Annotated in this window: 54 protein-coding genes (2 of these 54 running past the window's edge); 26 read left to right on the forward strand and 28 right to left on the reverse strand. The window is 64.6% G+C overall.

Annotated elements, in window-relative coordinates:
• Positions 1-25, reverse strand: the 5' end (the start) of a protein-coding gene (locus VSR34_RS11010) for a response regulator (protein WP_342962490.1). It extends 950 nt beyond the left edge of the window; only the first 25 of its 975 coding nucleotides appear in the window; its start codon is at positions 23-25; the stop codon falls past the left edge of the window.
• 286 nt (positions 26-311) lie between these two features.
• Here VSR34_RS11010 and VSR34_RS11015 point away from each other — a divergent pair, with 286 nt between their 5' ends.
• The gene (locus VSR34_RS11015; protein ID WP_028211283.1) at positions 312-809 is read left to right on the forward strand and encodes a thioesterase family protein; all 498 of its coding nucleotides are present in this window, start codon (positions 312-314) and stop codon (positions 807-809) included.
• 50 nt (positions 810-859) lie between these two features.
• Here VSR34_RS11015 and VSR34_RS11020 read toward each other — a convergent pair whose 3' ends face one another.
• Positions 860-2,347: a sensor histidine kinase gene (locus VSR34_RS11020; RefSeq protein ID WP_028230209.1), complete on the reverse strand. Its 1,488-nt coding sequence runs from the start codon at positions 2,345-2,347 to the stop codon at positions 860-862.
• Positions 2,348-2,882: 535 nt separating this feature from the next.
• On the opposite strand from VSR34_RS11020, the gene VSR34_RS11025 reads away from it, so the two are divergent.
• Positions 2,883-4,457 (forward strand): EAL domain-containing protein, encoded by a 1,575-nt coding sequence (locus tag VSR34_RS11025; RefSeq protein WP_028230208.1) that lies wholly within the window; start codon positions 2,883-2,885, stop codon positions 4,455-4,457.
• Between the two features lie 13 nt (positions 4,458-4,470).
• Here the strand turns inward: VSR34_RS11025 and VSR34_RS11030 are convergent, their stop codons facing one another.
• A complete protein-coding gene (locus VSR34_RS11030) occupies positions 4,471-4,914 on the reverse strand; it encodes a GNAT family N-acetyltransferase (RefSeq protein WP_306303682.1) in 444 nt (147 codons plus the stop codon).
• A complete protein-coding gene (locus VSR34_RS11035) occupies positions 4,911-5,111 on the reverse strand; it encodes a hypothetical protein (RefSeq protein WP_306303683.1) in 201 nt (66 codons plus the stop codon). Before VSR34_RS11035 ends, VSR34_RS11030 begins: the two co-directional genes overlap by 4 nt.
• A gap of 147 nt (positions 5,112-5,258) precedes the next feature.
• Between VSR34_RS11035 and VSR34_RS11040 the strand changes: the two genes are divergently transcribed.
• The 3 genes from VSR34_RS11040 to cls all read left to right on the forward strand — a co-directional run bounded on the left by VSR34_RS11040 (position 5,259) and on the right by cls (position 8,951).
• Positions 5,259-5,741, forward strand: coding sequence for an OsmC family protein (locus VSR34_RS11040; RefSeq protein ID WP_028211280.1), 483 nt, complete (start codon positions 5,259-5,261; stop codon positions 5,739-5,741).
• Between the two features lie 213 nt (positions 5,742-5,954).
• A complete protein-coding gene (locus tag VSR34_RS11045; protein ID WP_342962491.1) occupies positions 5,955-7,538 on the forward strand; it encodes an alpha/beta hydrolase in 1,584 nt (527 codons plus the stop codon).
• A 141-nt stretch (positions 7,539-7,679) separates the two neighbouring features.
• Entirely contained in the window at positions 7,680-8,951 is a 1,272-nt protein-coding gene (cls, locus tag VSR34_RS11050; protein WP_028230206.1) for a cardiolipin synthase, read from the forward strand.
• 74 nt (positions 8,952-9,025) lie between these two features.
• On the opposite strand, the gene VSR34_RS11055 is transcribed toward cls, so the two are convergent.
• Positions 9,026-10,144: a radical SAM protein gene (locus VSR34_RS11055; protein ID WP_051381304.1), complete on the reverse strand. Its 1,119-nt coding sequence runs from the start codon at positions 10,142-10,144 to the stop codon at positions 9,026-9,028.
• A gap of 397 nt (positions 10,145-10,541) precedes the next feature.
• Between VSR34_RS11055 and VSR34_RS11060 the strand changes: the two genes are divergently transcribed.
• From VSR34_RS11060 to VSR34_RS11075, 4 genes are all read left to right on the forward strand, one after another.
• Positions 10,542-10,808, forward strand: coding sequence for a hypothetical protein (locus VSR34_RS11060; protein WP_028230205.1), 267 nt, complete (start codon positions 10,542-10,544; stop codon positions 10,806-10,808).
• A gap of 442 nt (positions 10,809-11,250) precedes the next feature.
• The gene (locus VSR34_RS11065; RefSeq protein ID WP_342962492.1) at positions 11,251-11,670 is read left to right on the forward strand and encodes a MarR family transcriptional regulator; all 420 of its coding nucleotides are present in this window, start codon (positions 11,251-11,253) and stop codon (positions 11,668-11,670) included.
• 89 nt (positions 11,671-11,759) lie between these two features.
• Positions 11,760-13,067, forward strand: a complete 1,308-nt coding sequence (locus VSR34_RS11070) for a chloride channel protein (protein WP_342962493.1) — start codon at positions 11,760-11,762, stop codon at positions 13,065-13,067.
• 146 nt (positions 13,068-13,213) lie between these two features.
• Positions 13,214-13,615 carry a hypothetical protein gene (locus tag VSR34_RS11075; RefSeq protein WP_028211274.1) on the forward strand — a complete coding sequence of 134 codons (402 nt, stop codon included), beginning with the start codon at positions 13,214-13,216 and terminating at the stop codon, positions 13,613-13,615.
• Positions 13,616-13,625: 10 nt separating this feature from the next.
• On the opposite strand, the gene VSR34_RS11080 is transcribed toward VSR34_RS11075, so the two are convergent.
• A complete protein-coding gene (locus VSR34_RS11080) occupies positions 13,626-14,528 on the reverse strand; it encodes a LysR family transcriptional regulator (RefSeq protein ID WP_342962513.1) in 903 nt (300 codons plus the stop codon).
• Positions 14,529-14,720: 192 nt separating this feature from the next.
• Here VSR34_RS11080 and VSR34_RS11085 point away from each other — a divergent pair, with 192 nt between their 5' ends.
• Positions 14,721-15,743: an NAD-dependent epimerase/dehydratase family protein gene (locus VSR34_RS11085; protein WP_342962494.1), complete on the forward strand. Its 1,023-nt coding sequence runs from the start codon at positions 14,721-14,723 to the stop codon at positions 15,741-15,743.
• An 85-nt stretch (positions 15,744-15,828) separates the two neighbouring features.
• Here VSR34_RS11085 and VSR34_RS11090 read toward each other — a convergent pair whose 3' ends face one another.
• Entirely contained in the window at positions 15,829-17,571 is a 1,743-nt protein-coding gene (locus VSR34_RS11090; protein WP_028211271.1) for an IlvD/Edd family dehydratase, read from the reverse strand.
• 265 nt (positions 17,572-17,836) lie between these two features.
• On the opposite strand from VSR34_RS11090, the gene VSR34_RS11095 reads away from it, so the two are divergent.
• From VSR34_RS11095 to yjfF, 4 genes are all read left to right on the forward strand, one after another.
• Positions 17,837-18,805: an ABC transporter substrate-binding protein gene (locus VSR34_RS11095; RefSeq protein WP_028211270.1), complete on the forward strand. Its 969-nt coding sequence runs from the start codon at positions 17,837-17,839 to the stop codon at positions 18,803-18,805.
• Positions 18,806-18,901: 96 nt separating this feature from the next.
• Entirely contained in the window at positions 18,902-20,425 is a 1,524-nt protein-coding gene (locus VSR34_RS11100; protein ID WP_342962495.1) for a sugar ABC transporter ATP-binding protein, read from the forward strand.
• On the forward strand, positions 20,422-21,459 hold the full coding sequence (locus VSR34_RS11105; protein WP_342962496.1) for an ABC transporter permease: 1,038 nt from the start codon (positions 20,422-20,424) through the stop codon (positions 21,457-21,459). Before VSR34_RS11100 ends, VSR34_RS11105 begins: the two co-directional genes overlap by 4 nt.
• Positions 21,460-21,493: 34 nt before the next feature.
• Positions 21,494-22,636, forward strand: coding sequence for a galactofuranose ABC transporter, permease protein YjfF (gene yjfF, locus VSR34_RS11110; RefSeq protein WP_081715944.1), 1,143 nt, complete (start codon positions 21,494-21,496; stop codon positions 22,634-22,636).
• 53 nt (positions 22,637-22,689) lie between these two features.
• On the opposite strand, the gene VSR34_RS11115 is transcribed toward yjfF, so the two are convergent.
• Positions 22,690-22,893: a hypothetical protein gene (locus VSR34_RS11115; RefSeq protein WP_028211266.1), complete on the reverse strand. Its 204-nt coding sequence runs from the start codon at positions 22,891-22,893 to the stop codon at positions 22,690-22,692.
• Here VSR34_RS11115 and VSR34_RS11120 point away from each other — a divergent pair.
• Genes VSR34_RS11120 through VSR34_RS11135 form a run of 4 tightly spaced genes read left to right on the forward strand, consistent with a single transcriptional unit; the run spans position 22,892 to position 26,638 of the window.
• Positions 22,892-23,995: a sugar ABC transporter substrate-binding protein gene (locus VSR34_RS11120; protein ID WP_028211265.1), complete on the forward strand. Its 1,104-nt coding sequence runs from the start codon at positions 22,892-22,894 to the stop codon at positions 23,993-23,995. The two genes, VSR34_RS11115 and VSR34_RS11120, sit on opposite strands and share 2 nt — an antisense overlap.
• A 25-nt stretch (positions 23,996-24,020) precedes the next feature.
• Positions 24,021-25,031, forward strand: a complete 1,011-nt coding sequence (locus tag VSR34_RS11125; protein ID WP_028230199.1) for an ABC transporter permease — start codon at positions 24,021-24,023, stop codon at positions 25,029-25,031.
• Entirely contained in the window at positions 25,031-25,852 is an 822-nt protein-coding gene (locus VSR34_RS11130; RefSeq protein WP_028211263.1) for an ATP-binding cassette domain-containing protein, read from the forward strand. The genes VSR34_RS11125 and VSR34_RS11130 overlap by 1 nt, the downstream gene beginning before the upstream one ends.
• A gap of 60 nt (positions 25,853-25,912) precedes the next feature.
• On the forward strand, positions 25,913-26,638 hold the full coding sequence (locus tag VSR34_RS11135; RefSeq protein ID WP_028211262.1) for a FadR/GntR family transcriptional regulator: 726 nt from the start codon (positions 25,913-25,915) through the stop codon (positions 26,636-26,638).
• A gap of 62 nt (positions 26,639-26,700) precedes the next feature.
• On the opposite strand, the gene araH is transcribed toward VSR34_RS11135, so the two are convergent.
• From araH to VSR34_RS11170, 7 genes are all read right to left on the reverse strand, one after another.
• Positions 26,701-27,711 carry an L-arabinose ABC transporter permease AraH gene (gene araH, locus VSR34_RS11140; protein WP_028211261.1) on the reverse strand — a complete coding sequence of 337 codons (1,011 nt, stop codon included), beginning with the start codon at positions 27,709-27,711 and terminating at the stop codon, positions 26,701-26,703.
• Between the two features lie 88 nt (positions 27,712-27,799).
• Entirely contained in the window at positions 27,800-29,368 is a 1,569-nt protein-coding gene (gene araG / locus VSR34_RS11145; protein ID WP_028230198.1) for an L-arabinose ABC transporter ATP-binding protein AraG, read from the reverse strand.
• Positions 29,369-29,406: 38 nt separating this feature from the next.
• Positions 29,407-30,411, reverse strand: a complete 1,005-nt coding sequence (locus tag VSR34_RS11150; protein ID WP_028211259.1) for an arabinose ABC transporter substrate-binding protein — start codon at positions 30,409-30,411, stop codon at positions 29,407-29,409.
• 58 nt (positions 30,412-30,469) lie between these two features.
• Positions 30,470-31,399: a Gfo/Idh/MocA family oxidoreductase gene (locus VSR34_RS11155; RefSeq protein WP_028230197.1), complete on the reverse strand. Its 930-nt coding sequence runs from the start codon at positions 31,397-31,399 to the stop codon at positions 30,470-30,472.
• Between the two features lie 67 nt (positions 31,400-31,466).
• Positions 31,467-32,396, reverse strand: a complete 930-nt coding sequence (locus VSR34_RS11160) for a dihydrodipicolinate synthase family protein (RefSeq protein WP_342962497.1) — start codon at positions 32,394-32,396, stop codon at positions 31,467-31,469.
• Positions 32,397-32,498: 102 nt separating this feature from the next.
• Positions 32,499-34,076: an aldehyde dehydrogenase (NADP(+)) gene (locus tag VSR34_RS11165; RefSeq protein ID WP_342962514.1), complete on the reverse strand. Its 1,578-nt coding sequence runs from the start codon at positions 34,074-34,076 to the stop codon at positions 32,499-32,501.
• A gap of 28 nt (positions 34,077-34,104) precedes the next feature.
• Complete coding sequence (locus VSR34_RS11170) at positions 34,105-35,856, reverse strand: IlvD/Edd family dehydratase (RefSeq protein ID WP_028230194.1); 1,752 nt, start codon at positions 35,854-35,856, stop codon at positions 34,105-34,107.
• A gap of 154 nt (positions 35,857-36,010) precedes the next feature.
• On the opposite strand from VSR34_RS11170, the gene VSR34_RS11175 reads away from it, so the two are divergent.
• Together VSR34_RS11175 and VSR34_RS11180 are read left to right on the forward strand one after the other, a co-directional pair.
• Positions 36,011-36,976 carry a LysR substrate-binding domain-containing protein gene (locus VSR34_RS11175; RefSeq protein WP_028211254.1) on the forward strand — a complete coding sequence of 322 codons (966 nt, stop codon included), beginning with the start codon at positions 36,011-36,013 and terminating at the stop codon, positions 36,974-36,976.
• 34 nt (positions 36,977-37,010) lie between these two features.
• Complete coding sequence (locus tag VSR34_RS11180; protein WP_342962498.1) at positions 37,011-37,871, forward strand: class I SAM-dependent methyltransferase; 861 nt, start codon at positions 37,011-37,013, stop codon at positions 37,869-37,871.
• A 58-nt stretch (positions 37,872-37,929) separates the two neighbouring features.
• Here VSR34_RS11180 and VSR34_RS11185 read toward each other — a convergent pair whose 3' ends face one another.
• The 4 genes from VSR34_RS11185 to VSR34_RS11200 all read right to left on the reverse strand — a co-directional run bounded on the left by VSR34_RS11185 (position 37,930) and on the right by VSR34_RS11200 (position 43,251).
• Positions 37,930-38,769, reverse strand: a complete 840-nt coding sequence (locus tag VSR34_RS11185; RefSeq protein WP_342962499.1) for a tetratricopeptide repeat protein — start codon at positions 38,767-38,769, stop codon at positions 37,930-37,932.
• Entirely contained in the window at positions 38,766-39,692 is a 927-nt protein-coding gene (locus VSR34_RS11190) for a Ku protein (RefSeq protein WP_028230191.1), read from the reverse strand. Before VSR34_RS11190 ends, VSR34_RS11185 begins: the two co-directional genes overlap by 4 nt.
• A gap of 75 nt (positions 39,693-39,767) precedes the next feature.
• A complete protein-coding gene (gene ligD / locus VSR34_RS11195; protein ID WP_342962500.1) occupies positions 39,768-42,284 on the reverse strand; it encodes a DNA ligase D in 2,517 nt (838 codons plus the stop codon).
• Positions 42,285-42,486: 202 nt separating this feature from the next.
• Entirely contained in the window at positions 42,487-43,251 is a 765-nt protein-coding gene (locus tag VSR34_RS11200) for an H-NS family nucleoid-associated regulatory protein (RefSeq protein WP_028230189.1), read from the reverse strand.
• A gap of 193 nt (positions 43,252-43,444) precedes the next feature.
• On the opposite strand from VSR34_RS11200, the gene VSR34_RS11205 reads away from it, so the two are divergent.
• On the forward strand, positions 43,445-43,663 hold the full coding sequence (locus VSR34_RS11205) for a hypothetical protein (RefSeq protein WP_028211248.1): 219 nt from the start codon (positions 43,445-43,447) through the stop codon (positions 43,661-43,663).
• 120 nt (positions 43,664-43,783) lie between these two features.
• Here VSR34_RS11205 and VSR34_RS11210 read toward each other — a convergent pair whose 3' ends face one another.
• The 3 genes from VSR34_RS11210 to VSR34_RS11220 form a co-directional block, all read right to left on the reverse strand.
• Entirely contained in the window at positions 43,784-43,990 is a 207-nt protein-coding gene (locus VSR34_RS11210; protein ID WP_028211247.1) for a hypothetical protein, read from the reverse strand.
• A gap of 62 nt (positions 43,991-44,052) precedes the next feature.
• Positions 44,053-44,544 (reverse strand): YbaK/EbsC family protein, encoded by a 492-nt coding sequence (locus VSR34_RS11215; protein WP_028211246.1) that lies wholly within the window; start codon positions 44,542-44,544, stop codon positions 44,053-44,055.
• Positions 44,545-44,712: 168 nt separating this feature from the next.
• Entirely contained in the window at positions 44,713-45,024 is a 312-nt protein-coding gene (locus VSR34_RS11220) for a DUF4148 domain-containing protein (RefSeq protein ID WP_028230187.1), read from the reverse strand.
• A 232-nt stretch (positions 45,025-45,256) separates the two neighbouring features.
• Here VSR34_RS11220 and VSR34_RS11225 point away from each other — a divergent pair, with 232 nt between their 5' ends.
• Positions 45,257-45,613, forward strand: a complete 357-nt coding sequence (locus VSR34_RS11225; RefSeq protein ID WP_342962501.1) for an STAS/SEC14 domain-containing protein — start codon at positions 45,257-45,259, stop codon at positions 45,611-45,613.
• A 151-nt stretch (positions 45,614-45,764) separates the two neighbouring features.
• Here VSR34_RS11225 and VSR34_RS11230 read toward each other — a convergent pair whose 3' ends face one another.
• The gene (locus VSR34_RS11230) at positions 45,765-46,469 is read right to left on the reverse strand and encodes an SDR family oxidoreductase (protein ID WP_028230185.1); all 705 of its coding nucleotides are present in this window, start codon (positions 46,467-46,469) and stop codon (positions 45,765-45,767) included.
• Positions 46,470-46,762: 293 nt separating this feature from the next.
• Between VSR34_RS11230 and VSR34_RS11235 the strand changes: the two genes are divergently transcribed.
• From VSR34_RS11235 to dctA, 3 genes are all read left to right on the forward strand, one after another.
• A complete protein-coding gene (locus VSR34_RS11235; protein WP_028211242.1) occupies positions 46,763-47,350 on the forward strand; it encodes a TetR/AcrR family transcriptional regulator in 588 nt (195 codons plus the stop codon).
• A 524-nt stretch (positions 47,351-47,874) separates the two neighbouring features.
• Positions 47,875-48,840: a LysR family transcriptional regulator gene (locus VSR34_RS11240; protein WP_028211241.1), complete on the forward strand. Its 966-nt coding sequence runs from the start codon at positions 47,875-47,877 to the stop codon at positions 48,838-48,840.
• Positions 48,837-50,156 (forward strand): C4-dicarboxylate transporter DctA, encoded by a 1,320-nt coding sequence (gene dctA / locus VSR34_RS11245; RefSeq protein ID WP_342962502.1) that lies wholly within the window; start codon positions 48,837-48,839, stop codon positions 50,154-50,156. The genes VSR34_RS11240 and dctA overlap by 4 nt, the downstream gene beginning before the upstream one ends.
• A 30-nt stretch (positions 50,157-50,186) precedes the next feature.
• Here dctA and VSR34_RS11250 read toward each other — a convergent pair whose 3' ends face one another.
• Both VSR34_RS11250 and VSR34_RS11255 read right to left on the reverse strand, forming a co-directional pair.
• Positions 50,187-50,969 carry a substrate-binding domain-containing protein gene (locus tag VSR34_RS11250; RefSeq protein WP_028230182.1) on the reverse strand — a complete coding sequence of 261 codons (783 nt, stop codon included), beginning with the start codon at positions 50,967-50,969 and terminating at the stop codon, positions 50,187-50,189.
• Positions 50,970-51,027: 58 nt separating this feature from the next.
• Positions 51,028-52,323: an MFS transporter gene (locus VSR34_RS11255; RefSeq protein WP_028211238.1), complete on the reverse strand. Its 1,296-nt coding sequence runs from the start codon at positions 52,321-52,323 to the stop codon at positions 51,028-51,030.
• 342 nt (positions 52,324-52,665) lie between these two features.
• Here VSR34_RS11255 and VSR34_RS11260 point away from each other — a divergent pair, with 342 nt between their 5' ends.
• Positions 52,666-53,169, forward strand: a complete 504-nt coding sequence (locus VSR34_RS11260; RefSeq protein WP_051390859.1) for a phasin family protein — start codon at positions 52,666-52,668, stop codon at positions 53,167-53,169.
• A gap of 235 nt (positions 53,170-53,404) precedes the next feature.
• Here the strand turns inward: VSR34_RS11260 and VSR34_RS11265 are convergent, their stop codons facing one another.
• The 3 genes from VSR34_RS11265 to VSR34_RS11275 all read right to left on the reverse strand — a co-directional run.
• Positions 53,405-54,145 (reverse strand): 3-ketoacyl-ACP reductase, encoded by a 741-nt coding sequence (locus tag VSR34_RS11265; protein ID WP_028211237.1) that lies wholly within the window; start codon positions 54,143-54,145, stop codon positions 53,405-53,407.
• A gap of 321 nt (positions 54,146-54,466) precedes the next feature.
• The gene (locus VSR34_RS11270) at positions 54,467-54,727 is read right to left on the reverse strand and encodes a hypothetical protein (RefSeq protein ID WP_028230180.1); all 261 of its coding nucleotides are present in this window, start codon (positions 54,725-54,727) and stop codon (positions 54,467-54,469) included.
• Between the two features lie 84 nt (positions 54,728-54,811).
• A protein-coding gene (locus VSR34_RS11275; RefSeq protein ID WP_342962503.1) for an AI-2E family transporter crosses the window boundary here: on the reverse strand, positions 54,812-55,956 show its 3' portion. It continues 790 nt past the right edge of the window; the window shows 1,145 of its 1,935 coding nt (coding positions 791-1,935); its start codon lies beyond the right edge, outside the window; its stop codon occupies positions 54,812-54,814.

The raw sequence follows: 55,956 nt of genomic DNA on the forward strand, positions 1-55,956 counted from the left end.
CCGGCTGTCTGACGATGGAACTCATGCTCGATCTCGGTTAAGCGCGCTGCACTTCATGCGGCAAGTGCCGTGCCGCAAGTCAACCCTGGCGATTATGCGGTGTGACGCCTTTGCACAGCAACCCGATGCAACCGTTCGCCGTGCGAAACCCGTTTGCGCAAACGTTATCGCACCCAGCGAGCATGAACGCACTTACGTATGTGAGGGGCACGATATTGATCAAAGAAGAACACGAAGAGAATGGCGCATGCCTCCCTTTTCGGGGAGCCATGCGCGGCTGCCGCTTGCAGCCCCTATCTGGAGTCATACTGATGTACGCACGCGAATCCATTCCCGCCGTCCTTTCCCGTGGCACCGCCGGATTCTCCGACGAAATCATGGAAGCCACGCCGACCAAAACGTTCCACCACGTCATCGATATCTACCTGAAGGACTCGAACGCCTTCATGAACACGTATTTCGCCCGCTATTTCGAGTGGCAGGGCATCTGCCGCGAGCGCTGGTTTCATGAGTGCATCCACAACAACCTGCTCGCGGCCGGCGGCGTGTTCGTCACCAAACGCGCGCACCAGGAATACGTGCAGGAGACGTTTCCGTTTCAGCGCGTGGATTGCTACATGAACACCTTCCAGGTGCGTCAGTGCTCGGCGTATCTCGTGTTCCGCTTTTGCGTGGACGGGCGGCCCGTTTCGCTCGGTTATCAGCAGATTCTCTTTGCCGGCACCGACAAGCGCATTCGCCGCTTTCCGCCCGGCATCGTCGAGCGCGTGAAAGAGTACGAGCTGATCCTGCCATCGGGTTCGAACTAAGCAATTGCAACCGGGCGGTTCGAAAGGCGGACTGAATCCGGCTGGATGAACTAGCCTGCAAAGTCCTGCCCCGCCGGCCAGCGGCGGGGCTTCGCCGGCGCATCGTGCAGCGCGCGGTCGGCGCTCGTGCCGGGCTCGGGCAGCCGGATCGTGAAGGTCGTGTGAACGTGCGGCTCCGACTCGCAGGCGATCGTGCCGCCCAGCGCCTCGGCCACGCGGCGGCAAAACGTGAGACCCATGCCGGTGCCGCGCCCGTGCGACTTGGTCGAATAGAACGGATCGAAAACGCGCGGCAGAATATCGGCGGGAATGCCACAGCCGTTATCGGAAAAGCGCAGCACGCACCAACCCGATTCGCTCGTCGCGGCAATCTCAACGCGGCCTTCGTAGGCGCTCGCCTTGTCGCCTCGTTCGGCGATCTCCGCCTGGATCGCGAAGAGCGCGTTCTTGAGCAGGTTGAAGAGCACGAACACCACGAGCGAATCCGAGCCCGAAAAGCTCAGTTGCGCGTCGATAGGCGCAACCCGCACCATATCGCGTTCGCCGGCACGAAACGGAAAGCGCTCGAGCGCGGCGTTCACGCAGGAGCGCACCGGGTAGGTCTCGAAGCTGCGGCGGTCGAGCCGGTCGAGCGTGAACGAGGCCAGCGACATCTCGACCACGGTGCTCGTGCTGTCCACCTGGCGGCGGATCGAGGTGGCAAGCGAGGAAAGCCGCTCCGACTGCCCCGGGTACAGCCCATCCACGCACAACTGATGCTGCACGGCCAACTGGTAGCCGCGCATGAGTTCGGGGAGCACGTTGCCGATTTCTTCCGCGTGCATGCCGATGGCCGCGAGCGGTGTGGCGACCTCGTGCGCCACGGTGGCCGCGATCAGGTACGGCCGCATGAGGCCGTAACGCACGATCGTGACCGCGAGTATGCCGAGGCTGATGGCGATGAACACGGCGCCCACGGGATAGAACGCGAGCCCGTAGTTCACGGCGTAATCGGTGGCCGCCAGCGCGTACAAGCCGAGGCTGAAAACGCACAGATCGAGCAGCTTGCGACGATCGTGCGCCTGCGACTGCCGGCGTGCGAAGAAAAGCAGCCATGCGCTGCGGCACGCGAGCAGCACCGTTTGCACGACGTGCACGGGATGCAGCGCACCCGCCTTCGGATACTTGCCGAAGAAGAACGTGCCATAGCCGTCCACCACGGCGTCGCTCAGGAGCAATAGCGCCGCAAGCAGTGCGCTCAGCACCCAGGAGCCGATGAGCCACGCGCGTTCGCCGCGCCGGGCGCTCACTTCGGTCACGAAGTGATAGAACGTCGTGGGCAGAAAGAGGATGAAGAAGTAACCGACCTTCACCAGCACACTGGAGAGTTCCGGGTCGGAAGTCTGGAACAGAAAGGCCCACGTGCCCTGCCAGAAGAACGTGGTTGCGCACATCAAGGCGAACGGCACCGAGAGGCGCGTGAAGCCCTCGGTCAGAAGCACGTAGACGCCGAATCCGAGAAATAATGCGGAAACGAACGCAGGCAGGATCGAATACATAGTCTGTCGCGTGGGTTCTTGTTCTTACCGACCTGTTGGTGCGGCGCGTTTCGTGCAGCTTCCCCGTGCGCCCGATGTCCGATACGGGGTGATATTTCGCCACCCAATGCGCGATGCATCAAAATTACGCGCCAATCGAACCGAATTTGCCGATTATCGCCGCTAATTGCTGTTGCGGCAAAAAATTCCTCCCAAAGGCCCCCTCGCGATGCGCGCTGAACCACCGCGATCGGGTTCTTGCAGAGGATTCCCAATCGATGCGGCGCGCGCTTGATACTGATTGATGCCGCTTGATCCTGATTGAGAGCGCTCGACGGCACCCGGATCTGCGCCCGTGCAATAGCCGGGCACCCTCATGCGCCGGGCATGCGCGCAAACCCGGCGAGCGTTTCGCTTGCGCGCTCACGCCCGGACAGCAGCGCGTCGCCGGGCCGCGAAAGACGCTACCATCGGCAACGACGATCGGCGAAGGGCACCTGACGCACGCCGTCGACCTGCCGCCTTCGTTCGCGCCGCCGGAGCCCGACCGTACGCCATGAGCCCCCGACTCACCGCCCTGACGACATTCTGCGCCGTGTCCTTCGCCGTCCTGGCCACGCTCACGGGGGCCCTGTACGTGTCCAACGCTGCTTCCGAACGCCAGCTCCGCCAGCAGATCGACGCCTTTTCGAGCCGCGCGCTGCTGCGCGCCGACCAGGTGACCGCCGAAGTCGTGGAGGCCCTGCGCCATCTGGAGCCGTACGACGGCACGCCGTGCTCGAACGAGCATCTGCAGGCTCTGCGCGAAGCCGAGGAACAGTTTCGGTACATACGCGAGGTCGGCTGGACGGACGGTGTCCGCCTGCGCTGCACCGCGCAGCGCGGCAACGTCGACGTCGTATTGCCGCCGCCAGAATGGACCTATGGACAGGACGTCACCGCGTGGCAAACCGAGGGCGGTCAGCGTGGCAACGAGCAACGCATGCTCAACGTGCGCCTCGGCAATCACGTCGTCGTAATCGACCCGCGCTTCTACCTCGACATCGTGCCGCTCGACGACACCATCGCGCTCGCCGTGCTCGAAACGCAGGACGGCGTCGTCATCTCGCGCTCACCGCACGCCGACGCAGGACTCGCGCGCGCGGCGCTGCAGCGCCAAGCCGCCAGCCTGTATTTCGACGGACGCTATTACATCGCCGTGCGCTCGCAGCGCTTTCCCATCGCCGTGGTGGCCTATGAGCCCGAGGACCGCTTGCGCGCCAACCTGTTCGCACAACTCCGGACTGCTCTTCCGTGGGCGCTCGTCCTGAGTGCGCTCGGCACGTGGCTCGTGCTGCGCTGGGGCCACAAGCTGCGCACGCCGCGCCACGCAATCCTGGAGGGCGTCCGGCGGCGCCAGTTCGTGGCCTGGCTGCAGCCGATCGTCTCGCTCGAAAGCGGCCGCTGCGTCGGCGCCGAGGCGTTGGCACGCTGGAAGCTCGAAGACGGCACCTTCGTCACGCCAGACACGTTCGTTCCGATGGCTGAATCGCTCGGGCTCATCCAACCCGTTACCGATGAGATCGTGCGCTCCGTGTTCGAAGGCGTGGGCGCGCTGCTCGCCCGGCGCCCCGATCTGCACGTCTCGATCAATCTTGCGGGCGACGACCTGGGCGGCATGCGCGTGCTCGACACGCTGAACGCCGCACTTGCGAAATATGCGGTGCGTCCCGAGCAGATCTGGTTCGAAGCGATCGAGCGCGCGCTCATGGACACGGCCATTTCGGCACCGGTTCTCGAGGCGTTTCGCACGGCCGGGCACCGCGTGTTCATCGACGATTTCGGCACCGGCTATTCGAGTCTTTCGTATCTGCACGAACTGCCGGTGGACGGCATCAAGATCGAGCGGTCGTTCATCGGCCCGCTCCCGGATGGTGAGGAACTGAACAAGATCGTCCCGCACATCATCGAAATGGCGCGCAGCCTCGGCCTCGCGATCGTTGCCGAGGGCGTGGAGACCGAGGCGCAAGCGCACTATCTACGCGAGCGCGGCGTGCAGTACGCGCAGGGCTGGCGCTATGCGAAGGCCATGCCCCCCGACGAATTTCTGCACTATCTGGAGCGCGAAGCCGCACCGATGCAAAAGGCGTGAGTCTCGTGCTCGTTCATGCGTGCGGACTGTACGACACCGCGCGCGATGTCTCGCCGGGCAGATGCGCAGGCGCCAGCCCGCCGCGCACCGCCGCTGCCTTGCCGAACACGGCGCTATCGTAGCCCCGACCCGCAAAGCGCACGACATCGACGAGACTGAAGCCTTGCGCGCGATAGAACGCAACGAGGTGATCGGCGGCAAACGGCGTGTCGAGTGCGATTTGCGTGTAGCCGCGCGCAGCCGCCCAATGCCCCGCGAACGCGAGCAACGCGCGGCCGATGCCGCGGCTCTGCCATTTTGGCTCAATATCGAATTGATGGACCGAAGCAACGCTGCGCTGGCGATAATATTCGCAATGCGAACTGCTGTCGTGCCCTTCAACCGTCAACGTACCGACGATCCTGCCGTTGCACACGGCGACGAAACAGTCGCCCGCCAGCGCGCGCTCGCGTGTCATGCTCGCGGCCTGATCGGCGCGCAGAAACAGTGCAACCCGAGCGACGCGAGGCGTGCAAACGCGCGATGCAGCAAACGCGTGAGCGCCTCCCAGGAATCGTGGCGCGGATCGAAGCGCCGCAGCGCGAGCCGGCCGATTCCGGGCTGAACGAAGGTAGTCCGCTCATCCATGCGCTGGGTTGCACGCGAGGTCGACATGGCGCCTCCAGTCGTTTCGATGCACGCAGTCTAGAGTTGGGCCGCAAGCGCCACAAGAAAAAATGTCGTAAAAAACAGGGCGATACGCGTTGCCGAATCACGCTGTCATAATGAGCGCCCCGAAGTTCGATCTAGTGGAGAGACAACATGGCGCACGGCGAGCACACCTACCGCGTTTCGGTTCAATGGACGGGCAATCGCGGCAGCGGCACCTCGGGCTATCGCGAGTATGGCCGCGATCACGTCATCCGCGCGAGCGGCAAACCCGATATTCCCGGCTCGGCGGACCCGGCCTTTCGCGGCGACGCCGCGCGCTGGAATCCCGAGGACCTGCTCGTGGCTTCGGCCGCGGCATGCCACAAGCTCTGGTATCTGCACCTGTGCGCCGATGCCGGCATCGCGGTGCTCGCCTACGAGGACAACGCAGAAGGCACGATGGCCGATACAGCGCAACACGGCGCCTTCACGAAGATCGTATTGCGCCCTCGCGTGACGATCCGCGCGAGCGACGACCGCAGCCTCGCCGAGCGGTTGCATCACGCGGCGCACGATCAGTGCTACGTCGCGAACTCGGTGAAGTTTCCGATTACTTGCGAGCCAACCATCGAAGTGGCCGCGCCGGCTTCCTGATAGCCAGAGCGCGCCTCGGGCTCGGCTCTTCCCACTTGGTGGCGCGCTCCATCATTGTTCACACCGATCAACGCTACGCCACGTTCTCATCGGACGTTTCATCGGAAGATTGCCACCACAACGATTTGACAGCCGGCATTTTCGTTTACCTATACTCCATGGACTCTGGAAGGCAGCCCCATTTTCCGAAGACCAACAAGAACGGAGTGTGAGATGCAACGAGCGATGCGAAATGCGGGTTTGGCACTGCTGACTTTCTCTTTGTCGAGCGCAAGCGTGATCGTGCAGGCGGATTCGACCTGCGGCGGTGCGAGCTGCCTTTACCGCGGTCAGCTGGTCGAGCAGAGCACGACCCTGCGGCTGGGCGCGAGCGATTTCACGAAACTGCTGGGCAGCAGCGCGAGCGGCCAACAGTTGCTCCAGGTTGCCGGCACGCCGCGCTGCGACGTCGAAATCCGCTACTTTCGTTACCGCACGACAGGTGGCGCGGGCGAACCCACGATATCGAGCGCAGCGCTCATGATCCCGGGGGGCCGGGCAGCGTGCACGGGTGGGCGCCCCCTCATGCTGTACGCGCACGGAACGACGACCTATCGCAACTACAACATCGCCGACATCACCCAGACGGATCCGAACAACGGCGACGGCGCGGGCGAAGGCATCGCCGTGGCCGCGATCTACGCGGCGCAAGGCTATATCGTGGTGGCGAGCAACTATGCCGGCTATTCGGGTTCACCGTTGCCGTATCACCCCTATCTGAACGGCGACCAGCAATCGGCCGACGTGATCGATTCACTGCGCGCGGCGCGGCTCGCGATGGCCCTTCCGGGCCCGGGCAACAAGACCCGGGAAAACGGCAAGCTGTTCGTGACCGGTTATTCGCAAGGCGGCTACGTGGCGCTCGCCACGCACCGAGCATTGCAGGCGGCCGGCATCAACGTCACGGCGTCCGCACCCGGCTCGGGGCCCTATGCGCTCGGCGCAATGGCCGACGCCCTCGTTCAGGGAGAAGTCGACCTCGGCTCCACGATCTTTACGGTGCTGGCGACCATGAGTTACCAGCATGCGTATGGGAACATCTATCGTCAGCCGGGCGACTTTTTCGAGGCGGCCTATGCGCCGGGCATCGAGAACCTGTTGCCGAGCGTCACGTCGATGGATGCGCTGTTCGCCGAAGGCAAACTGCCCTCCACGCAGCTTTTCAGCAGCGTGCCGCCCGCGCCCCAGTTCGCTTCGCTCACGCCGCCCGCTGCGCCGCCGCTTGCGCCCCCTGAGCTGACGCCGCTATTCGCGTCGGGATTCGGCACGTCCAATCTCGTGCGTAACCCGTATCGACTGAGCATCCTCGACGACCAGATCGTCAATCCGGATGGCGCATATCCCTCGCCGACCGCCGCGATGGCGCCGGCTGCGAGTCCGGCCCAGCCGCTGCGCCAGGCGTTCAGGCGCAACGATCTGCGCAACTGGGTGCCGCGCGCGCCGGTGCTTCTCTGCGGCGGCCATCTCGATCCGACGGTGTTCTTCTTCAATGCGCAGATCGAGCAGGCGTACTGGAAAAACGCCCACGTCGCGCCGGGCCTGACCAACGTCCTCGACGTCGATTCGGCTCCGGGCGTGAACGACCCGTTTGCCGCGGTCAAGGCCGGCTTCGCAGAGGCCAGGGCCGCGGTCGCCGCGCAGGCTGTTCAGGCCGGCGCAACGGATAACGGCTTTTCCGCCGTGCTCGAGGCCTATCACGGCGACATCGTCGCGCCTTTCTGCATGGTCGCGGCGCGCGGCTTCTTCAGCAACTTCTGATCCAACGATCGCATCGACGAGGAATGGTCAACCCTCGTCGATCGGGCGTGCGGCAATCGTCTCACGCAGGGCGAACGGCTTGCCCGGAACGCACGTACACTTGCGGTTCCGGACTCATGTTCGCCAACGCGAGGCCCATGCATGCCGACGATTGCCCTGATTGTCGCGACTATCGCGGTGACGCTCGTCGTCGTATTCGTGATCGCCAACCTGACGAGCGGCGAGAAGAAGATCGAGCACAAGATCGAACGGCTGTATGCAAGCGACGATCCCCAGTTCACCCGCTCGATGGGGCTGCTGCTCGGGCCGCCCGTCATCGGGGGCAACCGCTTCGAAGTGCTGGTGAATGGCGACGAGATCTTCCCGTCGATGCTGCAGGGCATTCGCTCGGCGCAGCGCACGATCACCTTCGAAACCTTCATTTACTGGTCCGGCGCGATCGGCGAGGAAATCGCGCATGCGCTCTCCGACAAGGCGCGCGCGGGTATCGCGGTGCATGTGCTGCTCGACTGGGTCGGCTCGTCGAAAATGGACAAGCGCTATCTGCAGATGCTGCGCGAGGCGGGCGCGGAAATCGTCCTGTATCACAAGCCGCACTGGACGGGTCTCGGCCGCCTGAACGACCGCACGCACCGCAAGCTGCTGGTGATCGACGGGCACATCGGCTTCACGGGCGGTGTGGGCATCGCCGAAGAATGGACCGGCCATGCGCAGGACGAGAAACACTGGCGTGACACGCACTTTCGCGTGGAAGGACCGGTGGTCGGCCAGATGCAGGCGGTGTTCATGGACAACTGGGTCAAATCGACGGGGAACGTACTGCACGGCCCGCAGTATTTTCCGGCGATCGACCCGGTCGGCAACGGGCTCGCGCACATGTTCAGCAGTTCGCCCTCGGGCGGCAGCGACGACATGGAGCTGATGTACCTCATGGCGATCACCGCTGCGACCTGCTCCATCGACTTGTCGAGCGCGTACTTCGTGCCGGACAAGCTGACGATCAACGCGATCGTCGAGGCCGCGAAGCGCGGCGTGAAGGTGCGCATCATCACGCCCGGCAAGCGGATCGACACCCACACCGTGCGCGAGGCATCGCGCGCATGCTGGGGCGACCTGCTCGCGGCCGGTGTCGAGATATACGAATATCAGCCGACGATGTTCCACTGCAAAGTGATTATCGTGGACGAGTATCTGGTGTCGGTCGGCTCGACCAACTTCGATAGCCGCTCGTTCAAGCTCAACGACGAAGCCAATCTCAACATCTACGACCGCGATTTCGCGCGCCGGCAGACGGCGATTTTCGACAGCGACCTGAAACACGCGAAACGCATCACGTTCGACGCCTGGCGCAGCCGCCCGCTCGTCGAAAAGCTGCTGGAACGCGCTATTGCGTTGCTCGATCCGCAACTTTGACGCCTGGTTGCGCCGCGAGCGGCCGCCAGGGACCGCGATTCGCCGATCAGGCTTGGTGAGCCAAAGTTCCCTGCCTATTTGGAGGCGGGGGCAATGGTTCTCGGCTTGCGTCTGAAAACCTGTCTAGGCAGCGCCTCGGTCGAGAGAGACCATAAGGAGTACATCACACCGCGCTGACGCAGCGCGCTCACCGCCGCCCCCACATGGCCGTGCTTGACAGCCTCGTATGCGTCGGCTGCGGCGATCGCTCCATGCATCAGCACACTCCCATGCCGATAGCAGGCCATCATGCAGGCGTAGCAGGGTTGCGTCTCGTCAGGCATGCGATCGAGGTCGAATACCGAACCCATGGGCGCCGACCACGCCTCGCAGCGCCAGATGTCGAGATTCCAGTCGATATAGAAGTACTTTCGCCCGCCGATGCACGGTACGCGCTGTTCTTCGCCGCGCACGAATCGCTCGACCTCGGCCAGCGCGCCGGCGGGATCGACCACGCGAAAATGACGCTTCATACCGGCAATCGCGTGCAATGCATCGACTATTTCATCCTTGTCGAGATCGACCAGCGTCGACGCTTCGTCGTAGACGAGCGATGTCGATCCGAACGGCTCGCGCCGCGGATAGGAAAACGCGACGGCGTCGAATCCGAGTCTCGCGAGCGTTTCCGGTAGCGCGTCATACCGGACCAGGCGGCTGACCGTGACCGTGGCACAGGTGGGAATACCGTGCGCGCGTGCGGCCGTAACGCCTTCGGTGATACGCCGCTCGAGCCCGTTCAGTCCGCGATTGAGTTCATGCTCGAGCATGCTGTGGCTGTCGATCGACACGAGCAGACGCTTGAGCCCCGCGCGCGCGAGCGCCTCGATATGCCGGGTGAGAAACCAGCCGTTGGAGATGAGGCTGCATACCATGCCGGCCTGCGTGGCCGATTCGACGAGTTCGACGATATGCGGATGCAAGAGCGGCTCGCCGCCCTGAAACGTGACGTACTTGATATGCCTTCGCCGCAATATCGGCAACGCGCGTGCAAACGCTTCGCGGTCCAGGTAGCGTCTTGGCCCCACGAGTTTCTTGTCGCGGGCAAAGCCGCAGAAGTCGCAAGCCGCGTTGCAGACGTTGGTGACCGAAATGTCGCAAATGGCCGGAAGCGCATTGCCTGGCACTGCAACACCGGGGGATGCCGATACGTTCATGTCAGCCTCGTCTTGTCCATCTCGTCTCGTCCGCCGTGTCTCTTCCCGATACGCCGGTCCGCCATCGGAAAGCATGGCGCCTTCCCTGTGCACGCCGGGCGAATTCGTTGCCGGACATGTCGCAAGCCTTGGCTCGCGCGATGTTTCGCATCGTAGCGCGATCTGTCGTTAGGTGTTCTGACCGGCGCACGCGCAAGGCGACGGCTTGTGGCGAGGACCGTTTACGGCAACTTGACGGTGGACTTACAGCCGGTGGCGCACGCCCGCGCCTCATGCGGCGTGCATGCCATTGCGTGCCGCTCGCATCGGCCCGAGGTGCGCCAGGGATTTCACCAAGTATTCGCGCGATGCCCGGCGTGCGACTCTATGTCCCATGCCATTCCCTATGGAGCCCGGCATGCAAACTGAGACGCTCAAGAAAGCAAGGGCCGCCGCTTTTCTGAATTGGTCGGCGCTGTGCCTGCTGATGTTGCCAGTTGCCTGCCTCTTGTGGGCGCTAGGGACGTATCCCCCGCAGGATGCGTGCTGGCTGTCCTTCTCCCTCGCCATCTATATCTGGCCTTTCGCCGGCGTCCTGTTTGTCGTTTCGGCAGGGCTCCATGTCGGCACCCGCGCTCGGCGACTTCAAAAAGACGCCGGGTTGCGCGAGGCGCATGGACACTAGTCGGCGCGCCGTCCAGCCGGGAAGTCCGCGGTAGCTGCTGGATAACTGCTGGATAGCTGCTGGAATCAACGCCCCCCTCGAAGAAGGGGGCGTTTGAGTTCAGCTTACGCTGCGCGACCGGCTATTACCCTTCTTCCGACCGCAAGACGATGCACAGGGTCGCGACCCGCCCTTCATCGTCCATTGCGGGAACGCCATGCGCCGACATTCCCGCATGCTGCGTGTCCTGCCCCGTTATGGCTAGTCACGATAGCCAGCCTGCCCCTGTGCGCCGTCTCGTCGTGGCGATGTGAAAGCCCGTCAAGCGCGCGACGGATGCCGCCAGCCATCTGCGTGATAACCTCTTCGGCCACGGGCCTGCCGCTAAAGTCCCGCTGCCGCGCAAGCGCCTCGCCCGGCAACGAACGTTGCGGCATGGCGGGCAATGCATCGGGAACGGCACATGAATTCGGGCAAATCAACCAGACTTACACTTGCGGAAAAGCGCGACCTCGAAGCCATGTCGACATTCCGGTACGACCTGCGCAAGTTCCTGCGGGCTTCCGAGGAAATCGCCAACGCGGCCGGCATCACGACGCTTCAATATCAGTTGCTGCTGCACGTATGCGGCTTTCCCGACCGGCAATGGGCGACCGTCGGCGAACTCGCCGAGCGGTTGCAGGCGGCACCGAACGGCACGGCGGCGCTCGTTTCGCGCTGCGAATCGGCGGGGCTCGTGACGCGCAAGCCCGATCCCGCCGACCGGCGCCAGGTGCAAGTGCATCTCACGCCGCGGGGCGAAAAGTTTCTGCTCGCACTCGCGGCCGAACACAAAGCGATTTATGGCGCATTTGGCTGGGTGTTCGAGGAAACTAACAGCTAACGCCCGCCCAACCAGGCAGGCGGCCTGCGCCGGCGGTCGATGCGGTTTATGTCACAATGTGCCTTAAATGGCATTTTCCCGGCGCCTCCATGCGATTTCTCAGATTCATCGACCGCCGCACGCTTCAACGCAGCCAACGGCGCTGGATGTACTTCGGCGTGTTCTGGCTCGGCGCAATCGCCACCGGGCTCGTGGCGGTCCTCTACGCCCGGCTCATCGACTACGGCTTCGACGTCTTTTTGCAGGCGACCGCCCACAACTGGTGGTTGCCGCTCCTCATCACGCCGGCGATCGCCGCGTTCAGCGTCTGGGCCACGCTCCATTGGTTTCCCGGGTCGGAAGGCAGTGGCATCCCGCAGGTCATTGCAACGCTGGACGACGTGCGCGAACTCGGACCACGCCTGCTCACGCTGCGCATCCTGATCGGCAAGATCGCCTTGTCGTTCCTCGCCATCCTCGGCGGATTCACGATCGGCCGCGAAGGACCGACGATCCATGTGGGCGCCGCGTTGATGTTCAGCCTGCGGCGCTTTTACCCATCGCGGCTGCGCAGCATTTACAGCGTCGGCCTCGAATACAAGCTCGCGCTCGCGGGCGCGGCCGCTGGCCTGTCCGCGGCGTTCAATGCGCCGCTCGCCGGCGTCGTCTTCGCGATCGAGGAGCTCACGCGCAGCTTCGAGGCAAGAACCAGTGGCGTCGTCATCACGGCGATCATCTTTGCAGGCGTCGTCTCGCTGGGGCTGCAAGGCAACTATGTCTACTTCGGCAGGATAGCCATCGCTGGCAAACTGCCTGATCTCCTCGCCGTCGCGGTCGTACTGGTCGGCCTGATCACGGGCCTTGCGGGCGGCGTGTTCTGCTGGCTTCTGCTCAACACCGGGCGATGGATGCCCCCACAGTTATTCGCACTCCGAAGGGAGCGTCCCGTGGCGTTCGGTGCGGTGTGCGGCTTGTTCATCGCCGTAATCGGCGTGGCGAGCGGCGGCCACCTGTTCGGCAGCGGCTATGCCGAAGCGCGCAACATGCTCGAAGGCCATTCGCACCTCGGCGCCGTCTATCCGGTGCTGAAAATGGCGTCGATGGTGGGCTCGTATCTGCCGGGCACGCCCGGCGGCATCTTTGCGCCGTCCCTCGCGATCGGGGCGGGCATTGGAAACGCTTTACACATGGTGTTCGGGCAGATGCAATTGCCGATGCTCATTGCGCTCGGCATGGTCGGCTATCTCGCCGCCGTCACGCAAAGCCCGATCACGGCCTTTGTCATCGTCATTGAAATGATCGACGGGCACGCGCTGGTGATTTCGCTGATGGCGACGGCGCTCGTGTCGAGCCAGATATCGAAGCTGTTCGCGCCGCCGCTTTACGAAGCCCTGGCGCACCGTTATTTGAAGCATTGACGCGCGCCAGCAGGCATTCATCAGTCAAATATCGCCTTTCCCAAAAAGCACCGCATGCTCGGGAGCGCGCGTCAGGCTCCGCGCCACCTTGCGCTCGCGATGTATGATTTCGGCGGGATCGCCCACCGGACATTGTGGAGTACGCCATGGGAAGCGAATGGAAACGCCGCTTCAGACTGTTCATCCAGCGTTTCTGGCAACCCACCAGCGCGTGCATGACCTGTATGCCGGGGAGCTGGGGCAACGTCATGAGCGTTGCCCACTGGGCGATCGCGTTCAAGACCGGGCTGCTCACCGGCGTGCTGGCCTTGCTGCTGACCTTCACGCCGGCGGCGAGGTGGTACGCGAATCGCTATGGCAACGCCCTGCTCGTCGGTTCCCTGACCGCGATAGGCGATGCCTACTCGCACACGAGCCACTATCGCTTTCATGCGCTCGAACACATCGCGACCGGTGTCATCTCGGGCCTGTTCGCGCTCGCTGCGTCCTACCTGTTCGAGGACCGCGCGCGCCGTATACGCACGGCATGGGTGCGCTTGTTCGGATAACCCGGCTCGCTCATCCGTTCATATACGTTCTCAGGCCTTTGGCCAGCGCAGCGAATGTCACCGCGCAGCGAGCGCTCCCGCGCAAATCTTCGTGCATGGCGACCCACGTGTCCAACGTCAGGGAAAAGGCTTTCGGCAGCACCTTAACCAGCTTCGAATCTCGCGCCGCCAGGGCCGCCTGGCACGCGCCAATACCGAATCCCGCGCGTATGGCACTCAATTGAGCGAGGTCGCTATCCGCCCGGAATGCGAAGTTCTCTCGCGTCAGCGCCTTGTTCTTTTTCTGGACGGAGCGAATGAATTCGGTTTCCACATCGAAGCCGATGAGCGCGTGGCGAGACAACTCGCTCATCGATTTCGGCACACCATGGCGGGCCAGATAGTTTTCGTGAGCGTGCAGACCGACTTCGATCCCACCGATGCGCTTCGCCACCAGCGCCTCCTGGACGGGACGAAACATGCGCACCGCAATGTCCGCTTCGCGCCGCAACAGATCGTCCGCCTTGTTCGACAGCACAAGTTCGATGGTCAGTTCCGGATGGTCGTTGCGCAGTGCGGCCAGTATCGGCGGCAGAACCTCGACGCCGACGATCTCGCTCGCCGTGAGCCGTACCGTGCCCCGGACGCCCGATCCATGACCGCTCGCCACCCGGCGCAACGCGGCAGTGGTCGCAGCAAGGCTCTCGGCATATGGCCTCAATTCATGGGCAGCGTCGGTCGGCGAAAACCCATCGAACGAGCGCGTAAAGAGCTTGAGCCCCAGCGCGGTTTCGAGGCTTTCGATGTGGCGTCCGATAGTCGGCTGCGTGAGACCGAGCGAGCGTCCTGCTGCCGACAGCGAGCCGGTCTCGACGACCCGCAGAAAACTTCGGTACCACTCCCAATTCGGTTCGTTTCCGGCCGTGACAGGCATCTTTCGAGCGTCATCCATCGTTTCTGGTCTCGTGGTTATCACCGGGTCTGCACTACCCGTGTATGGCTGGCAGGCGTCCAGTCCGACGCCATACATAAATGTATAGCCGCTCGCCTTCCTTAGGGGATTTTTTATTGGCCGTAAGCGGCGCAGAATGGCCTGCATGACACCTCACTCGCAAGGAGAACCCGCATGATCGCCGTCCCCCTGAATCCCCGGAACCGTGTCCTCGTGCTTGGCGCAAGCGGCGGGATTGGCGGCGAAGTGGCGCGCCAGTTGCGCGATGCCGGCTGGCAAGTCCGCGCGCTGCGGCGCGGCGGTGCGCCCGAGCCCGGCGCGAGTGCGGCTCTGGCGGCGAGCGGCATCGAATGGCTCGACGGCGATGTGCTCTCACGCGAAGCGGTGGTCCGCGCGGCACAGGGCTGCACGGTGATCGTGCATGCCGTCAACCCGCCCGGCTACCGGCGCTGGGCGCAAGTCGTGCTGCCCATGATCGACAACACCCTCGCCGCCGCAGCCGCCGTGGGCGCGACCGTCGTGCTGCCCGGCACGGTCTATAACTACGGGCCCGATGCGTTCCCGCTGCTGCGCGAGGATTCGCCGCAGCATCCGCTCACCCGCAAGGGTGCGATTCGGGTGGAACTCGAGCGGCGCATGCAGGCCGCGAGCGAACGTGGCGTGCACTCGATCGTCGTGCGCGCGGGCGACTTTTTCGGACCGCACGTGGGCAATAGCTGGTTGGCGCAAGGCCTCGTCAAGGCGGGCGCGCCGGTGCGGGTCGTGCGCCAGCCCAGCGCACGCGGCGTAGGCCATGCATGGTCGTACGTGCCCGACGTCGCGCGCACGATGCTCGAACTGATCGCGCGGCGCGACTCGCTGCCCGCGTTCGCGACGTTCCACATGGCCGGGCACTGGGACGCCGATGGCACGCAGATCGTCGATGCGATTTGCCGCGTGGCGAGGCGTCACGGATTAGAGCCGCAACGCAAGCCGTTTCCCTGGGCGATCGTGCGCGCCGTCTCGCCGTTTGTCACGACGCTGCGCGAAATGATGGAAATGCGCTACTTGTGGCGCGAGCCGTTGCAGCTCGACAATGCGCGGCTCGTGGCGACGCTCGGCCGCGAGCCCCATACGCCGCTTGACGAAGCCATGGAGGCGACGCTCATGGGTCTCGGATGTCTGCGCGCCGATGAACGCATGCCCAAGGTGGCGTGAGGGACGGGAATCGATACGTCAGGCGCATTCTATTCGGATGTCGAATCAAATGCGCCTGACGCAACGCAGGCGTCACCGCCCGGTCTCAATGCGAATGACTCGGCACATCCGAGCCGCGGCAGCCCACCAGGAAATCGAAGTCGCATCCCTCGTCCGCCTGCAGCACGTGCTCGACATAGAGCTTGCGATAGCCGCTGCGATCTGCCGCTATCGGCTGCTGTTTCGCGGCCCATTCGTCGAGCCTCGCGATGATCACCTCGTCGCTGATATCCACACGCAGCGTACCCTTTTCGCAGTCCAGCTCGATCCAGTCGCCGTCGCGCACGATCGCGAGCGGGCCACCCGCCCGCGCCTCGGGAGCGACATGCAGCACCACCGTGCCGTACGCCGTGCCGCTCATGCGTGCGTCCGACACACGCACCATGTCGGTCACCCCCTGCGCGAGCAGCTTGGGCGGCAGGCCCATGTTGCCCACCTCGGCCATGCCAGGATAACCCTTGGGTCCGCAGTTCTTCATGACCAGCACCGAATCGGGCTTGACGTCGAGATGGGGGTCGGCAATGCGGGCCTTGTAATCGTCGAAATTCTCGAACACGACGGCCGGTCCACGATGCCTGAGCAGCTTCTGCGTCGCCGCCGAAGGCTTCAACACCGCGCCGTTCGGCGCGAGATTGCCGCGCAGCACACAGAGCGCGCCGTCTTTTACGAGCGGATTGTCGAGCGGACGGATCACCTCGGCGTTGTGAATGGGCGCTTCGCGCACGTTCTCCCAGAGCGTCTTGCCGTTGGCGGTGAGCGCATCGGGATGCGGCAGCAGGTTCGCTTCGCCGAGGCGCCGCAGCACGGCCGGCAAGCCGCCCGCGTAATAAAACTCCTCCATCAAAAAGCGGCCCGACGGCTGCAGATCGACGATGGTGGGTGTGCCGCGCCCGATGCGCGTCCAGTCGTCGAGTTCGAGCGGCACGCCAATGCGCCCCGCGATCGCCTTCAGGTGTATCGCCGCATTGGTCGACCCGCCGATGGCCGCATTCGTGCGAATCGCGTTCTCGAACGCCGCGCGCGTGAGGAGCTTCGAGAGGCGCAAATCTTCGAGCGCCATTTCCACGATGCGCATGCCCGACATATGCGCGAGCACGTAGCGGCGTGCATCCACAGCGGGAATCGCCGCGTTGTGCGGCAGCGTGACGCCCAGCGCCTCGGCCATGCAGGCCATGGTCGAAGCCGTGCCCATGGTGTTGCACGTGCCCGCCGAGCGCGACATGCCCGACTCCGCCGACATGAACTCGTGCATCGAGATCTTGCCCGCCTTCACCTGCTCGCTCAGTTGCCACACAACCGTGCCCGAGCCGATGTCATGGCCTTCGTGCTTGCCGTTGAGCATCGGGCCGCCCGTCACGGCGATGGCCGGCACGTCGCAGCTCGCCGCCCCCATCAGCAGCGCGGGCGTGGTCTTGTCGCATCCCACCAGCAGCACCACGGCATCGACGGGGTTGCCTCTTATGGATTCCTCAACATCCATGGAAGCGAGGTTGCGCGTGAACATCGCCGTGGGCCGCAAGTTCGATTCCCCGTTCGAGAAAACCGGAAACTCGACCGGAAAGCCGCCCGCCTCGAATACGCCTCGCTTCACGTGTTCCGCGAGCTTGCGAAAATGCGCGTTGCATGGCGTCAATTCGGACCACGTATTGCAAATGCCGATAATCGGCTTGCCGACGAACTCGTGATCGGGAATCCCCTGATTCTTCATCCAGCTTCGGTACATGAAGCCGTTTTTGTCCACGGTGCCGAACCACGCGGCCGAGCGAAGCTTGGGCTTACGGGTGTTCATGGCTCTGCCCACTTAGTGAGAAAGACCTATAAATAGCATGACTATATGGTCGTAGCTTACCGGGAAAACGCTAATCGAAACCGTCGATGACGTTGCATATAGTTTGTCTATTGTGGTCAGCAGGGGCGGCCGACGGTGTACCGCAAGGATACCCGGAGGTCAGGGATGGCGCGATACTCTCGTGATTCTGTCCGGCCGTGATGGACGCGGGTGTAGCGCCATGGATTAAAGAAATACAACGCACAGAGCTACATCGGAGACACGCATGAAACTGGCAATTCGCATGGTGAGCGGGCTCGTCGCAGCGGCGGCCGCTTTTTCGTTGGCGGCGGGCGTCGCGCACGCCGAAGACAAGCAGATCACGTTAGGTTTTGCGCAGGTCGGCGCGGAAAGCGCCTGGCGCACGGCGAACACCGTGTCGGTCAAGGCGGCCGCCAAGGACGCCGGCATCAACCTCAAGTTCTCGGACGCCCAGCAAAAGCAGGAAAACCAGATCAAGGCGATCCGCTCGTATATCGCCCAGAAGGTGGACGTCATCGCGTTCTCGCCCGTGGTGGAATCGGGCTGGGAGCCGGTGCTCCAGGAAGCGAAGCGCGCGAAGATTCCTGTGATCCTCACGGACCGCAACATCGACGTGAAAGACCAGTCGCTCTACGTGACGATGATCGGTTCGGACTTCATGGAAGAAGGCCGCCGCGCGGGCAAGTGGCTCGAAGATCACTACAAGAGCAATCCGGGCCCGATCAATATCGTCGAGTTGCAGGGGACCGTTGGCTCCGCACCCGCCAACGACCGTCACTCGGGCCTCATCGAAGTGATCAAAAACGATCCGAAGTTCAAGATCATCGCGTCGCAAAGCGGCGACTTCACACTGGCCGGCGGCAAGCAGGTCATGGAAGCGTTCGCCAAGACGTATGGAAACAAGATCAACGTGGTCTACGCGCATAACGACGACATGGCGCTCGGCGCAATCCAGGCCATGGAAGAAGCGGGCATGAAGCCCGGCAAGGACATCAGCGTGGTCTCGTTCGATGCGACCAAGGGCGGCTTCGAGGCCATGATCGCCGGCAAGATGAATGTTGACGTCGAGTGCAGCCCGCTGCTCGGGCCGCAACTCATGAGCGCCGTGAAGGACGTCGTGGCGGGCAAGCAGTTGCCCAAGCGCATCGTGACGAACGAAACGGTATTCCCGATGGACGTGGCGGCGCAAGTGCTGCCGTCGCGCAAGTACTAAACTCGCTGCAAGCGGCGCGGCCTGCTTCGTAGCCCTTATCAAACGATAAGGACTTGCGATGCGCGCCGCGCGCTCTGGCCTTTTCCACGGTTGCCCATGAGCGTTTCCCCCATACTCGAAACCGTCGGTCTTACCCGAACCTTCCCCGGCGTGCGCGCGCTCGACCGGGTCGATTTTCGTCTGTTCCCCGGCGAGATCCACACGCTGATGGGCCAGAACGGCGCCGGCAAATCCACGCTCATCAACGTGCTGACCGGCGTGCACCAGCCCGAGGCCGGCGAGATACGCCTCGCGGGCGAGGCCGTGCATTTCCCGACTCCGCAGATGGCGGAGGCCGCCGGCATCCAGACGCTCTACCAGGAAGTCAATCTCTGCCCGAACCTCTCGGTCGCGGAGAACATCTTCGCGGGCCGCCAGCCGCGCAGGCGCGGCCTCGGCCTGATCGACTGGAAAGCAATCCATCGCCGCGCCGAAGCGGCGCTCGCGGAGCTGAACCTCTCGCTCGACGTCACGCAGTCGCTCGACACTTACCCTATCGCCATGCAGCAGATGGTGGCGATTGTGCGCGCCGTGTCGGTCGATGCGCGCATCCTCATTCTCGACGAGCCGACCTCCAGCCTCGACGAAGGCGAAGTCGCGCGCCTGTTCGAAGTGCTGCGCAAGCTCAAGGCGTCGGGCATCGCGATCCTGTTCGTCACGCACTTTCTGGAGCAGACCTACGCGATTTCCGATCGCATCACGGTGATGCGCAACGGCGAGCGCGAAGGCGAGTATCTCGCCGCCGATCTGCCGGTGCAGACCCTGGTCGCGAAGATGGTGGGCCTGCAGAACGCAGGCGAGCGGCTCACGCAGGCGGAAGCGTCGCACACCGTCACAGCTGGTTCGGATGCCGAACCGTATCTCGCCGCGCAAGGCGTGGCCCGGCGCGGCGTGCTCAATCCGCTCGATCTCGAGGTGCAGCCGGGCCAGATTCTCGGTCTCGCGGGTCTGCTCGGTTCGGGCCGCACGGAAACGGCCCGCCTGCTCTTCGGCGCCGATAAAGCCGACGCAGGCACGGTGCACATCAACGGCAAGCCCGTGAAGCTTGCTTCGCCGCGCGACGCGGTGCGTCACGGCATGGCCTACTGCCCCGAGGACCGCAAGAAGGAAGGCATCGTCGCCGATCTTTCGATACGCGAGAACATCGTGCTCGCGCTTCAGGCGCAACTGGGCTGGTGGCGCATGATCCGGCGTTCGCGCCAGCGCGAACTGGCCAACGACTATATCGAGCAACTCGGCATCAAGGCGCGCGACGCGGAGCAGCCCATCGGCCTGCTCTCGGGCGGCAACCAGCAGAAGGTGCTGCTCGCCCGCTGGCTCGCCACGAAGCCGCGCCTCCTGATACTCGACGAACCCACGCGCGGCATCGACGTGGCCGCCAAGTTCGAGATCATGGACCGCGTGCGCGCGCTCTGCGCGAAGGGCCTCGGCATTCTGTTCATTTCCTCGGAGATCAGCGAAGTGGTGCGCGTGAGCGACCGTATCGCCGTGCTGCGCGACCGGCGCAAGGTGGCCGAGCTCTCGGGCGCGGCGCGCTCGGAGCACGAGATCTACGACCTCATTGCCGGAGACCGTCGATGACGCGCCCCGCTCTCCCCGCCTGGCTTTCGCTCGTCATCCGCCATCCGCTCGTATGGCCCGCGGTGACGCTCATCGCCCTGTTCGTCGTGGACGTGGCGCATCGCGGCAACTTCCTCTCGATCACGATGCTGGGCGGCCACCTGTTCGGCGCGCCCATCGACATCCTCATGCGCGCCGCGCCGCTCGTCGTGGTCTCGCTCGGCATGACGCTCGTGATCGCCACGCGCGGCATCGACATTTCGGTGGGCGCCGTGGTGGCGATCGCGGGCGCGGCAGCCGCCACGGTGCTCGCCGCCGATCCTTCGCGCGTGGGCATGGCGTTCGGCGCGGCGCTCGCCGTGGGCTTGCTCGCGGGCATCTGGAACGGACTGCTCGTGGCCTTCGTCGGCATGCAGCCCATCATCGCCACGCTCATTCTCATGGTGGCGGGGCGCGGCGTGGCGCAGTTGCTCACGGGCGGCCAGATCATCCCGATCGGCGCGCCCGGCTATCTCTTCGCAGGCGGCGGCTATTTCGCGCTGGTGCCGTGCGCCGTGTGGATCGCGCTCGCCGTGACCGCGCTCACCGCGCTCATCGTGAACCGCACCGCGCTCGGCCTCTTCGTCCGCTCCATCGGTGTGAATCCGGTGGCCGCGCGCCTTGCGGGCCTCTCGTCGCAGGCCGTGGTGTTCGGCGCATACGCGTTCTGCGGCGTCACCGCCGCCATTGCGGGCATTCTCATCAGCTCGAACGTGCGCAGCGCGGACGGCAACAATGCGGGCCTGCTACTCGAACTCGATGCGATCCTCGCCGTGACGCTCGGCGGCACTTCGCTGCTGGGCGGGCGCTTCAGCCTGGCGGGCACGGTGCTCGGCGCGCTCATCATCCAGACGCTCACCTACACCACCTATTCGATCGGTGTGCCGCCCGAGGCCACGCTCGTCGTGAAGGCCGTGGTCGTGCTGCTCGTGTGCCTGATCCAGTCGCCCGCCGCGCGCACCTTCGCATTCCAGCAGCTCAAGCGTATTGCTCTCGCACGCCGTGCACGCGCGTGAGCCCCACAACGAACCCATACCAGGAAAGCCGAGCATGAACCGCCCTGCCCTGTCCTTGTCGAACACGCTCGCGGCGTGCCGGCGCGGCGCCATCCGCTTCGTCGATCCGCGCGTGCTGCCCATCGTCGTGACCGTCGTGCTCTTCGCCGTGCTGTTCGGCTTCGGCTCGGTCATGTACACGGGATTCTTCTCGCTTCAGGTGGCCTTCGGCCTGCTGGTGGACAACGCGTTCCTCCTGATCGTCGCCATCGGCATGACGTTCGTGATCATCTCGGGCGGCATCGATCTTTCCGTGGGCGCCGTGGTCGCGCTCACCACGATTCTCTGCGCCGTGGGCACCGAGAAGCTGCATTGGCCCGTGGCCGTGGTCGTGCCGCTCGTCCTGCTCGGCGGCGCGCTCTACGGCGCGGCAATGGGCGCGCTGATCCACTTCTTCCGGCTGCAGCCCTTCATCATCACGCTCGCGGGCATGTTCCTCGCGCGCGGCACCTGCTTTCTCATCACCACCGAATCCATCCAGATCAACGACCCCGGCTTTCACGCGCTCTCCGAATTCAACATTCCCGTGGGCAGCGGCTCGCTCACGACGGGCTCGTTGACTGCACTGGCCATGCTCGTTGCGGCGATCGTCATCGCGCATTTCACGCGTTTCGGGCGCAACGTCTACGCGATCGGCGGCAACGAGCGCTCCGCACTGCTGATGGGTCTGCCGGTGGCGCGCACGAAGATCGGCGTGTATGCGCTCTCGGGCTTCTGCTCCGCGCTCGGCGGCGTGGTGTTTACGCTTTACGTGCTCTCAGGCTACGGGCTGCAGGCGCAAGGCATGGAACTCGACGCCATTGCCGCGACCGTGATCGGCGGCACGCTGCTCACGGGCGGCGTGGGCTATGTGATCGGCTCGGTATTCGGCGTTGGCATTCTCGGCACGATCCAGACGCTCATTACGTTCGACGGCACGCTCAGTTCGTGGTGGACGCGCATCGTGATCGGCGCCCTGCTCTGCGCGTTCTGCCTCATGCAGCGCGCGACCGAGCGCCATGCCGCGCGCCGCAAGTCCACCGGCACCGGTCGCGGCGCCCCACGCGCGGCGCGCCGGCCGCAAGCTACCGCACCGATGGATCAGGCCAAGCTCGCCAGCCCGCCGCCGCGAATGCACGGGGCGAAAGGCGGTGCGTAACCCGCTTTTCGCCGCCTCGGCGCGCTCATCGATTCGTTAGGGGTATACATGGATTAGGAGCCCTCATCACGCTGCACTAAGCTTTTTGCGGTACCGTCGGCGCCCGGCGATAGCACGTTCGCTGCGGACGTCTGGCGCGCGATGGCTCGAATCCGCGAGCGCCGCGCGCGCGTTTCCCCGGTACTGTCCAGCATCTGCACGCTTTTCGACGAAACGTCGACCACATCGACCACGAAGACAAGACCGGAGGAAAACATGGCGCACGATCGGGATGATGCAAAAGACGGCAAGAGCTTGATCGACACGGGCCGGCGCGGCCTGATGCAGGGTGCGGGCTTAAGCGCGGCGCTCTCGCTGCTCGGCGCGGTGGGCGGCGGCGGATTCATTTCGTCGGCCCAGGCGGCCGAATCGGGATTCCCATCGCACAAGAAGTGGAAGATCGTGTTCGTCAACCACGTCACCACGAATCCGTTCTTCGTGCCGACGCAATACGGCATCCAGGATGCCTGCTCGCTGCTCGGCATGGACTATCAGTGGACCGGCTCGGCCACCTCCGACGCTGGCGAAATGGTGCGCGCCGTGAATTCGGCGATCGCCGCGAAGGCCGACGCGATCGCCGTGCCGATCGTCGACCCCACCGCCTTCGACAAGCCCATTCAAGCGGCGCTCGACGCGGGCATTCCGGTATTCGCCTATAACGCCGATGCGCCGCGCGGCAAGAAGAATCCGCGCCTCGCCTATATCGGCCAGGATCTGTACCTGTCGGGCTACCAGATGGGCGAGCGCATCGTGAGCCTCATCGACAGCGGACTCGTGGCGCTCTTCATCGCCACGCCAGGCCAGCTCAACATCCAGCCGCGTCTCGATGGCGCGAGCGACGCCATCAAGAAGTCCGGCAAGAAGATCGACATCCAGACCGTGGCGACGGGCGCGACCGTCAACGAAGAGCTATCGAAGATCAAGTCGTTCTACCTCGGCCACCAGGACCTGAAGGGCATGTTCGCCGTGGATGCGGGCAGCACGCAGGGCGTCGCGCAGGTGATGAAGGAATCGAACCTGCCTTCGAAGGGCGTGCACGGCGGCGGTTTCGACCTGCTGCCCACCACGGTGCAGCTCATTCACGAAGGCTACCTCGACTTCACGATCGACCAGCAGCCGTACGTGCAGGGCTTCTATACGGTGATGCAGGCGTTCGTGACGCTGGCCTCGGGCGGTCTGGTCGGGCCCGCCGACACCAACACGGGCCTGAAGTTCGTGACGAAGGAAACCGTCGAGCCGTACCTCAACACCTCGACGCGTTATGAAGGCAAGACCACCAAGCCGCAAATCGTCCCGATGAGCGGTGGAATCAAGTCGTAACGAACCGGGCGCAACGAAAGGCGTGATGAACTCCGTGAACGAAACCAGCAAGGCTGACGTTGCCGCGCGGGCGCCCCGCCCGCGCGGGCAATGGATCTCCGCGTGGGCGCCCGAGTTGCGCATTCTGCTCGTGGCCGTGATTCTCGCGGCGTACTTCGAATTCTCCAACCGCGATTTCCTGCTCACCAACGCGAGCCTCGTCAACCTCTCGCAGTTCATCGCGCCGGTGGCGATCATCGCGTTCGGCGAAATCATGCTGATGATCGGCGGCGACATCGATCTCTCGGCCGGGATGGTGTTCGCGTTCGCGCCGTTCATGATGGTGTTCGCCAACGACGCGGGCGCGCCCATGTGGCTCGCCGTGATCGCCGGCCTCGTGGCGGCGGCCGTCGTCGGCTTCGTGAACGGCGCCGTGACCGTGTGGCTGCGCCTGCCCTCGTTCGTCACGACGCTCGGCACGCTCTTTCTCATCAACGGCATCACGCTCACCGTTTCGCGCGGCACGCCGGTGCAGACGCCGGGCTCGCCCGAGTTCGCGGCCTTCATGGGCGCTTGGGGCTATAGCGAGATCCTCTGGACGGTCGTGATCGCCTTCGCGATGCACGTGCTGCTGCGGCACACCCGCTGGGGCCTGCATACCCAGGCGGCGGGCGCGAACCCGCTGGGCGCGAGCGAGGCCGGCATTCATGTGAACCGGCTGCGCCTCGGCAACTTCATTCTTGCCGCCGTGCTCGCGGGCTTCACCGGCATTCTGGAAGGCTTTCGCATCACCTCGATCGACCCGCAGGCGGGCGGCAACCAGATCATGTTCCTCGCCGTGGCTTCGGCCGTGATCGGCGGCACGCCGCTCACGGGCGGCTCGGGCACGATCGTGGGCGGCCTGATCGGCGCGGCGGTGCTCGGCATTCTCAACGACGGCTTCACGCTCATCGGCATCAACGCCTTCACGTTCAACATCATCCTCGGCGCGGCGATTCTCGCAGCCATGGTCTTCAATATTCACGTAGGGCGCCTGCGCCGCAAAGGGAGCCGATGATGGACGAATCGCAGGCCTCCCCTGCGGGCCCGGGCACGGCCAACCCCACGGCCGACGCCCCGCTCGCGCTGCGCGGCGACAACATCGTCAAGCGCTTCGGGGCAGTCACGGCGCTCGATGGCGTCTCGCTCACGCTCGGCCGAGGTGAAATCCTTGGCATCCTCGGCGACAACGGCGCCGGGAAATCCACGCTCGTCAAGATCCTTACGGGTTTTCACCAACAGACGAGCGGCACGCTGCATATCGACGGCAATGAAACGCTGCTGCGGTCCGTCGATCATGCGCGCTCGCTCGGCATCGAATGCGTTTATCAGGATCTCGCGCTCGCCAATTCGCTGAGCATTTACCACAACATGTTTCTGAACCGCGAGATCGTCCGCAAAGGTCCGATCAAACTGCTGGACCACAAGCAGATGCGGGCGCGCGCGGCGCAACTCCTCGATGACATCGGCGTGCACGTCCCCTCCGTGGACCTCCCCGTGGAGCGCCTTTCGGGCGGCCAGCGCCAGGCCATCGCCGTGGCGCGCGCCGTGCATTCGAACGCCAGAATCCTCCTGCTCGACGAACCGCTCGCCGCGATGGGGGCCCGCGAGGCGGCCCTCATCATCGATCTTGTCATGCGGTTGAAGGAAAAAGGCGGCCTATCGATTATCATGATCATGCACAACTATGCGCAGACGCTCGATATCGCGGATCGCATCATGTTGATGCAGCGAGGCCGCGTGACATACGAGCAGCGCAGCGCCAATACCTCGGTCGCTGAACTGATGGATATCGTGCGGCGGGAATACCGGGCCATGCGCGCCACCAGCGCGAATTGAGCCCACTAAGGGCCCACTACAGGGGGAACATTCCGATCGGGTAGCCCCGGCCGGACCATCATGGATTACCGCAAACTAGAGAAACGCAAGAGCATGCACGCGCGCATCGTGCAGGAGCTCGGCATGCAGATCGTGGGCGGCGCGCTCGCGCCCGGGCAACGCCTGCCCGCCGAGCCCACCCTATGCGAAACCTACGGCGTGAGCCGGCCGGTCTTGCGCGAAGCCACGCGCGTGCTGGTCGCCAAGGGCCTCGTGGTTTCGAAGCCGCGCGTGGGCAGTGTGGTGCGCCCGCGCGAAGAATGGCACATGCTCGACCCCGACGTGTTGTACTGGACCGTCAACAGCATTCCCGAAGGCGAGTTCTTCCGCTCGCTCATGACGGTGCGGCAGATCATCGAGCCCGCGGCCGCGGCGCTCGCGGCGATCTCGGCCACCGGCGAAGACCGCGCGCGCATTTCCGCCGCGTTTGCGCGCATGGAAAAGGCGCAAACCGCCGCCGACCTGCTCGAGCCCGATCTGGAATTCCATCGCGCGATCATGGCGGCGACGCATAACGACATGCTCGCGTACATCGGCAACATGCTTTCGCTCGCGCTTTCCGAGTCGATCAAGCTCACGAGCCGCCATCCCAACACGCATGCGCTCTCGTTGCCGCGCCACAAGGCAATTCTCACGGCCATCGAGCACGGCGACGCACTGGCGGCGCGGCAGGCGAGCGTGGTGCAGCTCGACAATGCGCGGGCCGACGCCAAGTCCATTCTCGGCGGTGCCGGACTGGACACCTAGCCGCTCGATCAAGCGGGCCGCCGCGCTGGAAGCGCATGGCGGCCCATCGAAGCGCTGCCCGCTCACACCGCCCGCTTGCTGCGGCGGAACTGGTCGAACAGCACCGCGAGCAGCAGAATCCCGCCGCGAATCAGGTACTGGTAGAACGTCGGCACGTTCATGAGGCTCATGGCGTCCTGCACGGCGCCCATGATGAGCACGCCCACGAGCACGCCCGAGATCGTCGCCACGCCGCCCGTGAGCGAAACGCCGCCCAACACGCACGCCGAAATCACGCCGAGTTCGAGGCCCACGGAAGTCTTCGGGTCGCCGAGGCTCATGCGCGAGGCCAGCATCACGCCCGCGAAGCCCGTAACGAGCCCTTGCAGCACGAATACCGTGATCTTGATGCGCGTGACGGGCAGACCCGCAAGCCGCGCCGCTTCGCTGTTGCCGCCCACCGCGAGCACGTTCTTGCCGAACACGGTTTTCTTCAGCAGAAAGCCGAACAGCACGAATCCGATGATGTTGCTCCAGATCGGGAACGAGATGCCGAGGAACGAGCCGCCGCCCAGGTCGAAGAAGCGCTCTTCGGAGATCATCACGGCGTCGCCGTTCGAGGTGAGGAACGCGAGGCCGCGCACCGCTTCCATCATCGCGAGCGTGGCGATCAGCGAGTTGATCTTGAAGCGCGCGATCAGCACGCCGTTCACGAGGCCCACCGCGCCACCCGCGAGCACGCCCGCCGTAATGCCGAGCAGCACGCTATGCGACTGCGTGATGACGGTGGAGGCCACCACGCCCGAGAACGCGACGATCGAGGCGACCGAAAGGTCGACTTCGCCCAGCGCGAGCACGAACATCATCGTGACGGCGATCGAGCCGATCAGCGTGACGGAGAGCAGCAAGCCCTGAATGTTGCGGGTCGTGAGGAAGTCGGGCACCGTCGCGGAAAGCACCGCGAACAGCACCACGAACACCACCACGATGCCCGACTTGTTGATCATGTCCCACGCACGCGCGCGCTGTGCGGTAATGGGCGCGGCGGCTTCGTTGACTACGGGAGTGCCCTGTGGCTGCATGGCTTCACTCATTTCTGGTTCATCGTTTCGGATCGGTCGCACGGCTTCGCTAGCATTCGCTTCGCGCGCGACCGGCAAGGCAAAAACAAAGAGCGTTCGTTCAGCGCGGCAGCGCCATCCTGATCAGCTCGTCGGGCGAGGCCTCGGCTTTCGGCACGCTGCCCGCAATGCGCCCTTCGCGCATCACGATGATGCGGTCCGCCACGCCGATCACCTCGGCGAGGTCGCTCGACACCATGATCACGGTCTTGCCCGCTTCCGCGAGCTCGTAAAGCAGGTTGTAGATCTCGGCGCGCGCGCCCACGTCGATGCCGCGCGTGGGCTCGTCCATCAGGAACACTTCGATGCGCTCGGCCAGCCAGCGCGAAAGAATCACCTTCTGCTGGTTGCCGCCCGATAGCGTGCCGATGGCCGTTTCGCCGTTGCGCGTCTTGATCGCGAGTTTCTTGATGTAATCCTGCGCGAGGTCGCGCTCGCGCCGCGCGTCGAGGAGGAAACGCGCGGGGCTGAAGTGGCGGCGCGCGCTGATGTTGAGGTTGTCGGCCACCGAGGCGATCGCGACGATACCCTCCTGCTTGCGATCCTCGGGACACAGCGCGAGGCCCGCGCGCACCGCGTCGCGCGGGCTCGCGAAGTTCACGCGCTTGCCGTCCAGCTCGACGTGGCCCGCGCTCGCGCGCGTGGCGCCGTAAATGAGCTTCATCAACTCCGAGCGCCCCGCGCCCACCAGGCCGAAGAAGCCGACGATCTCGCCGCGCCGCGCCGCGAACGACACGGGCTCGGCAAGGCCCGGCCCGAGCAGGCCCTTCGCTTCGAGCAGCACGTCGCCCGCTTCGCGCGGACGGTAGCCGTAGACATCTTCGATCGAGCGGCCCACCATCGCGGCAATGAGACGGTTGCGGTCCAGATCGGCCACGGAGTCGAACGTCTCGATGCGCTTGCCGTCGCGGAACACCGTCACGCGGTCGCACAGCTCATAGACTTCGTCCATGCGGTGCGTGACATAGATGATCGCGCGCCCGTCGGCGCGCAGCGCGTTGATGATGCGAAAGAGGTTCTCGGTCTCGCGCGCCGAAAGCGAGCTGGTCGGTTCGTCGAAGGCGATCACGCGTGCGTCGCGCATGAGCGCCTTGCCGATCTCGATCATCTGCCGCTGGCCGATGGAGAGGTTCTTCACGGGCGTGCGCGGATCGATGCGCTCGCCGAGGCGCTTGAGTTCGTCCATCGCGCGCTTGACGAGCGTGCCTTCGTCCAGCACGCCGAGGCGGTTGGGCAATTGCCCGAGCATCAGGTTTTCCGCCACCGTCAGCTCGGGCACGAGATGCAGTTCCTGATAGATGATCGCGATGCCCGCGTCGAGCGCGGCCTTCGTGGTCGTGAAGCGATGCTCCTCGCCACCGAGCCTCAGCGTGCCTTCCTGTGGCTGGTTCACGCCCGAGAGCACCTTGAGCAGCGTGGACTTGCCCGCGCCGTTCTCGCCCATCAGGCCGTGCACCTCGCCCGCTCGCACGTCGAGCGCCACGCGGTCGAGCGCGCGCACGCCCGGGAAGCTCACGGTGATGCCGTCGAGCTCCAGATAGGCGCGATTCCCCTGTTGAGCGCCCGCATTCGCGTTCCGCGCCGCGTTCGCTCGTGCCTGCGCGCTCGCGTGTGTCATCGTTTCAGTCATTGCATCCCTGCCCTTTCCTGTGCACTGCTACGCAGTCCTTAGATACCCAGCTCGCTGCGCACGGCCGTCCAGTTGTCGCGCGTCATCAGCTTGCCGGTGGTCTGCGTGTCGGCGGCCGGCTGCTTGCCGTTGCGGATCCAGTCGACGAGGTTCTCGGTGCTTTCCTTGCCGTGGTTCGTCGAGCTGACCGCGATCGTGCCATAGAAGCCCGTGGGCTGCTTCTTCTGGAATTCGGCGAACGCTTCGCCCGCGCCGTTGATGCCCACGCCGATCACGTCCGCAGCCGGAATGTGCAGCTGTTCGGTCGCGCGCACGGCGCCCAGCACGCTTTCCTCGTTGAGTGCGAACACCACCCACTTCTTGATGTTCGGATGCTGCGCCAGCACGGGCGACGCCGCATTGAAGCCGCCTTCGTCGTCGGTGGTCTTTTGCGGCGCGTCGAAGATGTTTTCCTTCTTGAAGCCGCCGGCCAGCAGCGACTGCGTCGCGCCGTCCGTGCGCAGCTTCGCCGTCGGCAGCTCATAGTCGGTGATGCGCAGCGCGCCCACTTCTTCCGGCTTCCAGCCGCGCTTCTTCATTTCGTCGCTGATCGCCTGGCCCACCTGGTTGCCGATCTTGAACGCCGACATGCCGAGGTGCGGCACATTGGCGAGCGGCTTGCCCGCGGAGTCGACGAGCTGGTCGTCCACCGTCACGAACTTCATGTTGTAGCGCTTCGCGCGCGCCTGAATGGCCGGTCCGAGACGCACGTCGGGCGCGCAGATCACGAAGCCCTGCGCGCCTTGCGCGCCCAGGTTGTCGATGGCGGCGAGCACCTTCTCGCCGTCCGGCGTGCCGATGTTCACGACCGAGAAGTTCTCCTTCTGGCCGAGCGCCGTGGCGGCTTTCTGCTCGTTGATGAACCATGCCTGTTCCGGCATCTTCACGAGGAAGCCGATCTTCACGGGCGAGTCGGCGTGCGCCGCCATGTTCATGCCGAGCGGCGCGATGCACATCGCCGCGAACGCGGCACGAAGGGTCAAGCGGCGGATCTTGCTGGTCATGCTCCTGTCTCCTCAGGTGTGGTTGTTGCATATCGATGCAACTGCGGCAAAAAAGCGATCAGTGGCCGAAGGCCTCGACCTCGACGTGCCTGCCGAGCAGGAACGCGTCGGCCACGAGGCGCAGCGGGCGCACGTCGACGTCGTCGGTGCCGTGGGCGATCAACCAGTGAAAGCGGTCATAGAGCGCGGCATATTCGCGTTCGGCTTCGAGCGCGACCGGCTCGCCCGCAATCGCCAGGCGCTTGCCGCCTTCGGTGATCGCGAGCAGGCCATCGGTGGTTTCCACGTCGATTTCCCATTGTTCGACGGGGCCGTGGCGCCAGTCGAACTCGGCGCGCACGGGCACGCCATCGGTGTCGATGCAGTCGAGTTCCGCGGCGATCGGCGTGGCGCAATCGGCCGGCACGTGCAGCGTCGCGCCGCGCAGCAGCACCTCGCGCGGCAGGATACGCGTGACGATGGAAAGCGCATTGATGCCCGGATCGAACACGCCAAGGCCGCCCGGTTCCCAGATCCACTGCTGGCCCGGATGCCAGCGGCGCACGTCTTCCTTCCAGCGCACGTGCACGGCGCGGATGGTGCGCCCGGCGAGCCATGCGCGCGCCGGCTCCACGGCGCTCGCGCAGCGCGAATGCCACGTGGCGAACAACGTGCGGCCACGCTTTTGCGCGAGTTCGCGCAGCGCCTCGATCTCGCTCACGCTCGCGCCCGGCGGCTTTTCCAGCATCACGTGCTTGCCCGCTTCGAGCGCGGCGCGCGCCTGCGCGTAGCGCACCTGCGGCGGCGCGCACAGCGAGACCGCGTCGAGGTCGGACTCGGCCGCCAGCAGCGCGCCGATGTCGGTGTAGTTGCGCACGTTCTCCACCTGAGCGTTGCGGCTCGCGCTCGCCACCAGCTCGAAGCCGGGATTACCCGCGATGGCGGGCAGATGCTGGTCGCGCGCGATCTTGCCTACGCCGACGATGCCCAGGGTATAGGACGCTTTCATGAGGTTTCTCCGTCCCTGTCGCGTTGTCACGGAATCAGGGTGATTTTTATTCTGGATGACGAACGATTCACTTACCCCAGCGCAGCACGAGCGGATCGAGGCGGCGCGCAATATCGATCAGCTCGGCGCGCGTCGCGGGATGCATCGCGGGCAGCGGGTGGCGCGGCAGTTCGCACTCGATCACGCCCCCTTCCTTCATCAGCGACTTGCACGCGAGCAGGCCCGCCTGGCGGTTCTCGTGATTGATGAGCGGCAGCCACTTCTGGTAGAGCGCGAATGCGTCGTCCGCGCGGCCTTCGCGGTGGGCTTCGATGATCGGGCGAATGCCGTCCGGGAAGCCGCCGCCCGTCATCGAACCCGTTGCGCCCGCGTTCAGGTCCGCGAGCAGCGTGATGGCTTCCTCGCCGTCCCACGGGCCTTCGGCCGCTTCGCCCGCGAGCTTGATCAGCTCGCGCAGCTTGTTCGCTGCGCCCGGCGTTTCGATCTTGAAGTACGACACCTGCTCGATCTCGCGCGCCATGCGCGCGAGGAACGCGGCGCTGAGCACGGTGCCGCTCGCGGGCGCGTCCTGGATCATGATGGGAATGTCGATGGCGTCGGACACGCGCGCGTAGAAGTCGTAGATCTGCTGCTCGGGCACGCGGAAGGTCGCGCCATGATACGGCGGCATGAGCATGACCATCGCCGCGCCCTGCTCCTGGGCGCGCTTGCTGCGCGCGGCGGCGACGGTCGTGCCGTAGTGCGTGGTCGTCACGATCACGGGCACGCGGCCCGCCACGTGCTCGAGCACGGTGCGCGTGATTGTCTCGCGTTCGTCGTCGGAGAGCGAGAACTGCTCCGAAAAATTCGCGAGTATGCACAGGCCGTCCGAGCCCGCGTCGATCATGAAATCGACAGCGCGTTTCTGGCTTGCCAGATCCAGCTCGCCCGTTTCGGCGAACGTGGTCGGCACGACGGGGAAAATGCCCTGGTAGCGGGGCGTACGGCTCGTAGTCATGTCTTCAGTCCTGCTTGGAAAAGGGGGCGGGCCGCGCCTTCACGATCCGCTCGATGCCTGCTCGTGGCGCATGCCCGCTGCGCCCGACGGCGCGAGCTGCTGTCATTGCTGTCCTTCGGCCTTGCCTGCGTAGCGCCGCCTCACGTGGAGCGGATTCGCTTCGCGCAGCGCCTCGGGCAACCACGCATCGGCGAGATTCTGGTAGCAGACCGGCCGCAGGAAACGCTCGATCGCCGCCGTACCCACCGATGTGCTGCGTCCGTCCGAGGTGGCCGGGAACGGGCCACCATGGACCATCGCATCGCAGACCTCCACGCCGGTTGGAAAGCCGTTGGCGAGCACGCGGCCCGCCTTGCGCTCGATGAGCGGCAGGAGCGTGCGAACGAGGTCGGCGTCATCCGCTTGCGCGTGAAGCGTGATCGTCAACTGCCCTTCGATCTTGCGCAGCACGGCGCGCAGTTCGCTTTCGTTCGCGCATTCGACCAGCACGCTGCTCGGGCCGAACACTTCCTCGCCGAGCGCGGCGTCCGCCAGCAGATCGCCGGCGCTCACGCGCAGCAACGCCGCTTGCGCGCGTCCGGGCGCCGCGGCGCCGCGTGCGAGCGTCGTGACCTTCGGATGCCGCGTGAGACGGTCGATGCCGAGCTCGTAGGCGCGCAGGATTCCCGGCGTCAGCATCACGCCCGCCGCGGCCGCGCTGAACTCGCGCGCGGCGTTCGCAGCGAACGCGTCGAACGCTTCGCCCGCGACGCCGAGCATCAGGCCGGGATTGGTGCAGAACTGGCCGCAGCCCAGCGTCGCCGATGCCGCGAATTCGCGCGCCAGCGTCTCGCCGCGCGCGGCGAGCGCGCCGGGCAGCAGCAAGTTCGGATTCACGCTGCTCATTTCAGCATAGACGGGAATCGGCTCCGCGCGCGCCGCCGCGAGTTTCATCAGCGCGAGACCGCCCGCGCGCGAGCCCGTGAAGCCGACCGCCCGAATCGCCGGATGGCGCACGAGCGCGCTGCCCACGTCGTGGCCCGCGTCGAACAACAGCGAGAACACGCCTTCGGGCAAGCCCGCCGCCGCGACCGCTTGCTGGATCGCGCGGCCCACCAGTTCCGACGTGCCTGGATGCGCGGGATGCGCCTTCACGACCACGGGACAACCCGCGGCCAGCGCCGAAGCCGTATCGCCGCCGGCGACCGAGAATGCGAGCGGAAAATTGCTCGCGCCGAACACCGCGACCGGACCCACGCCGATGCGCCAGAAGCGCAGATCGGTGCGCGGCGGCTGCCGCTCGGGCAGTGCGGGCTCAATGCGCACGTCGAGCGAGTCACCGCTTCTCACGAGCGACGCGAACATGCGCAGCTGGCTTGCGGTGCGCGTGCGCTCGCCCTCCAGCCGCGCGCGCGGCAGGCCGGTTTCGGCCATGGCGCGTTCCACGAGTGGGTCGCCGAGCGCTTCGATGCGCGCCGCGCAATCGTCGAGGAATTGCGCGCGCTTCGCGGCAGGCAGCGTGCGATAGATGTCGAACGCTTCGTCCGCGAGATCGCAGGCCGCTTCGACATCGCGGTCGAGCGCGCCATGGAAGACCGGCTGCTCGATTGGTTCATTGCTCGCGGCATCGATCGCCCGAAACGCCACGCCTTCGCCGCGCTTCGCGCGTCCACCGATCAACAGTTCGCCAGTGATTTGCATTGTCATGATCAAAAGCCTTCAGCGCGCATCAGTGCGAATGCCGTGGCACCGCGGCCCCGCGCTTGCCCACGAGGAAATCGAGATCGCATCCTTCGTCGGCCTGCAGCACGTGATCGACATAGAGGCGCGCATAGCCGCCCTTGCCCAGTTGCTCGGACACGCCTGGCGCCGCGGCCGGATCGACGTCGCTCAAGCGGCGCGCGAGTTCCTCGTCGCTGATGTCCAGATGCAGCCGGCCCGATTCGCAGTCGAGCTCGATCCAGTCGCCGTTGCGCACGGCCGCGAGCGGCCCGCCCGCGGCGGCTTCGGGCGCGACGTGCAGCACCACCGTGCCGTAAGCCGTGCCGCTCATGCGCGCGTCCGAAATTCGCACCATGTCCTTCACGCCCTGACGCAGCAGCTTGGGCGGCAGGCCCATGTTGCCGACCTCGGCCATGCCGGGGTAGCCGCGCGGGCCGCAGTTCTTCATCACGAGGATCGAGTCCTTGTCCACGTCGAGCGATTCGTCGCCGATGGTCGCCTTGTAGTGATCGAAGTTCTCGAACACCACGGCGCGCCCGCGATGCTTGAGCAGCTCGGGCGTGGCCGCCGAAGGCTTCAGCACCGCGCCGCGCGGCGCGAGATTGCCGCGCAGGATACAGATACCGCCGTCCGCGATCAATGGCTTGTCGAGCGGACGAATCACTTCGTCGTTGTAGTTCGGCGCCTCGCGCACGTTGTCCCAGATGGACTTGCCGTTCACGGTGAGCGCATCGGGATGCGGCAGCAGGTTCGCTTCACCCAGCCGGCGCAGCACGGCCGGCAGGCCACCCGCGTAATAGAACTCTTCCATCAGGAAGCGGCCCGACGGCTGCAGGTCGACGATGGTCGGCGTGTTGCGGCCAATGCGCTGCCAGTCTTCCAGTTCGAGATCGACGCCGATGCGGCCGGCGATCGCCTTCAGGTGGATCACGGCGTTGGTCGAGCCGCCGATGGCCGCGTTCGTGCGGATCGCGTTCTCGAACGCCTCACGCGTAAGGATCTTCGAGAGCTTCAGATCCTCCAGCGCCATCTGCACGATGCGGATGCCCGACATGTGCGCGAGCACGTAGCGGCGCGCATCGACAGCCGGAATCGCGGCGTTGTGCGGCAGCGAAACGCCCAGCGACTCGGCCATGCAGGCCATCGTCGAGGCGGTGCCCATGGTGTTGCAGGTGCCCGCCGAGCGCGACATACCCGCTTCGGCAGAAAGGAACTGGTGCAGGTTGATCTCGCCCGCCTTCAGCTCCTCGTGCAGCCTCCAGACCACCGTGCCCGAGCCGATATCGCGCCCTTCGTGCTTGCCGTTGAGCATCGGGCCGCCCGTCACGACGATAGCGGGCACGTCCACGCTCGCCGCGCCCATCAGGAGCGCGGGCGTGGTCTTGTCGCAGCCGCACAGCAGCACGACGGCGTCGATGGGGTTGCCGCGGATCGCCTCTTCCACGTCCATGGAAGCGAGATTGCGCGTGAGCATGGCCGACGGGCGCAGGTTCGATTCGCCGTTGGAGAACACGGGAAATTCGACGGGGAAGCCGCCCGCTTCATAGATGCCGCGCTTCACGTGCTCCGCGAGCTTGCGGAAGTGCGCGTTGCAGGGCGTCAGTTCCGACCACGTGTTGCAGATGCCGATGATCGGCCGGCCGTCGAATTCGTGATCGGGAATACCCTGATTCTTCATCCAGCTTCGGTACATGAAGCCGTTCTTGTCCGTGGTGCCGAACCACTGTTGGGAGCGCAGCTTGAATTTGGTTTCCGACATCGTGATCGTCTTTTGGGGCGAGTCATTCGCGCAATGGATTGAGCACAGTCTATGGAGAACTCTGATAACCTTCTAATGAAAAAATGGACGCATCCGATACCGAAACAGGCATTGGTATAAACACCTAATACTATTTGGGATTTCCAGCGAAATCATGCTCGACACAAGCCCCTGGTATGTGCGCACGCGGTTGAAAACGCGGCAATTGCTCCTCGTCGTGGCGCTGGCCGAAGAAGGCAACATCCACCGGGCGGCGGCGGTGCTCAGCATGACGCAGCCGGCCGCCTCGAAGCTGCTGCGCGAGCTGGAAGACATGCTGGGCGCGGTGCTGTTCGAGCGCATGCCGCGCGGCATGCGCCCCACGCTGTACGGCGACGCGCTGATCCGCCACGCGCGCGCCGTGCTCGGCAGCCTCGACCAGGCGCAGGAGGAGCTGAGCGCCCTGAAGGCCGGGCGCCTCGGCCACGTGGCGGTGGGCGCGATCACGTCGCCGGGCGTGCGCGTGCTGCCGGCGGCGGTCGCGGCGGTCAAGCGCACGCACGCCAACCTGCGCGTGAGCGTGGAGATCGACGCGAGCAACGTGCTGCTCGAGCATCTCGCGCAGGACAAGCTCGACGTGGTGCTGGGACGCCTCTCAGCCGAGCACGACAAGCTCCAGCTGCGCTACGAGCGGCTCGCGGGCGAGCCCGTCTGCGCCGTGGTGCGGCCCGGGCATCCGATGCTCGCCGACGGGCAATCCCGGTCTATCGCGCTCGCCGACATCGCACGCGACACGTGGGTCGTGCCGCCGGTGGGCAGCGTGTTGCGCCACCGCTTCGAGCTGATGTTCCAGCGCGCCAGCCTCGCGCCCCCTTCGAACGTGGTGGAAACGCCCGCGCTGCTTTTCATCACGCGCGTGCTGGAGCAAAGCGACATGATCGCCGTGCTCACCGAGGACGTGGCGCGCTACTACGCGGCGCACGGCATGGTCGCGATCCTGCCCGTGCCGATGGACTGCCAGATGGACGACTTCGGCATCATCACGCGCGCGGACGGCCTGCTCACGCCCGCGGCGAGCGTGATGATGGAGACGTTGCGGCAAGTGAGCGCCGAGATCTACGGAGCGCAAACCGCGCGATAATCGCGCGAGGAAATTCGTGCCCGAGGACGGAACCATGCACGCCAGCCATGCCGCAGCGCCCGACAGCACCGCCATACGCGTCGCGCTATGGCGCGCGCTGCACATCGAGGTCGACGATGCGCCTCACGTCCTCGAAGACGAAACCGGTCTGCAGATCGCTGCGCCCGATACGAACTGGCGCGAGCGGCCCGATATGGATCCGCAAGGCACGCGCGGTTATCGCGCTTCGATCGTCGGCCGGGCTCGCTTCGTCGAGGATCTCGTGGCCGAACAGACCGCGAAAGGCCTGGCGCTGCAATACGCGATTCTCGGCGCGGGTCTCGACACGTTCGCGCAACGCCGCCCGGAGATCGCTTCGCGGCTGCAGGTGTACGAGGTGGACAAGCCGGGGCCGCAGGCGTGGAAGCGCCAGCGGCTCACGGAGCTTGGCTATCGCGAAGAGGCGTGGCTGCACTTCGTGCCCGTGGACTTCGAAGCCGGCGAGGCGTGGTGGGAACGGCTCGCCGCGGCGGGATTCGACGCGGCGAAACCTGCGGTGATCGCGTCCACGGGCGTTTCCATGTATCTCACGCGCGAAGCGAATCTCGCGACGCTGCGGCAGATCGCACGGCTCGCACCGGGCTCCACGCTCGCCATGACGTTCCTCTTGCCGCTCGATCTCATCGCCGGGCCCGAGCGCTCGCAGCACGCCGCCGTGTACGAGCGCGCGCGAGCGGCGGGCACGCCGTTCGTGAGCTTCTTCGCGCCGGACGAGATGCTTGCGCTCGCACGCGAAGCGGGGCTGCGCGAGGCGCAACATGTTTCGACCGCGGATCTCACCGCGCGTTATTTCTCAGGACGTCGCGATGGGCTGCGGCCCGCGAGCGGGGAGTCGATTCTGGTGGCGACGGTTTGAACGGCAACGCCGCCCGGGGATAGGTCCGGCAGGATCGGCGGCACATGTTGTGTGCAGTTCATGTCGTCAGCCGGCGATACGCGTTCAAATGGCGGACCAGCCCCTGTGGATCGCCGCGTCTTTCGAGCAGTATCGCCAGATTGTGGTGAGCATCCGCGTACGACGGGTCGAGCGCAAGGCAGCGTTGATAACTTCGCTCGGCGTCTTCGAGGCGGCCCAGCTCCTCGAACGCAATCGCGCGGTTGAAGTGCAACACGGCATCGTCGGGGAAGTGAGTGAGCGCCTTCTCGAATAGATGCAGCGCATCTTCGCAGCGTCCTTCGAGTTCACACAGCAGCGCGCCGAGGTCCACATAGGCGGCATAAAAAGGCTGCGGCGATAGCTCGATGGCCTTGTTGTACGCGCGTTCAGCACCGCTTGCATCGGACGTTCTCAGTTGCTCGCCGAGTTCGTACCACTCCTGCGCCTGGTGCGCGACGTTCTTCTGCGCGGGAGCCGAGTCGAGAAAGACGACATCGCCCTTGATTTGCGCGACTTCGAAGTCCAGCAGAAGCTGGCCGGTAACGGCATCCCACTGCGAAGTGCCGGTTCGCACGGCGACATCGCTGCCGACCGCCGATACGCGAATCCCTGTGAGCGGCAACGCATCGGGCAATGCGTCCTTGAGCCGAGTGAGGGCCGTGATGATCTTGCGCGGCGGGATGCGCGCCTCGCGCAACTGCAACGCAGTGCGCAGCAGCACGATATCCTGGAACGTGAAGCGGTATGCGTTGCCCGGCCCTCGCGACGGTGTCACGAATCCCGCCGCGACGAGGCCTGAAACCACGCTTCGCGAGACCCCCAGCATGGCCTGCAATTCGCGCATCGAAATCTCGCGCGCGGCGGCTCGTGACGTCACTTGCGTGCCCGAACCTTCGCAGGCGCTTCAGCGTGAGCCTTGGCTGCACGCGCCGGTGGCTTGCGCGTCTTGGGCGCGACGGGCAGCTCGGCAACGGGTTCCTCGCTCTTGCTGCGCCTCGGCGCCGGAGCCGCTTTCGCCTTTGCGCCTCCTTTCAGACTCGCGCGCAAGGCATCCATCAGGTCGATGACTTGTCCACCGCCAACCTGCTCTTCCTCGGGCTCGTGAATGACGACCTGCTTGCCTTCGATCTTCTCGTCGATGGCAGCGAGGATGCGCTTTTTTTCCTCGTCTTCGTAGGCATTCGGGTCGTAATTGTCTTGCGCACCCTGCTCGATGATCTGCAGCGCGAGTTTCATTTCGGTATCGGATACTTGAACACGCTCGATATGCAGCTCGGCCAGCGATCGAACCTCATCGGCATAGCGCAGTTGCTGAAAGACGAGCCCATCTTCTTCCGGGCGCACCTGCACGATTCGCGTTCGCCCTTTCGACGCCCATTTCGCCAGCGCGCACCGGCCGCTCTGTGCGAGCGCCTGCTGCAACAAGCTGTACGGCTTCCCGCCGCGCTTGTCGGGCGCGATGAAATACGCCTTGTCGTAGAACACCGGATTGATCGCCTCTTTCGGGATGAAGGCCATGATCTCCACGACATGGCTGGCGGCGTCTTCCAGCGCCTTGAGTTCGTCGCTCGTGAAGACCACGAAGCGGTCCTTTTCGAACTCGTAGCCCTTGTTCATGGCCGAGCGGTCGACCACCTCGCCCGTCTTCTCCGAGATGTACTGCTGCTTCACGCGCGAGCCGTCCGGCGCGAGCATGTGGAACCTGACGTCCGACGAAGTCTCGGTCGCGCTATAGAGCTTCACCGGTATCGAAACGAGCCCGAAAGACAGGGTCAAAGAAGCGATTGAGCGGGCGGGCATGGACTCCTCCTCGCGATTTGCACGGTCAGCATGTCGCTTACGCAAAGCGCATGCCGCCGCCGGCCAGCGGTGGTTTCATTCTAGGCGCTTTATCGCCGACGCCAACGACTGCCGCGTCGACCCGTAATCCGCCCACGGGTCCAGCGGCTGGAAGCTCAGGTACTCGCGGGCCGTCTGGACCGTCCATTGCGCCCCGCTCTTGAGGGCAGCCAGTTGCTCCCAGGACACGGGCATCGAAACGCCCATCCCCGGCCGCGCGCGGGCCGAAAACGCGGCGGCCGTGGTCTGCGCCTTGCCGTTGCGCAGATAATCGACGTAGACCTTGCCGACCCGGTTCGAAGCCCCCGACGTCGCCGAAAAGCGCTCCGGAATGGACTTCGCGAGGTGCCGCACGAAAGCCTGCGAGAACGCCTTCACGGGCTCGTAGCCCAGGCGCGGCGCCAGCGGCACGACGACATGCAAGCCCTTCCCGCCACTCGTTTTCAGCCACGCTTGCAGACCGAGTTCCGATAGCAGCGTTTGAACGAGCAGCGCGGCCTCTTGAACGTGCCCCCATTTCACGCCTTCTCCCGGGTCCAGATCGAAAATGACACGGTCGGGCTTGTCGAGTTGTCGGACCGTCGAATTCCACGTATGGAATTCGATGGTGTTCATTTGCGCGGCCGAAAGCAAAGCGTCGACGGTGTCGACCGTCAACAAGGGCGGATGGTTCGGCCATAGCGCGCGGTCGTGGGCCGTCAGCCCGGGCATGCTCGTTCTCTCGGCATGCTTCTGGAAGAACAGCTGTCCCGCGATGCCCTCGGGTGCGCGGACCATGGCGAGCGGGCGAGCCTTCAAGTGAGGCAACATGCGTTCCGCAATACTCGCGTAGTAGCGGACGAGATCTGCCTTCGTGATGCCAGCCGAAGGATCGACTATGCGCTCCGGATGCGTGATCTTGAGCTTCGGCTGAGAGCTCGGTGCCTGGGTTCTGCCGCCCTCCCGGACGACACCGCCGGGCGGCTTGTCGATTCGCAGTCCTCTGAAGGAGGCCTGCCGGATGACGCCATCGGCCGTCCATTCCGCAAACTCGACCTCCGCGACGAGTTCGGGGCGAACCCAGCGCTCGCTGCCCGCGGAGCGCCGCCCCCAGCGGCGGCGCCTGTCGACAGCCATGTCGAAGGGCGCCGCATCCACTTCAAGGAGCGAGAGCCGTGCCCACAAGTCGTGCGCGGTCCTGGCGTCCCAGCCGGTACCGACGCTTCCGGCGTCACGAAGCTTGCCGTCCGTGTAGTAGCCGAGCAGCAGGCTGCCAACCTCGCCGTCCTTGCCGCCCCGGGCCGTGAAGCCGCAGATCACCAACTCCTGCCGCAGCCGCGATTTCGCCTTGAGCCACGTCTGGGTCCTCCCCGATTCATAGGGCGCATCGCGGCGCTTGAGCATGAGCCCTTCAAGGCCCAGTCCGGAGGCGGCCTCGAACAGCTGGGCGGGAGGTGCTTCGAAGTCCTGACTGAAACGGATATGCTCGCCGGGCTTTTCAAGCAGCTGCGCTAGCCGCGCGCGTCTCGCCCAAAGCGGCACCTTCCTGAGATCCTTCCCGTCGAGGTAGATCAGATCGAACAGGAAGTAGACGATGTGCTGGTTGGCGTTGCCGTCTATCGCATCCTGCAAGGCGGCGAAACTGGGAATGCCGTTCTTTATGACAGTGATCTCGCCATCGAGCCACGCACTCGTGACGGGAAGCGCTTCGATTTCCGCTGCGAGCGTCGGGAACCTGGCGGTCCAGTCATGGCCGCCTCGCGTAATGAGCCGCACATGCCCTTTGGCGATGCGCGCCAGCATGCGATAGCCATCGAGCTTCGCCTCCGCTATCCAGTCACCGCTTGTGGGAAGCGAAGCCGCCAGCGTGGCGAGTTGCGGCTCGAGTCTGGCAGGCAACGGCGCAGACACCGCCGCGGAGAGGTCTATCCCGGACGCCTCATTGTGGACTGACCTCGCTTCCTTCGGCTCGCGTTCTTCGATGAGCCCCAGCGGCTTCGTCGTGACGCTGTCGGGCAACGCCTTGATCACATCGTATTGCGCGAGCGGCTGCGCCCACGCATCGCGCTTCTTGAACAGCATCCACTGGTCCTGCTTGTCGTCGGGCTTCGATATGCGAACCAGTTCCCAGAGCCCTGCAAGCTTTTCGCCATGCAACCGAAAGACCAGCTTGCCGGCTGCCATTCCCTCCTGGGGATTGCCGACGGGCTCCCATGTCCCGCGGTCCCACACGATCACCGTGCCGGCGCCGTATTGTTTCGGCGGAATGGTGCCCTCGAAGCCTCCGTATTCGACAGGATGGTCTTCCACGTGGATAGCCATCCTTTTTTCCTTCGGGTCGTAGCATGGACCCTTCGGTACCGCCCACGACAGCAGCACGCCATCGAGCTCGAGCCGAAAGTCATAGTGAAGCCGGCTTGCCCAGTGCTTTTGAACGACAAAACAGGGATGCTCCCGGTCGGCGGTTCCGCCGGGCGGCGATGGCGCCGGTTCGGGCGTGATGCGGAAATCCCGCTTTTTGCCATAACGGGAAAGCGGCGGAGCCGCCGGGTCGCGGTCGCGGGGTGAGGCCATGACGATACTCCAGGAAGCGCTCTCGCCTGGTGTGTCGCAAATCGAAAGCCTGAAGACAGCTGCACGCGCTGCAGTTGGCAGACTCAGGTGGGCGCCGGCCAGGCCTCAAACCACGGCTGCCTTGGTCACCGCAACGAGTACAAGCGCCGAACCGGGCTCGGGAATGCTTCCGAGGCCCGGTGCGTGGCGCCTGAGTGGATCTTCAGGCCGCGGCGGCCGAACTCGCAACCTCAGTGGCGGCCTGCGGCGCCGCTACTTCGACAGGTTCCGCTGACTTCACCGCGACCTTCGGTGCCCGTGCCTTTCTGGAGACCGGCGATTTCGCCGCCGCACCGTTCTTCGGAGCGGCCTTGCGCGCCGGCGTTGCCGCCTTTGCAGTGGCCTTCTTCACAGTGGCTTTCTTACTCGCGGTGCTCTTCTTTGCGGCGGACTTTTTGGCTGCCGGCGCCTTCGACGCCTTCTTTGCAGGTTCTGCGTTTTCGATCAAAAACTTCGACCGGTCTTTTGCGCCGGCGAGCCACGCGGGTGCCGTGCCACGGCCGGACCAGGTCGCGCCGGTTTTCGGATCACGGTATTTCGGCGGCTGCGGGCCACGTACGTAATTCCCCGCCTTCGGCGCTTTCACATCAGCAGCGGTTTTCGGCGTTGCGCCCGTAATCAGAAACTTGCTTCGGTCCTTCGCATTGGCAATCCAGGCAGGCGCTCGACCGCGGCCCGACCAGGTTGCACCCGTCTTCGGATCGAGATATTTTGCGGCCGACGAGCCCTGCCGGGCCGCAGCGGTAGTTCCCGCTTTGCGTCCGAGCCGTTTGCCGACAAATGCTTCGATATCGGCGAGCGTCACCGCGTGCTTGCTCATGAGACCACGAATCTTTTCGAGCACCGCTGTCGATTTCGTTGTCGCCAATGCTTCTGCTTGAGCCTGTAACTTTGCGATCCTTGCCTGAATCGATTCGAGCGTAGCCATTCGTGTTTTTTCCCTTGAAAAGATAGTTTTCCGGCACTATGCCACATCGGACGGCAAATACAATATCTGGTTTTGAATTCCTTTGCGCTCGTCAGCGAGAAATATTACTGTCCATTGCTGACCAACTCACGTAATGCCGTTTACGGATTGGCTCGGCGAGCAGCTTCCGTAACTCCCGCATCTGGAAAAATCCATGGTACGAGAAACCTATAAAGGATACGTTTTGTGGGGCCACGCCATCGCCCAACAGGCGGACATCCTCACGCCCGAGCGCTATGCCGGAGGCGGCACGGTGACCCGGGACCATAAACTCATCAGCGCTTCGGGCGTTCTGGATTTATTTAATTCGGAGGACGACGCACAGCAAGCGGGGTTAGCCTGGGCACGCGCGTGGGTGGACACCCATGGTTGACGCCGCAGATTCCGGCTCAACCGGATCCGCTTCGAACGATTGCACGCACATGCGGTGCAATGGCGCTTCAATTTGCGGCTCTTTTCGACGGCTCACTCCGGAAAGCGTTCGTGTCAGTTTCTAGTATTCCTCGATCAATCGGGCCAACGACTCGGCCTCCCGTGCGATGGCTTCGTCCGGTGACACGCCATCGCTGATCCATAGCTGGACGGTATCCACGAACGCATTTTTCGCCGCGCCGCACAATTGCGTAATGCGAATTCTGTAGACACCGTCGAAGCTAAAAACCTCGAGACGCCCTTCGTGCTCACGCGCATAGAACTTCATTGTTTGCCCCTTTGAGTGATCGCTGCGCGTCCTTTCGCGGCCGTTGGCCCCGCTCCGCTCACTTACGCGCGGCCACTCATGCCGCGCATGCGCCTTGCGAAATGGGCACGCTCCGCGTCGTCCATCAGAGCCAGAAACTGGTCCGCTTCCATATGAACCAGTTCTTCGTGATCGCCCGCCTCGAAGTAGATGTCCGGTTGATCGGCAAGGTTCGTATCGAGGTAGGTTTTCATGCCATACGCCCCGCAGATCGGCGGCAACGCCCCTGCATCGCAGTCCTTGAAGAGCTCGCGCAGTTCGACCTCCGTAGCAAGGGCGAGCCTGCGTCCTGTCTTGTTCCAAAGCTCGGACAATTGCACGGCATAAGTCGAGGGCAGCACGACGGCTACATAGCCGTGCTCGTCTTCCAGCAGCACGGTTTTGGCAAGACGGTCGCCGGGAATGTGAGCCGCGGCAGCGCTTTCCATGCTCGAATGACTGTATGGGTGGCGCACGATTTCGTAGCGTGAGCCCTTGCTGCGCAGGCGCTCCTGCAAAGTGGTCGACATCGACATGGCACACCTCCTGTCGAATGCGTAGAAGAAAACCAACCGCGAGTCGTCCCTTCAGAATAGTTCACGCGCGTGCAAATAGCACGCCGCCACCGGCTCCATCAAACCTCGGCACGAGACCCGGTAACGGACTTCAAGTTGTCACCGATGAGTCCAGCGAAGCCGCCTTTCTCACCCGGGTTGATACTGCGGGCACTCGGTTTGGAACCAATGGTCGACGAGTTGCTGCGCCGCATGCAGGTCGTCCGGGTAGTTCGGATCGTCGTTCCATGGTGACGGGTCATAGCCCGCTTTGCGCAGGGCCGAAAGCTCGCTTTGGCGTTGCGCCTTGGTCGGAGGCGCATTGGTTTTGAGCGCGGCCAGGTCGCGGCACTCCGTCGGGCTCAGATGTGGCCCGCTTTGCGGCACGCCGCCGACGACACATGCCGTCAGCAGGAGCGTCAACGCAGCAAGCGCCGAGCGGTTTCTCGCAAGGGTTTCCATAGCGCATCTCCACAGGTCTGATTGGCGCGGCGCAAGCAGTGCGACGCCAACGGTCGCGCGTGACTTCCAGTGTTTATTCTGCCTTAGACCTGTCACCGGAGGAGGCGCTCAGTGCATGATGAGCAAATACTCGAGGCTAATCGGGCGTGCAAAGCGGTACCATGCGAAAGCCACCGGACGCCGGGTTTATCGGTGCGTCAGCCTCTAACCTCTCACTGGCTCGGGTTCCGTCATGATTCTCTATCACACCACTCACGATTCATCGGTCATCGAAATATCCGTCGAAGGCAAAATCACAGACGGCGAACTGCGCGAAGCCATCGAGCGAATGCGTGACGACCTTGATCTGAACGGAAAGACCCGTGTACTCGAACGCATCGAGCATTTCACCGGTATGGAGCCTAAAGCGCTGTGGACTGACCTGACGCTCGGCGTTTCAGTGGCGCGCAAGGTCAAGCGCGCGGCGGTGGTCGCCGACGCGGGCTGGATTCGCGCCTCGATGCATTTGGCGCGATTCTTTACAAAGGCTGAAATCAAGGCGTTCCGTATCGACGAGCTGGAACAGGCGCGAGCCTGGATCAACGAATGAACCTCGCTTCCAGGGCGAGCGCTTGCGAACGGAACCTCAACATCGCCAGAAACGGTTGGCGAGGGGACGCGCACATCGACCAGGCCGCAACCTGAACCGACGCTTCGATGCCGCGCGAACCCGTTCGCGAAACGTAGCCGCTCCTGCGAAGTCAGTGAGTAGCCGGCTCGTTCAGATAGACACCTGCCGACAGCCCGGCTTTCACCTCCCGCGTGAACGCGTCGGTGGACACTTCCTCCGCTCCGGCCTCGATCGCGTCGTACGCCTGACGCACGACGTCGTCCGGCGTCGCCTTCGGCACTTCCAGCCCGCGCGTCAGGTCCGTATCGATAAAGCCGGCATGCAGCCCGACGACCTGCGTGCGCTGCTCGCGCAGCGAATGACGAAGCCCGTTGGTCACCGCCCACGCGGCCGACTTCGATACGCCATAACCGGAGAGGATCGGCCGGTTCACCCAGCTCGCAACCGACAGCACGTTCAGGATCGCGCCACCGCCGTTGCCGGCGAGGTTGCCCGCGAACGCCCGCGCCATCGCCAGCACGCCGAACACGTTCGTCTCGAAGTGATCGCGCAACGCATCGAGCGCGCCGTCGTCCGTCAGGCTGCCGAGCCGCGCGATGCCCGCATTGTTGATGAGCAGCGTGACGTCGCGCGCCGCGTCGGCGGCAGCGGCCACGGCCGCCGGATCGGTGACGTCGAGCTTCACGGGGACGACGCCCGGCAGCGTCACGCTAGCCGGATCGCGCGCGCCGGCGTAGACCTTGCGCGCCCCTCTTTCAAGCGCCTGTTTTGCGAACTCGCGGCCAAGCCCGCGGTTCGCGCCCGTGACGAAAACAACCGCACCTTCGATCTTCATATCCCATCCTTTCGTCTGATGGATCGCATGCGCGCCCGGCTTCGCGCGCGCTTGAAATCCCGTGAAAGCTCGTCTGGCCAGCCAGTGCATTGAAGCGCAATGAATCTGGACCGGCCGCAGCACCGCGCCGGCGTGGCGTCGCGCTGCACGCGGAAGTCGACTACACTCAGTCAATGTCGATCACCATCGTGGCATTGTGTCGATGCCATTGACGCATGTCAATGGTGATCGACATTGTGTTTATCAATCGACGTGATCGCCTGGATCAGGGAGAAGGGAGAAGGGAGGGACCGATGGGAGTATCACGACAGCAGGCCGCCGAGAACCGCAACGCGATCGTCGCGGCCGCCGAGCGGCTGTTCAGGGCGCGCGGCGTCGACGCCGTGGGGCTCACGGAGTTGATGAAGGAAGCCGGTTTCACGCAGGGCGGCTTCTATAACCACTTCAAGTCAAAGGACGCGCTGGTTGCCGCGGTGATGGAAAAGGCGATGCAGGACTATGCGGATTCGCCGAACAGCGGGAGCCTCGCGAAGCAGACGGCGCGCTACCTGTCGAGCGCGCACCGCGACAACATCGAGGCGGGGTGCCCGCTCTCGGGCTTCGCGGGCGATGCTCCCCGGATGACCGACGCGGCGCGTGCGTGCTACGCGCGCGGGCTCGCCGCTTATCTCGACCGCCTGGCAGACATGATGGCGACGGACGGCACGCCGCCGGAGCAAACCCGTCGCGACGCGATCGCAGCGTTCAGTGAAATGGTGGGGGCAATCGTGCTGTCGCGTGCGATCGCCGGCGCAGACCCGGCCCTCGCCGACGAAATCCTCGACGCGGGGCGGCGCACGCTCGTCGACGCGCCCGACGAGCCCCGAGCCTCGCGTCAGTAGCGCGCTGGACGAACAAAGGCCGCCCGCATCCTTTCCGATGCAAGCGGCCTGGACCTGCGGATCATGCCTTGATGAAGCGGTACTTCAACGGCGTATTACCCTGCACTCCTCATTATTTCAATAGCGTTGTACTTCGACAAAAACCGGTTAGCCTTGCCAGATACGACTGCTACCGCCGGACTGCTTTTTTGCAACGGGTACATGGTATGGTCCAACTCTTCCGCAGGAGGGGAATCCCGGGATGGAGCCAACGACTCGCTCCATGAAAACCAGTGTAGACCTGGACGCGATGAACCAATTGCCCGAAACGAGCCCAATATGGCGCCGAGTTCACGCAATTGTCGACCGTCATGCAGCGCTCGACCGCCTTGCAGAGGAGGCGGCTTCCCTGGCGGTGCAAAAGCCAGCCGGTCGCATTTCACTTAGGCGTTGCGCCTCGAGGCAGTGCACACAGGCGTTGTCCCGATGGGTACTTTGGCTGAATCATGCAAAATACGCGGCATCCAATGATGCGGAGACCGCCCGTGGGCATCAATTTCGACTTGAACGACTTGCAAGCGTTTCGCGCGGTGGTCGAGCTGGGAAGCTTCCGAAAAGCCGCCGAGGCGGTCAGCATCTCCCAGCCTGCCTTGAGCCGCCGGATCGACAAGCTCGAGGAAGCGCTCGGCGTGCGTCTTTTCGATCGCACCACGCGCAGCGTCACCCTCACCACCGTCGGCCGCGTGTTTGCCCCGAGCGCCGAACAACTGCTCGATGATCTCGACGTCGCGCTGCTCGGCATCCGCGACGTTTCATCGAGCCGCCTCGGTCACGTGACGATCGCGTGCGTGCCTTCGGTGGCGTACTACTTTCTGCCGAACGTCATCGCGAGCTATCATCGCCGCTTTCCGCGCATCAGGGTCAAGCTGCTGGATTCGAGCGCGAACGACGTGCTCGGCGCCGTCATCAGCGGCGAGGCTGATTTTGGCGTGAGCTTCATGGGCAGCCAGGAGCCCGAGATCGAGTTCAAGTTGCTGCTGGAGGAGCGGTTCGTTGCCGCCTGCCGCCGCGACCATCCGCTCGCGCGCAAGAGTCGCGTGACCTGGGGCGAGCTTTACGAGCACGAGTACGTCTCGGTCGACAAGACTTCCGGCAATCGCCTGTTGCTCGACCAGGCGCTCTCGGCCGTGCCGCCGCGCGCGCCGAGCGTCTGTGAGACGCGGCACGTCACGACCATGCTCGGATTGATCGAAGCGGGGCTCGGCGTTGCCGCGGTGCCGTCGATGGCCATGCCCGGCGAGGACCACCCTGTCCTGACGAGCGTGCCGCTCGTCGAACCGGTGGTCAAACGACGCGTGGGCATCGTGAGACGACGCGGGCGTCCACTCACGCCCGCTGCGGAGGAGTTTCACCGGGCCATCATCGAAACGAAGCGCGGCAGAGTCGCAGGCAGCGATGCGGGAGGCAACAGCGCCACGACAGGCAAGACACGAAGGAAGACCGCGTCGTGAGTTTGACAAGACCGCTTCGTCTGCTCTATGTGCAGGTCCTGCTGGGCATGGCGCTCGGCATGACCGTCGGCCACTTCTGGCCATCGGCCGGCGCGCTGCTCAAGCCCCTCAGCGACGCGTTCGTCGGCCTCGTGCGGATGACGATCGCGCCAATCGTCTTCTGCACGATCGTCCTCGGCATCACCTCGCTTGCGAACGGGAAGGCCATCGGCCGCACGATCATCCGGGCGCTGGCGCTCTTCTATGTCCTGACGGCCGTCGCGCTCGCGATCGGCCTCGTCACCGCGCTCGTGATGCGACCCGGCGCCGGCCTGCACGTCGACGTGCGTCATCTCGATTCGAGCATTCTCGCGCCCTATGCGAAGCCCGCGCAGGGAACCGGGCTCGTGGCGCTCGCGCTGAGCGCGATCCCGGACACGATACTCGGCGCCTTCGAGAAGGGCGACGTGCTGCCGGTGCTGCTGCTCGCGATTCTCGCAGGCTTCGCGCTCAATTCGCATCAGCAGGCCGGCCGGCTCTTACTGGAGGTGATCGACGGCGTAGCACAGGTGCTCTTTCGCATCCTTGCGATGATCATGCGGCTCGCCCCGCTCGGGGCGTTCGGTGCGATGGCTTTCACGGTGGGCCGCTTCGGCATTCGCTCGGTCGGCTCGCTCGGCATGCTGATGGTGTCTTTCTATGTGGCATGCCTCGTGTTCGTCGCACTCGTGCTCGGCTCGCTCGCGCGGTTGCACGGTTTCGCGCTTTGGCGACTCTTGCGCTACCTGCGCGAGGAACTGCTGATCGTCCTCGCGACTTCGTCGACGGAGCCGGTCCTGCCGCGCCTGCTCGTGAAGCTCGAAGCGCTCGGTTGTGACAAGGGCGTCGTGGGGCTCGTGCTGCCCGCGGGCTATTCGTTCAATCTGGACGGCACCGCGATCTACCTGACGCTCGCCGCCCTGTTCATCGCGCAGGCGTGCGATGTGCCGCTCTCCGCGCCGCAAATCGCAACGATGCTCGCCGTCATGTTGCTCACTTCGAAGGGCGCGGCCGGCGTGTCCGGCAGCGGACTCGTCGCGCTCGTCGCGACGCTCACGGTGATTCCCGATCTGCCGGTGGCCGGCGTCGCGCTTCTGGTCGGCATCGACCGCTTCATGTCCGAGGCGCGCGCCTTGACGAGCGTGATCAGCAACGCCTGTGCGGCGATCATCGTGTCGTTGTGGGAAGGCGCCTGCGATCGAGCGCGTCTCGCTCGCGCGCTCGGCGCGGCCGGGCCGCGCTGCCGGGGCGGTGCCGATGACACCGCCGATGACGCCGCGACAGACACCCGGGCGTGACGGGAAGGCTGCCCTTCCCGGGGCTCTGTCTCAATGCGCCGAGACGGAATCGAGCCCGGTCGAATTCACTTCTGCCTGTACGCCGGGAGAGGCGAGATAGTCGAGCAGCGCCTTCGCTTCCTTCGGATGCTGAGCGCCGACGGGGATGCCTGCGGCAAAGCGCGTGACCGACTGCAGAGACTCGGGAATCTTTCCGACGAAGGTCGCGCCCTGGATTGGCAGCAACTCGCTCACCTGCTGGAAGCCGATTTCGTAGTCGCCGTTCGCCACCACCGATGCCACAGGAATCCGCGGAATCATCTTCGCCTTCGGCCTGACCTGATCCTCGATGCCGAGCTTCCTGAACAACTCCCGCTCGATATAGACGCCGCTCGCGCTGTCCGAGTAGGCGACCGACTTCGCATGCAGCAGCGTCAGCCTGAGCGCTTCTGGCGAGCCGATGTCGGGCTTCGCCGCGCCTTCGCGCACGACCATGCCGATGCGCGAATCGGCCAGTTCGACCCGCGATCCGGCGATGACCTTGCCTTGCTTGATCAGATCGTCGAGCGCGTAGCCGACCATGATGACGGCGTCCGCGGGCTCGCCACGCTCGAGCCTGTTCGGGATCGCTTCGGGCGATTTGCCCATTGACGGTCCGTATGCGGTGTCGAGCGTGTTGCCCGTCTGGGACGCGAACCTGGGACCGAGCACCTTGTATGCGGCGGTAAAGCCGCCCGAACTCATGACGTGCAGGTCGGCGGCCTGCACGTTCGCCGCAGCGGCCGAGGTTGCGACGAGCGCTGCCGCGCAAAGTTTCCGAAGCAGGTTTCTCATGCTGAGGGTCGTTTGGGATAGTGATGATTGCGGGAACATGCGGGACCGCGCCTTGGCATCAGTGCGCCGGAGTCAGCGTCACCGCGCGGCGGCGATAGAGTGCGAACGTCGCCAGCAGGCCGCACGCCGCGGCGAAGCTCATCCAGTAGCCGGGGGCGGCCTTGTCGCCGGTCATATGAATGAGCGCCGTCGAAATCGCGGGCGTGAAGCCTCCGAACACGGCCGTAGCGAGGCTGTAGGCGAGCGAGAAGCCTGCAACGCGCACCTGCACCGGCATGACTTCCGTGAGCGCGACGACCATCGCGCCGTTATAGATGCCGTACATGAACGAGAGCCAAAGGAGCACGAGCAGCATGTTGATGAAGCTCGGCGCGTGAGCGAGCAGCGACAGTGCCGGGTACGCGGTCGCCATGGCGAGCACCGTCATGGCGACGAGGAGCGGCCGCCGGCCGATCTTGTCGGAGAGCGCCCCGCCGATCGGCAGCCACACGAAGTTCGACACGCCGACACACAGCGTCACGAGCAGACTGTCGGCGGTGCTCAGATGCAGGACCGTCTTGCCGAAGGTCGGCGCGTAGACCGTGATGAGATAGAAGCTCGTGGTGGTCATCGCGACGAGCATCATGCCGGCGATAACGACGGTCCAGTTCTGCCCCAGCGTGCCGAACACTTCCTTCATGGACGGACGATGCTGGCGCGCCTTGAACTCCTGCGTTTCCTCCAGATTTCGCCGCAGCATGAAGATGAACGGCACGATCATGCAGCCGACGAAGAACGGTACGCGCCAGCCCCACGCGGCGATGGCCGATGCGCTCATCCATTGATTGAGCGCGAAGCCGAGGCCCGCGGCAACGACGATCGCCACCTGCTGGCTCGCGGACTGCCAGCTCGTGAAGAAGCCCTTGCGGCCCGGCGTGGCCATCTCGGCGAGATACACCGAGACGCCGCCCAGTTCCGCGCCGGCAGAGAAGCCCTGCAGCAGCCGACCGAGCAACACGAGCGCGGGCGCCAGGAGTCCGATCGTGGCGTAACCCGGCACGAATGCGATCAGGATGGTGCCGCTCGCCATGATGGAGAGCGTGACGATGAGGCCCTTGCGGCGGCCGACGTCGTCGATATAGGCGCCGAGCACGATCGCGCCCAGCGGCCGCATCAGAAAGCCGGCGCCGAATACCGCGAACGTCATCATCAGCGAAGCGAATTCGCTTTGGGCGGGAAAGAAGACGTTGGCGATCTGCGTGGCGTAGAAGCCAAACAGAAAGAAGTCGAACTGCTCCAGAAAATTCCCGGCCGTTACGCGGAAAACCGCAGCGGCCTTCGACTGTGCGGTCGAAAGGCTAGACGAGGGGTGCATCGAGGTGTCTCCAGAGATCCAGAAAATATGCCGTGGTCCGGTCGTTTTGGTTTTGGCAATCTTCGCCCGGAACCGGCACAACGATAAGTGCAATTTTCGGAACGATTGATGTTGTCTGGTTATCAATCGATGCCTGCTGGTACGGCCGCAGCTTGCCGTGCCACGCTGTACTTGCCCGGTTTCCCGCAACGGCTTGCCCGGCCTGGATCACCCATGGGCCGGCCGAGCGGGCAAATCCGTTCGGCTCCCCCACCCCTGGGCGAACCCGGGAATATTGATTGCGGCACTGCACCAAGGCGCGCGACCGATGCGCGTCCCCAATTGAACCCCTCGAGCGGAGCCATGATGACTGAACCCACGATCGCACTACCCGACGCAGGCCCAGGCAAAGGGTCTCAAGGCGCTTCGACGCCGGACACTGGAATAAACGACTTCGCACGGCTGTGCGCCGACACCGCTGGCCGCATCGCAGAGCTCAACAGCCGTGCGCTCAGTACAACCCTGGATGAGCAGCGCGCAATCGCGCTGGAGGCAGCCAGCGAACGCTCGCCGTTCGACGCATGGCGTTTGAATGCAAGCTATGCGTTAGCGGGCACCGCGAAGGCTGCGGCCTACTGGCGGCACGTCAACGAGATCCTGCTCGGCGCGGTCGTCGATGCCGTAACCGATACGGAGAGCCGCCTGAACCGCGACTTCATGGCATGGAGCGCAGCGTTCAAGGACAGTGCTTCCGGATTGGGTTCGACGATATTGACGGGCGATCCGACTCACGCCGTTCGCGGTGCGACGCAGGCGGTACGGATCGTGGGTGCCGACGAAAAGCCGCCCCCATCCGGAACGCGTTGATGCGCTGTGGAAGCGAACTCACGCGGCGACACCCGTCCGCCGGTCTGCGCAGCGGGTACAGCTGCCGCGTCGAAATCGCGGCCAGCACGCCGGTTGTTCGCGCGTAGTCAGCACCGCAACAAGCCGCCACGAAAAAACAAAGCGGGAGCCGGCTCGACGCCGCTCCCGCCAGATCACTTCGTCGTGCTTCTAATCGGCGTGCGACTCGCGACCGACTCGCATGCCGCCGCGACGCTCAGCTCATATGCAGCCCGCCATTGAGCGAGAAGTCCGCACCGGTCGAGAAGCCCGATTCATCGGACGCCAGCCACGCCACGATGGAGGCGATCTCCCATGGCTCGCCGAGGCGCCGTACCGGAATGCTGTCCACGATCTTGGAAAGCACTTCGGGCTTCACCGCCTTCACCATGTCCGTGCCGATATAGCCCGGCGAAACGGTATTGACGGTCACGCCCTTGGTCGCCACTTCCTGGGCGAGCGCCATGGTGAAGCCGTGAATGCCGGCTTTGGCCGTGGAGTAGTTCGTCTGGCCGAATTGGCCCTTCTGCCCGTTCACCGACGAGATGTTGATCACGCGCCCAAAGCCCCGCTCGATCATACCGTCGATCACCTGCTTGGTCACGTTGAAAAGGCTCGTGAGATTGGTGTCGATCACGGCGATCCAGTCTTCATGCGTCATCTTGCGGAAGACGACATCGCGTGTAATGCCCGCGTTATTGACCAGAATGTCGATCTCGCCAACGTCCTTTTTCACCTTTTCGAACGCTTTGGCCGTGGAATCCCAGTCGGCCACGTTGCCTTCGGACGCGACGAACTCGTAGCCGAGCGCCTTCTGCTCGTCGAGCCAGCGCGTCTTGCGTTGCGAATTCGGGCCGCAGCCCGCGACGACCGTGTAGCCGTCCTTGTGCAGACGCTGACAGATGGCCGTACCGATGCCGCCCATGCCGCCGGTCACGTAGGCAATACGCTTTGCCATAAATCCTCCTTTTGCTTTAGGGAGTAGGTGAGTGGGGAAGACTCTGGAGGATGGAGTCAGTTTGACGACCACCTACAAGCCGGGCGATGGGGATAAACCCGTAATGGGAAACGCCCGCTGTGCGGCTGCTGAACTCGTCCGGGAAACGATTCAGCCTAACAGCGGACTTATGGGGACACAAGGGAAGCAGGCTGTCAGGTGTGCGCGATCACACAGATACCTGGCATAACTCAATAAATGAATGAGCAGGAAATGCGTTTTGCATAGTTGCGCAGGCAGCCCCGCGCCGCGCGGGCTACCTGCAGGCTCGTTGAAAGGGCATCAAACGCCGGCAGCGAAATCAGCAAAACGCCCGCTGCCAAACGTCTCGGGCAGCCCCGTCACATCGTCCAGCCGCCCCATCGCTTCGAGCAGCGAGCGGCCCGCGGTCGTGAGCGACAGCCGGCGGTGGCCTTCCGTCCACTGCTCGAGCGCAACCAGCTGGCGCTCAAGCAGCGTGTCCAGTTCCTCGCGGTTCATGTCGATCTGCTCCGGCGAATGACGGACCAGCATTAGCGTGGCGAATTCATGCGGACTCAGCAATGTCGTCTCCCAGTAACTCGAATGCCGCAACCAGGGGCACAGGGCCGCATATCTTCAGGGTTCAATGTGTCACTGCGATGACTGTCACAATTTCGCGCCGGCGCGGTAGGGATCCTGTATTGCCGGCGTTGTCTCCGTCTTCCCGGCCCGCGGCGCGTGAGTCGGCAGGAGCGCTGCGCCGCATTCCTCCACGAGGTTGCCCAGCGAGGTGGGAAAGAGCGTGCCGGGATCGTCGGCGATGCCGGCGCCGTCGTCGCGCAGCGTTGCACCGATGCCCACCACGATCGTCGAGTCGGACGCGCGCTCGCGCAGCCGCCGCACGAGATTGCGCAGGTAAGGCGCCGACTCGGGCGCGTCGAGCGAGACCACGCAAATGACCGGGGCGCGTTCGTCGATCACGGCCCCGCGTGTGGCGCGCACCTCGTCGTAGGTGGTCGCCGCGCAGGGAATATTGCGCCGCATGAGCAACTGGCCGACGATCGCCACCGCCACCTCGTCGAACGCGCCGCGTCCGGGCACGCAAAGCACTTCCCCCGCAACCGGCGACAGCGTGAACTCGTCCGCGCGCGCAGCGGACTCCTCGCCGCTGCCCTCGGGCGCGGCGTGGCGCGAATCGTCCACGGATTCGAGATCCTCGACGATATCGAGCAGCGCCTGGTTGATGCGCGCGACCTGCTCGGCGGGCAGCACGCCGCGCAAGGCGTCGTTGCGCGCGAAGCGCAGTCCTTCGAACACCACCTGCTCGTAGTAGTCGATGAGCCGCATGCTCGTGAGCAGCCGGTCGGCCTGCAGCAACGCCTCGTGCGGATCGTCGGCGAGCAGGCGCTGGTAGCAGGTTTGCGCGGGCGTGAGCGCGGGCTGGTCGCCGAGCAGGATGGTGAGGAAGTGCAGACGGTCCACATAACGGCCGAGCGTGACGATGCACAGCGTGAGCGGCGTGGACAGCACGAGACCCACGGGCCCCCACAGCCAGCTCCAGAAAATCGCCGCCACCACCACGGCGAGCGGCGAGAGGCCCGAGCGCCGTCCATACAGCATCGGCTCGGCGAACTGACCCGCCACCACGTCCACGACGATGAAGAAGATCAGCGTCGTGACGGCCATGGTCCATTGCGGCTGCGTGGCTGCGGCGACAATGGTCGCCATGATCGCGGCGATCCAGATGCCGATGTAGGGCACGAACCGCATGAGCGCCGCGACCGCGCCGAACAGCAGGGCGCCCGGCACGC

The sequence above is a fragment of the Paraburkholderia sp. JHI2823 genome (genome assembly GCF_038900695.1).
Taxonomy (GTDB): Bacteria; Pseudomonadota; Gammaproteobacteria; order Burkholderiales; family Burkholderiaceae; genus Paraburkholderia; species Paraburkholderia mimosarum.

Coding starts and splice junctions, on each gene's coding strand:
- VSR34_RS11220 (WP_028230187.1), bottom strand. CDS start 45,024: ATGGAAACCCTTGCGAGAAACCGCTCGGCGCTTGCTGCGTTGACGCTC.
- VSR34_RS11250 (WP_028230182.1), bottom strand. CDS start 50,969: ATGAGAAACCTGCTTCGGAAACTTTGCGCGGCAGCGCTCGTCGCAACC.
- VSR34_RS11035 (WP_306303683.1), bottom strand. CDS start 5,111: ATGTCGACCTCGCGTGCAACCCAGCGCATGGATGAGCGGACTACCTTC.
- yjfF (WP_081715944.1), top strand. CDS start 21,494: ATGAACCGCCCTGCCCTGTCCTTGTCGAACACGCTCGCGGCGTGCCGG.
- VSR34_RS11200 (WP_028230189.1), bottom strand. CDS start 43,251: ATGGCTACGCTCGAATCGATTCAGGCAAGGATCGCAAAGTTACAGGCT.
- araG (WP_028230198.1), bottom strand. CDS start 29,368: ATGACTGAAACGATGACACACGCGAGCGCGCAGGCACGAGCGAACGCG.
- VSR34_RS11075 (WP_028211274.1), top strand. CDS start 13,214: ATGGGAAGCGAATGGAAACGCCGCTTCAGACTGTTCATCCAGCGTTTC.
- VSR34_RS11115 (WP_028211266.1), bottom strand. CDS start 22,893: ATGTTTTCCTCCGGTCTTGTCTTCGTGGTCGATGTGGTCGACGTTTCG.
- cls (WP_028230206.1), top strand. CDS start 7,680: ATGCCGACGATTGCCCTGATTGTCGCGACTATCGCGGTGACGCTCGTC.
- VSR34_RS11210 (WP_028211247.1), bottom strand. CDS start 43,990: ATGAAGTTCTATGCGCGTGAGCACGAAGGGCGTCTCGAGGTTTTTAGC.
- VSR34_RS11055 (WP_051381304.1), bottom strand. CDS start 10,144: ATGAACGTATCGGCATCCCCCGGTGTTGCAGTGCCAGGCAATGCGCTT.
- VSR34_RS11255 (WP_028211238.1), bottom strand. CDS start 52,323: ATGCACCCCTCGTCTAGCCTTTCGACCGCACAGTCGAAGGCCGCTGCG.
- VSR34_RS11085 (WP_342962494.1), top strand. CDS start 14,721: ATGATCGCCGTCCCCCTGAATCCCCGGAACCGTGTCCTCGTGCTTGGC.
- VSR34_RS11215 (WP_028211246.1), bottom strand. CDS start 44,544: ATGTCGATGTCGACCACTTTGCAGGAGCGCCTGCGCAGCAAGGGCTCA.
- VSR34_RS11135 (WP_028211262.1), top strand. CDS start 25,913: ATGGATTACCGCAAACTAGAGAAACGCAAGAGCATGCACGCGCGCATC.
- VSR34_RS11045 (WP_342962491.1), top strand. CDS start 5,955: ATGCAACGAGCGATGCGAAATGCGGGTTTGGCACTGCTGACTTTCTCT.
- VSR34_RS11080 (WP_342962513.1), bottom strand. CDS start 14,528: ATGCCTGTCACGGCCGGAAACGAACCGAATTGGGAGTGGTACCGAAGT.
- VSR34_RS11165 (WP_342962514.1), bottom strand. CDS start 34,076: ATGCAAATCACTGGCGAACTGTTGATCGGTGGACGCGCGAAGCGCGGC.
- VSR34_RS11150 (WP_028211259.1), bottom strand. CDS start 30,411: ATGACCAGCAAGATCCGCCGCTTGACCCTTCGTGCCGCGTTCGCGGCG.
- VSR34_RS11020 (WP_028230209.1), bottom strand. CDS start 2,347: ATGTATTCGATCCTGCCTGCGTTCGTTTCCGCATTATTTCTCGGATTC.
- VSR34_RS11070 (WP_342962493.1), top strand. CDS start 11,760: ATGCGATTTCTCAGATTCATCGACCGCCGCACGCTTCAACGCAGCCAA.
- VSR34_RS11155 (WP_028230197.1), bottom strand. CDS start 31,399: ATGAAAGCGTCCTATACCCTGGGCATCGTCGGCGTAGGCAAGATCGCG.
- VSR34_RS11265 (WP_028211237.1), bottom strand. CDS start 54,145: ATGGCAAAGCGTATTGCCTACGTGACCGGCGGCATGGGCGGCATCGGT.
- VSR34_RS11120 (WP_028211265.1), top strand. CDS start 22,892: ATGGCGCACGATCGGGATGATGCAAAAGACGGCAAGAGCTTGATCGAC.
- VSR34_RS11160 (WP_342962497.1), bottom strand. CDS start 32,396: ATGACTACGAGCCGTACGCCCCGCTACCAGGGCATTTTCCCCGTCGTG.
- ligD (WP_342962500.1), bottom strand. CDS start 42,284: ATGGCCTCACCCCGCGACCGCGACCCGGCGGCTCCGCCGCTTTCCCGT.
- VSR34_RS11060 (WP_028230205.1), top strand. CDS start 10,542: ATGCAAACTGAGACGCTCAAGAAAGCAAGGGCCGCCGCTTTTCTGAAT.
- VSR34_RS11175 (WP_028211254.1), top strand. CDS start 36,011: ATGCTCGACACAAGCCCCTGGTATGTGCGCACGCGGTTGAAAACGCGG.
- VSR34_RS11180 (WP_342962498.1), top strand. CDS start 37,011: ATGCACGCCAGCCATGCCGCAGCGCCCGACAGCACCGCCATACGCGTC.
- VSR34_RS11125 (WP_028230199.1), top strand. CDS start 24,021: ATGAACTCCGTGAACGAAACCAGCAAGGCTGACGTTGCCGCGCGGGCG.
- VSR34_RS11205 (WP_028211248.1), top strand. CDS start 43,445: ATGGTACGAGAAACCTATAAAGGATACGTTTTGTGGGGCCACGCCATC.
- VSR34_RS11170 (WP_028230194.1), bottom strand. CDS start 35,856: ATGTCGGAAACCAAATTCAAGCTGCGCTCCCAACAGTGGTTCGGCACC.
- VSR34_RS11105 (WP_342962496.1), top strand. CDS start 20,422: ATGACGCGCCCCGCTCTCCCCGCCTGGCTTTCGCTCGTCATCCGCCAT.
- VSR34_RS11190 (WP_028230191.1), bottom strand. CDS start 39,692: ATGCCCGCCCGCTCAATCGCTTCTTTGACCCTGTCTTTCGGGCTCGTT.
- VSR34_RS11025 (WP_028230208.1), top strand. CDS start 2,883: ATGAGCCCCCGACTCACCGCCCTGACGACATTCTGCGCCGTGTCCTTC.
- VSR34_RS11225 (WP_342962501.1), top strand. CDS start 45,257: ATGATTCTCTATCACACCACTCACGATTCATCGGTCATCGAAATATCC.
- VSR34_RS11095 (WP_028211270.1), top strand. CDS start 17,837: ATGAAACTGGCAATTCGCATGGTGAGCGGGCTCGTCGCAGCGGCGGCC.
- VSR34_RS11040 (WP_028211280.1), top strand. CDS start 5,259: ATGGCGCACGGCGAGCACACCTACCGCGTTTCGGTTCAATGGACGGGC.
- araH (WP_028211261.1), bottom strand. CDS start 27,711: ATGAGTGAAGCCATGCAGCCACAGGGCACTCCCGTAGTCAACGAAGCC.
- VSR34_RS11015 (WP_028211283.1), top strand. CDS start 312: ATGTACGCACGCGAATCCATTCCCGCCGTCCTTTCCCGTGGCACCGCC.
- VSR34_RS11100 (WP_342962495.1), top strand. CDS start 18,902: ATGAGCGTTTCCCCCATACTCGAAACCGTCGGTCTTACCCGAACCTTC.
- VSR34_RS11130 (WP_028211263.1), top strand. CDS start 25,031: ATGGACGAATCGCAGGCCTCCCCTGCGGGCCCGGGCACGGCCAACCCC.
- VSR34_RS11235 (WP_028211242.1), top strand. CDS start 46,763: ATGGGAGTATCACGACAGCAGGCCGCCGAGAACCGCAACGCGATCGTC.
- VSR34_RS11090 (WP_028211271.1), bottom strand. CDS start 17,571: ATGAACACCCGTAAGCCCAAGCTTCGCTCGGCCGCGTGGTTCGGCACC.
- VSR34_RS11230 (WP_028230185.1), bottom strand. CDS start 46,469: ATGAAGATCGAAGGTGCGGTTGTTTTCGTCACGGGCGCGAACCGCGGG.
- VSR34_RS11065 (WP_342962492.1), top strand. CDS start 11,251: ATGAATTCGGGCAAATCAACCAGACTTACACTTGCGGAAAAGCGCGAC.
- VSR34_RS11260 (WP_051390859.1), top strand. CDS start 52,666: ATGATGACTGAACCCACGATCGCACTACCCGACGCAGGCCCAGGCAAA.
- VSR34_RS11030 (WP_306303682.1), bottom strand. CDS start 4,914: ATGACACGCGAGCGCGCGCTGGCGGGCGACTGTTTCGTCGCCGTGTGC.